Here is a 55,816-nt window from a genome sequence, read left to right on the forward strand (position 1 = left end):
TTACACAGGCCGACGTTGAGGTGCAGGATTGCTATCACGAGAAGTATGGCCGGGTGTTCAAGCCGACTGAAGTGAAGATGATGCTGACGGCCTTTTCCAATATGGAAACAATCCATATTGCGGCCTACAGCCATTTGCTCGATACGATCGGCATGCCGGAAAGCGAATATGGTGCTTTCCTCGAATATGCCGAATTAAAGGATAAGCACGATTATCTGCAGCAGTTCGGTGTAGATTCTGACGAGGATATCGCACGTACGCTCGCCATGTTTGGCGGCTTCACAGAAGGTGTGCAGCTTTTCGCCAGCTTCGCCATGCTGATGAATTTCCCTCGCTATAATAAAATGAAGGGCATGGGCCAGATCGTCAGCTGGTCGGTCCGCGACGAGTCACTTCACTGCGAAGGCATAACCCATCTGTTCCACGCTTTCACCAAGGAACGGGACTGTCTGAGCAAATCGGTAAAAGAAGATATCTATGACCAGTGTCACACTACGGTGCGGCTGGAAGATGCTTTTATCGATCTCGCATTTGAAATGGGGCCCGTACCCGGCATGACGGCGAAAGATATCAAGCGCTATATTCGCTATATCGCGGACTGGCGCCTGAACCAGCTTGGACTGGAACCCATGTTCCTGATTGAAGATCACCCTCTGCCCTGGCTGACGCCGCTGCTGAATGGTGTTGAACATGCCAATTTCTTCGAAACGCGTGCCACCGAATATTCCAAGGCTGCTACGCGCGGTAACTGGAACGACGTGTGGGCAAGCTTCGATTCTCGCCGTAAGCTCAAAGCGAATGACGAAGAAGACAACAGTGAAGATCTGGGGCCGGGCCTGTTCGGCGATAAGGACGGCGTTGCAGCCGAATAGCAAGGTGCTCTAATCCTTTTTTGGAAGAGGGTTTGAAAAGAAGGCGGCGGCTCGTCAGCCACCGCCTTCTAATCTGGGGAGGGCCGAACCGGGAGGGAGGAGCCGGCTCGTTCCTGGGGCGTCGGGCATAATACACACCCCGATCCAGTGATTGCGCAACATCTGCCAGCCTTTACCGTGATCGGCAGTTTGCAGGTTGCTGCAATTGGGCCCGGATGCAGCAAGATACGCAATCACCTCTGTTAAGGGACGTGGTCTCTATAGTTTCCAGACTGTGCGATCGGCTGGCGTTTTTTGGCGATAAGGTGAAAATAACCAGGCCATCAGCTACACGTTTAAGCGTGTATTATGGCTTGAAGCGCCAATCTGCCCTCCGATTTTTAAAAGAATTTCGGAACGGTAATCTGCAGGTTGCGTAGATTGATTGGGTCTTGTTTCGCAACAGGAGATTTTCATGGAAGAACCGATCAAGGAAGATACGCCGGATTCGAAATCCAATGCAAAATGGTTGTGGCTCGCATTGATTGTCTTGCTCGGTATTCTGGTGATCGTGTGGCTTGCTAATCCAACCTCGCAAGTGGAAGAAGTGACGCCGGATAATGCGGCTGTTGCAACCGACGAAACGCCCATGCAGGAGAGCGTTGCGCCGACAACGGAAAATAGCGCAGCACCTGCTGAGGAAACGCAGGCACAGTAAGCGATCTGGCGCTGAAAGATGGGGATCAGCTGAAGCGGGTCAACTGTTTTCAGGCGAAGGTAACATTCCCATAGCATCGGCAAAGCTGTAGGTGTCCAGCATCATGAAAACGCTGGACGCCAGCCCCCTGTCTTTTTCGACATTCCAAATCTGGATTTTGGGGCTTTCATATCTGCGCAATGTCTGGAGGTTGCGCCAGCTAGAGTGGCCGTACCATACCACACTGCTTTGCCCTACGATGATATTACGTGTGTGCATTTCGATCATTTCCCACTTTTCTGCCATCTTGGCGAAGTAATGGAAAATGCCAGCCTTCCCATAATAGGGCCCCGCCGTTGATACATGAGGTAAGCTGGTGTCCACAACCGAATGTAATTCGATTTCTGGCGTAACCAGAGCCATAAAACGGTCCGGTGTGCGCCCGCCACTTTCACCCCATGCCTCGTAAGCGGCCTGAAGCTTAGCCGCAAAATTCTTCATTTACAGAATTCCCGAAAGGCTCTCGTCAATTTATGTAGCTTAATACATCATCTGTGCAATTGTTCGACAGGAAAATCAATTATTGTGATTTGAATCTGATTGACCGCAAAGGGCGCTTGAAAGAGCGGAGTTGTCACATTTCGATATTTTGCATTTGCACCAAAAAAGCCGATAAGGCACGCGATCCTGACGTGTAACGGAGTGACTAGTTGATGAGCATAGGCGAGAACAGGGCAATGCTGACCAAGGCGGAGACACTGATCGAGGCATTACCCTATTTTCAGCGATATGCTGGCCGCACTTTTGTCGTGAAGTATGGTGGTCATGCCATGGGCGATCCGGAAGCAGCCAAGGATTTCGCAGAAGATATCGTCTTGTTGAAAGCAGTCGGCATCAATCCTGTGGTGGTTCATGGTGGAGGGCCCCAAATTGGCGCCATGCTCAAGAAACTGGGTGTGGAAAGCCGGTTCGTTGATGGTCTTCGTGTTACGGATAAAGCGACGGCTGAGGTGGCCGAAATGGTTCTTTCCGGTGCGATCAATAAGGAACTGGTCGGCTGGATTATGGGTGCAGGTGGCAAAGCGCTTGGTATTTCGGGCAAGGATGGCGGGTTGGTCACGGCCACCAAGGTGCAGCGCACCACGCGTGATCCGGATAGCAATATTGAACAAGCGGTGGATCTAGGTTTCGTTGGTGAGCCAGCGCATGTTGATACGACCATACTCAATACCGCCGTCAATGCCGGGATGATTCCAATCGTGGCACCGATCGGGGCCGGTGAAGATGGCCATACTTACAATATTAATGCCGACACTATGGCTGGCGCCATTGCTGCAGCGCTCGGTGCGGCAAGGCTTTTCCTGCTAACCGATGTGCCCGGTGTGCTCGATAAACAGAAACAATTGCTCACCGATCTGACACCTGCGGATATTGCGGCTTTGAAGCAGGACGGGACTATTAGCGGCGGGATGATTCCTAAACTGGAAACCTGCGTCTCGGCTGTCGAAGCGGGCTGTGATGCAGCAGTCGTGCTGGATGGCCGCGTTCCGCATGCCATGTTGCTCGAATTCTTTACCTCGCGTGGGGCGGGGACTTTGGTGAAGGCTGGCTGATGCGACATTTATATCTCGCCCCTCTGCTCCTGCTGGCTTTTTCGGCCTGTGGATCCGACGAGTCGTCGGCACCCCCGGAAGAACAGGAAAGCGCTCCCTCCGGGTCTGTACCGGCACCGGCCTCGGTGAAGAACGAGGTAAACGATAGTGGTGATACCGATATTCTGTCTAGTGATGCGCTGCAGGAGCGCGATAATCCCCGCCGAGTTCTGGCCTATGTCAAAGCTGCAATTGATGCGCATCGTCTGGCCGATGCGGCACTTGCCTGGCGATCGGAAGCGGAAATGACCGGAGCCACGCTGACAGAACAGTTGGGTGACTATCCCGATATGGAGCTCGATTATGGCGAAGGGGAAGAAGAGGGTGCTGCCGGAACACTGTATTATCAGGTGCCGGTAACATTGACAGCCGATGAGGGAAGCGTGAATCGTAAAGGCATCATTACGCTCAGCCGTGTCAATGACGTTCCCGGTGCTAGTGAAGAACAGCTCGCCTGGCGAGTGCGCGATCTTCACTTCGATCAATGATCTGTATTGCGCTGTTGATACACCACCCCGTGTCGGTTAGTTCACCGCTGGACTAAGGAAAGGCCATAGCAGTGTTATTGCTCACGCTCTCTCAGATTATCAGCTACCTGATTAACATTATCATCATTCTGGTGATCGTTCAGTTCGTTCTCAGCCTGCTGATTTCGTTCAACGTCGTCAATACACGCAACGATTTCGTTGTGGCGATCTGGCGAGCGGTGAATGCGCTGCTTGATCCTATGTTAAGGCCGATCCGCCGGATCATGCCGGACACTGGCGCGATCGATTTCTCGCCTCTGATTCTGATAATCGGCCTGAACATCCTGAATATTATTCTGCAAAACTTGGCTTACGGGAGTATCGCATGAGTGCTGACGTCATTGACGGGAAGGCATTTGCCGCAAATCTGCGGGAAAAAGTAGGCGGCTTCGCTGCTGAATTTGAAAAGGCAGTTGGCCGCAAAGCGGGTCTTGCCGTGGTTTTGGTAGGCGAAGATCCGGCAAGCCAGGTTTATGTTCGCAGCAAGGGTAAGGCGACTATCGCTGCCGGCATGAACTCTTATGAGCATCGGCTGGATGACACTGCCAGTGAAGAAGAGCTTCTTAACCTTGTCGAAAAGCTCAACAGTGATCCAAATGTCGATGGCATTCTGGTACAGCTTCCATTGCCCGATCATCTTGACGAACAAAACGTTATTGCGACCATTGACCCTGACAAGGATGTCGATGGTTTTCATATTATCAATGCTGGCCGTCTGGCGGTCGGGCAGGATGGATTCGTCCCCTGCACGCCGCTTGGCTGTCTGATGCTGTTGCAGGACAGGCTGGGTGAGGATCTCTCCGGTCTTAATGCTGTTGTGATTGGACGATCCAACATTGTTGGCAAACCAATGGCCCAGTTGCTGACTGCTGCCAATGCAACGGTGACAATCGCCCATAGCCGTACGAAGGATTTGCCTGAGGTTGTCAGGCGGGCCGATATTGTGGTGGCCGCTGTCGGTCGTTCGGAAATGGTCAAGGGTGACTGGATCAAGCCGGGTGCGACAGTGATCGATGTGGGTATAAATCGTGTTCCGGCGGCTGAAGAAGGCAAGACACGGCTGGTCGGGGATGTAGACTATACCGGTGCCAGCGAAGTGGCAGGTGCCATTACGCCCGTGCCGGGTGGTGTTGGCCCGATGACCATTGCTGTGCTGCTTCGCAATACAATGGTTTCGGCTTATCGGCGTGAAAACCTTACTCTGGACAAAGGAGCATTGTGATCCGTCGCGGAGTTGCCTTCCTGGCGCTCGGCTTTGCGCTGAGCGCCTGTGCGGGCGGTCCGCGCAATGGCAGAGGGGCACTCGAACGGGTGGCTCATCCCAGCGATGTTCTGGCACAGGATCTGGCCTTTGCCCGCCTCGCGCGGGAAGAAGGGCAAAGGAAGGCTTATAAGAAATATGCCGCATCCGGTGCCATTATGGTCGGCACCAAAGGGCTGGTATCCGTTGAAGGCGCTTTCCCGACAGAAAACAATCTGTCTCAGGTCGATCAGTGGGTACCGCAAAAAGTATGGTCGAGTTGCGACGGCTCTTTGTCCGTTACCTATGGAGCGATCGCCAAGGCCGGTGGTGGAGCCGAGGGCCAATATGCGACTGTCTGGCATCGCCGCAACCGTGGGGATTATGAATGGGTATTCCATATGGAACGGCTCGACGGGCAAGCCCCTGCAGCACCCGAATTTATCGCCGCGAAGGTTGCTGATTGCGATGCGCCGGATCGATCTGCCGTTCAGGCTGAAAGGAATCGGGAGGCCACAATATCTCAGGAAAGCCAATCTGAAGGGGGAGGGTTATCGGCAGATCGCAGCCTGTCCTATCACTACGCGCCGCAGGCGGAAGGCACGGTTTTGCGGGTTATGGCCAAACGGGATGGTCAGCCTAGAAATGTCCTGACGCTGGCAAGCACGAGGTGACGCTGCATGCTTGAACTGTTCCTTTCTGCATTTGTCACACTTTTTGTGATTATCGATCCACCCGGATGTGCCCCTATCTATGCCGGATTGACAGCCAATGCCCCAGGCAGCCACCGGCGTTCAATGGCTATTCGGGCCACGCTGATTGCCGGAATTATTTTACTGGGCTTCGCTTTTTTCGGGCAGCCATTATTGAATGCGTTGCATATTGAACTTGATGCTTTCCGCATTGCCGGCGGCATTATGCTGTTCGTGATCGCGTTGGAAATGGTGTTCGAAAAGCGCACGCAAAGGCGTGAAGAACGGGCAGAAAGGGTTATGGCAACCCCTGAGATCGAGGACGTGTCCGTCTTCCCCATGGCCATGCCGATGCTGGCCGGGCCGGGGGCTATTGCTTCCATCATGTTGCTGATGAGCAAGGCGCCCACCTTGTCACACATGGCGGTTGTGCTCGCTGCTTTGATTTCTGTGCTGGTTCTGACATTGCTGGCTTTGCTTGCTGCCACGCCTTTGATGCGACTTTTCGGCGATCAGGTTGAAGCGGTGATTACACGTCTTTTAGGCGTGCTGCTGGCGGCGCTTGCTTCCCAATATGTTATTGATGGTGTGCGCGGTTCTTTCATGCTGTGAAGCGGGCGGTTATTGTAAAGTTGCGCGTCCTTCATCGGGATTTCCGCGCGCAAAAAACTGCATCAGCTGAACCAGCAATTCGCAGCGCGAGCGCAGGTCGGGAGCTTCCAGCAATGCCTGTTTGGCGGCTGCGTCGAAAGGCGCGATCTGGCTGATGCCATTGACCAGAGCTACATCATCGAGCTGGGAAACCGATTCCCAGTCGACGCTGTATCCCTGACGCTCGGCAAAATTCTGCGCTTCCCTTTCGATGCTTGCCCGTTCGATAGAACTGAGCGCTTCGTCAGCAGGTTCTTCGATCAGCTCGCCTTCAACCTGTCGGAATGCTGTGCTGACGGTAAGCTCGCGGATCAAGCGGAAGCGCGTGACCCCTTCGAGAACGATATTATAGCGTCCGTCTTCCAGCGCTTCGACATCGTCGATCCGCCCGATACAACCGATAGAGAACAGCTCGGCACGTTCCCCCGGTGCACGGGGCTGGATCATGGCAATCTTACGATCCCGGGCCAGTGCATCGCCGACAAGAGCGCGATAGCGCGGCTCGAAGATATGCAGAGGCAATTGTAGCCCCGGAAACATAACCACTCCGCTTAGCGGAAAGATTGAAAGCCGTGCAGTATTCATTATCCGAAAAGGATCAGAGAGAGCTTGCGGCGCTTTTCCGACACCCAGGGGTCTTCCAGTCCGACCGCTTCGAATATCTGCAGTAACTTGGCTTTGGCGGCGCCTTCGTCCCATTCGGGGTCGCTTTGCACCATACGCAGCAATGTGTCGGCGGCGTCATCGCGATCACCGGCAGCAAAAGCAGCCTGAGCAAAATCGAATTGAGCTTGCATGTCGGCGGGCTTTTCGGCGGCCGCGGCGCGCAAAGCCTGTAATTCACTATCGTCAACGTCGCTTTCAGCCAGCTCCAGAGCGCTGCCTGCCTGAGCAACGACCGGATCCGCTTTCAATTCGTCAGACAGGGCGTCAAAAGTGGCCTGGGCTTCGTCTTTATGCCCGGCGGCGAGCAGAGCGCGAACCAGCCCGGAATGCACGGAAGGATTGTCTGGAGCCATCTGGGCAATCTGTGTGAAAGCAGCCGCAGCGCGTTCGGGATCACCATCAGCCATCAGCTTTTCACCCATGGCAACGAGTTGATCGAGATCGGGCGCCTGCTGTCCGTCATTGCCCTGCTGATCGGCGGCCCCCGTCTGAACAGGCAGCTTTTCGAGAATCTGGTCGATCATTTGCTTCAATTGCGCTTCCGTGCGCGCTTGTGTCAGATCGGCCACTGGTTGCCCCTGGAACAGAGCATAAACGGTTGGGATAGAGCGAACCTGAAACTGTGAAGCGATGAACTGTTCTTCATCAACATTCAGTTTTGCCAGTATCACGCCCTTATCGGCATAATCTGCAGCGACCTTTTCCAGCGTTGGTGCCAGAGCTTTACATGGGCCGCACCATTCTGCCCAGAAGTCGAGAATGACCAGTTTTGTCTGCGAAGGTTCGACAACCTCCTTGCGAAACCGCTCGACAGCCTTTTGTTCGTCGATGCTGAGGCCCATGCTCGCCAAGGTGATGCTCCTGTTGCGTAAGAATCCGTGGCGCCAATGTGGGCTTTTTAGCGCATTTGTGAAGGGCGGAAAGAAAATGTGCTGCGAATGCAATTTTCCTCTTGTCGGACTCACAAGCCGTTGCTAGAGGCCCGTCCACCCCACCGGGATATGCTCCCGGAAACGCCAGTGAGCGGGCGTAGCTCAGGGGTAGAGCACAACCTTGCCAAGGTTGGGGTCGAGGGTTCGAATCCCTTCGCCCGCTCCAGTTTTTCAAAGAAAACCAGCGAATTAGTGCTACGGCGCACGCTCTTTCGCTGGAGACAAAGCCCGCTGCGAAGGCTGTTGTCTCCACATTGTCTCCAGAAAATCGGCAAAATCGGGTTGGTTCTGGCGTCGAATAGCGAAGATTGCGACGGCGTCGCCCTTTGGGCCGGGCTTTCGGTTTGCACCGGAGCCAGGCGTTGCCCGTCTCCGCCATCCGGCTTCAATCCCTGACGCGGGTGCGGCGCATTCACGCCGATCCGTAAATCCGTGTCCACGGATTTGTGTCTTTCCGTAGTTGCGGAGATCGAGCCAGGGCATTCGCCGTCCCGATCGCGCCTGTTTGTGACTCTCTCCGTCGATGGGGTGGGCGACGCTTCCCTTTAGGCCCGCCGCGCCGGGGCGCAACGCGCGTGGCCGCGCTTACCTTCTCTGCGTTTCGGTCCTTACGGATGCGCCCCGGCTCTGCCGGCGGGCCTGCCGGTCGCTCCTTCGCCGCCCACCCCATTCCGGGGTGAGTGTGTGTTGAAGGAGAAGTGTGATGAACGCTGTTACCGAAACCACCGCTGCCGAGCCTGTGTCGGGCGTCGAGATTTTCGTGCCGCTGAATAAGCTCAAGAAGTCCCCGCGCAATGCGCGCAAGGTGCCGCATGGGACAAGCGCCATTGAGGCGCTGGCCGCATCCATCGCGCATAAGGGTCTAATCCAGAACCTTGTGGTGGAACCCGAAGTGAAGGAGGACGGGACGCCGACAGGCTTCTATTTCGTTACCGCTGGTGAAGGCCGCAGACAGGCGATGCTGCTGTGCGCCAAGCGGAGGAAGACGAAGAAGTCCGATCCGGTGCGCTGCTGGCTCGATACCGAAAACGATCCGTCCGAGATCAGTCTGGATGAGAACGTGACCCGGACACCTATGCACCCCGCCGACCAGTTCGAGCGGTTCCGCGAGCTTTCCGAAACCAAGGGTTGGGGCGCGCAGGAAATCGGCGCGCGGTTCGGCGTGTCCGCCCATGTCGTGAAGCAGCGGCTTCGCCTTGGTGCTGTCTCTCCCAAGCTGTTGCAGGTCTATCGTGAGGACGGGCTGACGCTGGACCAGTTGATGGCCTTTGCCATTACGGAGGACCACGACCGGCAGGAACAGGTGTTCGAGAGCCTGCATCACAACCGCGAGCCGTGGATCATCCGGCGCGATCTGACCGCCGCCAATGTTCCCGGCCATGATCGCCGCGCGATCTTCGTGGGCGAAGCAGCCTATGAGGAAGCGGGCGGCGCGATCATCCGCGACCTGTTTGCCGATGAAGGCGGAGGCTATTTCGAGGATGCGGGTTTGCTCGACATGCTTGCCATCGAGAAGCTGCGCGAGGTTGCCGCCGAAGTGCAGGCCGAGGGCTGGAAATGGGCCGAGGCGCATATCGACTATCCCCATGCCCACGGCATGCGGCGCTTCTATCCCGAACCCGTTGCCCTGTCCGATGAGGACGAGAAGCGGTTGGAAGCGGCATCTGCCGAATATGACCAGCTTGTCGAAGGCTTCGATTCCTATGACGAAATGCCCGAGGGCGTGGCGGCGACGGTCGAAGCGCTGGATGCGGAGATCGACGCGATTTCCGACAAGCGGCATGCTTATGATGCCAATGTGATCGCGCATGGCGGCGTGTTCGTGGTGCTCAATCATGACGGCACGGTCAGGATCGAGCGCGGTTTCGTTCGTGCCGAGGAGGCGCTGGCCGATCCGCAGCCCGAAGATGCAGCCATCGCTCCGGAGACGGTCGAGGATGAGCAGATCGAGGAAGGAGGTGAGGACGAGCAGGACATCGAGGACGAGGAAGTCGGCAAGCCGATTTCCGACGCCTTGACCCGCGACCTGTCTGCCCATCGCACGCTGGCCTTGCGCGTGGCGCTTGGCGAGCGGCCCGACATGGCGCTGATCGCGCTTACCCACACGCTGACCTCGCAACTGTTCCACAGCTATGCCGAGGCCGGTTGCCTTGAGGTTCGTCCGACCGTGACCCCGCTTGGCAGTCATGCGGACGGGATCGAGGATACGCCGCTGGCAGCCAAGGCAAACGCGGCGCATGAGGCATGGGCCGAACGCATGCCGTGTGATGTGGCGGACCTGTGGGCATTCGTCGTCGCTCTGAACGATGAGGACCGGATGGCGCTGCTGGCGCATTGCGTGGCCTGCACCGTCAATGCGCTGCGTCTGCCATGGGATCGCAAGCCCCGCTCGCTGCAAACCGCCGACAGGCTGGCAAGCGCGTTGTCGCTCGACATGGCGAAGGACTGGACGCCTACCGTGGACAGCTATCTTGGCCGTGTCACCAAGGCGCATATCGTCGAGGCCGTGACCGAAGGTGTGTCGGAGGATGCCGCACGTCGGATCGCGGACATGAAGAAGGCGGACATGGCGCAGTCCGCCGAGCAGCTTCTGGCCGGGACGGGATGGTTGCCTGCGATTCTGCGGACGCCGGAGGCGGAAGCTGAACGGCCATCAGAGGCCCACGCTCTCGAAGCGCAAGCCGAGGACGACGAAGACTTCTACGCCGTCGCCGCCGAATAGCGGCATGAGCCGGGACCGCGCGAGCGGTCCCGGCTTTCATTCGTCACCTGCTGAAAAAATGCGGCCGCGCCGATGGGGCGCGGCCGTCTTGTTATGCGTAGGATCAACGCCGCTAAGAATTGACCCGGTTTACCGGCTCAAATAGAACGGGGACCAAGTAGGATAATGGCCGCCCCAACGAGACAGATGGAGGCACCGGTAATATCCCATCGATCGGGGCGCAGCCCTTCAATCGCCCATAGCCAGCCCAGAGAGGCAGCAATATAGACGCCGCCATAGGCAGCATAGGTTCGTCCCGCCGCATCGCTGTCGACCAACGTCAGCAGCCACGCGAACAAGGCGAGCGAGACCATGCCGGGAAGAAGCCAAAAAGGTGACTTGCCGAGCCGCAGCCAAGCCCAGAAGGAGAAGCAACCTGCGATCTCGGCCAAGGCTGCGCCGAGATAGGCGAACGGTGTGAGGCTCACAGGGTCTCTCCTGAAGTGGCAGGCGGTGCGAGCGCCTCGATAATCCGGCAATCCCCGACCCTGCCGCCCTCGCAGGAGTCGAGCAATGCGGACAGCTCGCTTCGAAGCGCAGTCAGATCGGCGATCTTGCGCTCAACCTCGGCAAGGTGGTCACGGGCCAAGGCATCGACCATGGCGCAGTCGCGTGTCCGATCATCCGACAGTGACAGCAGCGCCCGCACCCGATCGAGCGGAAAGCCGAGATCGCGTGCCCGGCGAATGAATGAGAGCCGGCCCAGTTCTGCTTCCCCATAGGAGCGGTAATTCCCCGAGGTTCGTTCGGGCTTCGCGAGCAATCCTATCCGCTCATAATAGCGGATCGTCTCGACCTTGGTCCCCGTCGCCTTGCCCAATTCGCCGATCGTGAACGCCATGCCCTTGACCCTGTAGTTGCTACAGGGTGCATATAGGCGGTCGCATCGCAATAATCGAGGTGACTGATATGGCAGGCGGATGTTGCGGCGGTTGCGAAACGACCGCACCGACCACGGACAAGGCATGGCGGCGAGTGCTGTGGATCGTGCTGGCCATCAATGCCGGCATGTTCGGCGTCGAGATGATGGGCGGGGTCGCCGCGCATTCGGCCTCGCTCAAGGCCGACGCGCTCGATTTCCTGGGTGATACCGCCAACTATGCGATCAGTCTGGGCGTTGCCGGTATGGCACTGCAATGGCGTGCGCGGGCTGCATGGCTCAAGGGCGCCTCGTTGCTCCTGCTCGGCCTGTGGATTCTCGGTAATACCATGTGGATGGCGCTCGCCGGCACACTCCCCCAGGCGGAGACGATGGGCATTATCGGCGTGCTGGCGCTCATCGCCAATTGCGCCTGCGCTGTCATGCTATGGCGCCACCGAGACGGCGATGCCAATCGCAGGTCCGTGTGGATCTGCTCGCGCAATGACGCGATCGGAAATGTGGCCGTGGTCGCCGCCGCGCTCGGCGTGTTCGGCACGGGTACCGCCTGGCCCGATATCGCCGTTGCCATGATCCTCGCCAGTCTTGGTGTCAGTGGCGGATGGCAGATCGTCCGGCAGGCGCGGTCCGAATTGCGGGGACTTTCCGGAAGTAGGGCACGCGCGGCCACCTGAGGCGCTCAATCTGCCCTTGTGTGGTATGGAGAGCGTTCTGTTCGACAGGTGCCCAAACACCTGCACCTGTGGCGTAGCGATTCCGATCGCACACCTGCAATCTCTGTTCCCTGCCGTCAGAACCACACCCAGACGGCCTCTCTCATGGCTGGTCTGACCGGAGACAGCTTCGCCCGATCGGCTATGCCGCAATGACGGGTGCGCCGCTTTTTTCCGCCGCCTGTCGGCTTTGCATCGCGAAACAAAAAAGCGGCTTGCCGCCATCCTCCGCTTCGCTGCGGTCCCTTTGGGATGCGGCGTCGATCGCTCCGGTCCTTTGAGCCGCCATCGAGGCCGCGACGGGCGCGGTCCGAGCAACACGAAAGGACTTACGACATGGCCACCTTCGGCACCTTTAACGCCAACGACAAAGGCGAACTGCGCGGCACCATCAGGACGCTCACCCTCAACACCCAGGCAATTCTCCGCCCCGTCGACAAGGACGGTGAGAAATCTCCCGACTTCCGCGTCAGCACGGGCGATCTCGACATCGGTGCGGCCTGGAAGAAGACCAGTCGCGAAGGCCGCGACTATATCTCGGTCAAGCTGGACGATCCGAGCTTCCCGGCTCCGGTCTATGCGACGCTGTCCGAAACCGACACCGCCGGCGAATACGCCCTCATCTGGTCGCGCTGACGGCCAACGGCGCCCCGTCCCTTCGGGCGGGGCGCATCGGTCATCGGATAGATCGACCGGCTTTCGTCTTGCGGTTGCCGTCATAGCCAGCTAATATTTGCGAATGAATCGCAATAAGCGGCATGAGGGGAAAGCGCAGAAAGGACAGATCGATGACCCGCCACTTCTTGCCGCCAAACCTCGACGATGCCGCGCATCGGTCATTGCTGGTCGAGGCGGCACGGTGCTGGCGCAATGCGCGCGATACAGGTCAATCGGTTCAGCCCTGTCTCTACAAGATCCTGGCGTCCCATAATTGCGAGATGCTTGTTCCCGTGTTCGATAGCCTGATGCACCTGTGCGAAGATGCACTTGGGCGTGCGGTCGCTATCGGTGAAGACGCGGCGCTTTCGGGTGACGAGCATCTGCTGCTCGGCCTGATCGATGGATCGAAACCGCGCCGAACCTGCATCGACTGCGCCGAAGGCGCGGCATCGGCCCTCGATTGCGCCATCTGCTCGACACGGATCATGATGGGCCTCGCCCTGGTTCGTGATACCGGCGATATCCATAGCCGCGCTATGCCCAAGCAATCCGTCCCGCCTGTTATGAACTGAGAGGGCGGGGACGACGGGATGGGCAAATATGATGCACTCGGCACTTTCCTGAGACGCTGGCGGCGGCGCAACGACGCAGAAGGCGTCGAACTGCGCTTCGGGCATATCGAGGACATTATCGGCGGACTGCTGCCGCGCGGAGCAACCGAGCCAGAATGGTGGTGCGCGAACGGGTGCGCCGATGCCCACGCGTCGCATCGTCATGCCTGGCTCGATGCCGGGTTCGAGGCGATCGCCGAACCGAAGGCCGAAAAAGTCTATTTCAAGAAACAGCCCCCGCTCTGAGAGCATGGGATGATCTCTGTCGGCGCGGCTGACGCCGCGCCGTGATGGCTAAGGGCCTTGCCCTCGCGCCGGTCAAGGGAAGCTTCGCCGTTCTGGCCGGTATCCCCGGCCTTCCTCCATTTCATTGCGTGCAGGCCGGGTGATCCCCCTCCGGCCCGGTCGCCCTTGTCCGTTGCTACCCCAGTCTCGCCGACGGGCAGGGTTTCAGCGCGGCAGTACCGCTGCGCGGAAACCCAAGCCAAGGAAGGAAAAGCCATGAGCATCCACCATCTCGCCACCCGGTTCGGCCGCAATGCCCATCAGATCAGCGGACGCGAGCCGCTCGATAATGAGGCGCTCTATCGCCACGTCCCGTCAATCTTCGCCAACGAGGCGCATGACAGCCGTTCGCAGCGCTATGTCTATGTCCCGACCATCGACATTGTGGAGGGACTGCGCCGGGAAGGATGGTTTCCGTTCTTTGCCGTCCAGTCGGTCCCCCGCGATGGCAGCCGTCACGGCCATGCCAAGCACATGCTGCGCCTGCGCCGGGATGACGGCATCGGCAAGCCCGAAGCCGCCGAGGTTATCATCGTTAACAGCCATGACGGGACCAGCGCCTATCAGATGTTCGCCGGAATGCTGCGTTTTGTCTGCACCAATTCCATGATCGCAGGCGAGCGGTTCGAGGAAGTCCGCGTGCCGCACAAGGGCAATATCCAGCATGACATTATCGAGGGCGTCTATACGGTGGCGGAGGACTTCCCCCGTCTGATCGACGCCAGCGAAAACATGAAGGAGGTGCGGCTTTCCGAGGACGAACGCCGCTTGCTTGGCGAAGTCAGCCTTGTCGCCCGCTATGGCGAGGACGAAAGCCCGATCCGGCCCGAACAGATCATCGAGCCGCGCCGCCGCGAGGATATGGACCCGAGCCTCTGGACCACGTTCAACGTTATTCAGGAGAATGTCATTCGGGGCGGCTTGCAGGGCCGCAAGCGCAATGCCGAAGGACGCATTCGTCGCAGCCGCTCGCGTCCGATCAACGGCATCGACCAGAATGTGACGCTCAACCGGGCGCTCTGGACGCTGGCCGAAGGGATGCAGCGCCTCAAGTCCGCCTGATCGCGACGCCGTAGGGTCGGTTCCGGCCCTACGGCTTCCCCCGACTGCGCAGGCTCCCGACCCCGCCGGCTGCCGGCGCGCGGCCCAAGGCCCGCGCGCCGGTCGAAGCGTACGGGCTCGCCGGGCGTTCGCCCGGCTCGCGTTTCAATGTGCCGAATGGCTCACAAGGATTTGATAAAAGCGGGTCAGGCCTGATCGTCGGGCTGCACCAATTCGACGTGGCTTACGCCAAGAGCCTGGGCTAATTCGTACAGCGTGATGACCGTTGGATTCCTTTTGCCGCGTTCAAGGCTGCTCAGATATTGCTGACTGAAGCCGGACCGCGCTTCCACCTCTTCCTGGGTCAGCCCCTTGTCTCGGCGCAAACGCGCGAAGTTCCGGCCAACCAATTTGCGCATATCCATGCGCTGCAGGATCGTGATTTACATACTTTGAGTTTATCAACTATAGTATGTAAACGACCTTCGCTGCGTTGGTGCCCATCAGGTTCGCCCACCACGACTCTGTGCATGTATCACCGGCGAGACGCTCCGGCCGAAGGATAGAAGCGCGACCGAGTTATCCGCAAATCATCATGTTGCGATAGCGAATGCGGGAGGATTGCGTCGATCCATTCCGGTGTATGTTCGGTAAATCTGCACGAGTTTGGATCAGGGCCGAGGCACGAGGCGAACGATGGGAATAACAGCCTTCGAAGATCACGCCCCGGACGCACCCTGCGTCACGGCTTACGACGAACGCCACCATCACACCTATTGGCGGCTGCTCGATGCGGCTGAGGAAAAGGCCGACTGGCAGGAGGCGGTTCGCATCATCTTCGGCCTAGACCCGGCCGCCGACCCGGACCGCGCGAAGACCGTCTATGATAGCCATCTCGCGCGCGCTCGCTGGATGTGCGAGCGTGGTTATCGCCACTATTTGCGGTCCTGATCCGGTCCATCGAATCCGCGCCACGCGCCGGCATTCTCCTCTGCCGCTGTCTTAATTCCGCTATGTACCTGAGTGCGCAGCGGAACTTCCCTGCGATTGCCAGCCCGAACAACATCCCTCGTCGCGCTCCGCAGAGAGCCATGCTTGGGAGGGGCATATGCCGCCTGAGAGGGACTGGCGCGCGCCCCCGGACGAAGCCGGGAGCGATGCGCTTGCATATTCCGACATCGCCCTCGGCTATCTCAGCCGCAACCCGGCCTACCGCGCCGACTACACCCGCGCGCTACGGCGTGTGAAGCGCGGGACGACCACCGCTGACGACGCGACCGCTGCGCTGGTGCGCCGCTGGGGCATCAGTTTCCACGCAGAACCGTCGACAGCCTTCGATCCGAAGTTGGCGGTCGCTCGACCGGACCTGTCGCCGACAAATATTGTCCTGGCCCCGGCGCCAGCCGACACTGGCGCGACACAGATCATTGACGAAAAGCAGCTCGGCGCCGTCCGCGCGCGGATGCGGATCGGAAAATATCTGCACGTCATTCTCGCCGATTCCGATGGCGATGAGCACATCTGGATCGCAGGCGCGCTGGACGGCCCGTTGGCAATGATGCTGCCCATTGAGGCCGATCCGTTCGCACGTCTTGCCGCAGCCGAGCGGCTTTGCCGCCGCCTCAACGGCATGGTGGCGGGACCGCCGACATTGCGGCCGCCACCTTTTCGGCGCCTGCACCTGCTCACGCTGCTGCAGGTGCTCGACGGCTTGCAGGCGGGCGCCACGCAGCGGGAACTGGCGGCCTCGCTGATACACCAGAAGGTTCGTCGCTACAGCGCCGCAGACTGGGTTGAAAGCAGCGAGCGCAAGCGCGTCCGCCGCTGGATCGCTGAAGCCGTTGAGCTGCGCGACGGCGGCTATGTCCGCCTGCTGCGTGGCGGCTGAGGGGACGTTTTCGCGCCCACCGGCGATGTCCCTTCTTCAGAAAGCGGTCATTTCGCCATCATCGCCTCCTTACCGCCGGCCTTCCTTGCGGGTGCCGGCCATCACCAGGAGGATCATCATGACCGAACCTGTGGCCGTGACCACGCCGCGCTACCTCAAGACGCCCGACGCGGCGATCCACCTTGGCCTGTCGGCCCGGACGCTGGAAAAACACCGCTGCTTCGGCACCGGGCCGGTGTTTCGCAAGCTCGGCGGCCGCATCGTCTATGCGATCGACGACCTTGAAGCCTGGGCGGCGCTGGGCACCCGTCGCTCGACCTCCGACACCGGCACCGGCGTGGTTCATCCCGCCAAGCGCCTGCCCACCGATTGCGTCCGGCGCTGACAGGCTCATGCAGGCTGCACGTCCCCATTCCGGCCGGACCAGCGCTGAGCGGGCGCAGCTTGAGCTGTTCCGCTCGATCCCCGGCGATCTTGCTGCGCGCGATGCTCAGGACCTGATGTCCTGGCCTTTCTTCAGCCTGGCCAAGACCAGACGGCAGGCACCGATCGACTTTCGCATGGGCGCGACATGGATTTCGGTCGAGGCCGTGCCGGAGCATGGCATGGCGACGATATGGGACGCCGACGTGCTCATCTGGGCCGCCAGTCAGCTCGTTTCCGCGCGGGACGCTGGACGGCCGACCTCGCGCCTTATGGTGACGACACCCCACGAGATACTGGCATTCACCCGGCGCGGGACCGGTAAGGCGAGCTATGAGCGACTGAAGGCGGCGCTCGACCGGCTCCAATCCACCACCGTCGCCACCTCGATCCGACAGGAGCACCAACGCCGGCGCCATCGCTTCTCATGGATCAACGAGTGGCGCGAACTGGCGGACGGCAACGGCCGTGCGCTGGGCATCGAACTGATCCTGCCCGACTGGTTCTATGCCGGCGTGCTCGATCGCGCGCTCGTTCTGACGATCGATCGCTCCTATTTCGACCTGACGGGTGGTCTCGAACGCTGGCTCTACCGCATCGTGCGCAAGCACGGCGGACGGCAGGCCGGTGGCTGGAGCTTCGACGTTCCGCACCTTCATCTCAAGTCGGGCGTGCTCTCGCCGCTCCGCCGCTTCGCGTTCGAGCTTCGCGCTATCGTCGCGCGCCAGCCACTGCCCGGTTACGTCCTCGCGCTTGAACATGCGCTCGGCCGCGACCGGCTGAATTTCACGCCGGTTCCGGTCGATCCGTTCGATGCCGCCATGCGCCGCGTCGGTCTCAAGCCTGTGGAGAACCGGCCATGAGACACGGACTATCAGGAACGCCCGGAGTCGGACGATCAGGAACGCGAAACACGGACTATCGGGAACACTTCTTCCCCGGAAACCCGCAGAAAACCGCGCGGAACCAGCCCCTCTCTAACTATCCTAATAGAAAAGAATCCTTCGGATTCTTGCTAACGGCGCGCGCGGCTGTGGAAGACACGGCGCGGTTCGGCCAGCGGCCCGCCCGCCGCCATCGCGCAGCGCCCATCGCGACGCTTATCCCCGGAGACAAAAGATGACCGACGACCGGCCCCTGGTTGGCCGCCCGGGCGGCGCGTTCCGCGCGTTCGCCCGCGACGGGCTCACCCATGTCGAGCTGACTTGGATCGAGAAAAAACTGGAGCACTGGATACGCTTCGGTCGCGTCGCGGAGGATCGTATCCTGACGCGCCGCACGCGCGTAGTCGGTTTCCGGCCGGGCGCGGTCTTCGCCTTCGTCCGCTGGGCGTCCAACGACTTCGGCACCATCGTCTCGCGTATCGACGTGGTGCGCGCGGTGGCAGCGAACGAGCCCTACACGACGCTGCCCTTCGTGCGACCGGGCGGCGATATCCTGCTCAAGATCGAAGGCTGGCCGAAGGTGAGCCAGGTGTTAGCCGCGATCGACGCAGTGGAAGCTGCCGGTGTCGATCCGTGCGACGCCGCCCCCGATCACTGGCGGCATGTCCACCAGCGCATCACCGCCGGACATCAGCCGCGGCTCTACACGGCCGAACGCCATACTGCTTGGCTCAAACGCCGGGAGATCGAAGGATGACCCGCCGTCGTTACGCTGTGGCCACGGCCATCGCCGCGTCTGCTTTCGCGGTCTCATTCGTTGCTCTCGCCATCGTCCATCCGTGGCCACGTCTCGTCTGGAACGCCAGCGCCAGTGCGCCGATCGGTCTCTACCGCATCCAGCCCGACCGTGATCCGCCCACGGGCGCACTGGTCGCTGCCATGCCGCCCGCCGGACTCGCGGGCTGGCTCGCCGGGCGCGGCTATCTGCCCGCCGGACTGCCACTGCTCAAACACATCGCGGCCAAGGCCGGACAACGCATCTGCCGACACGGTGCCGTCGTGAGCATCGACGCGCGTCCCGTCGTCATCGCTCGTGCGCGCGATGGCCGAGGCCGCCCACTGCCGGTCTGGCACGGCTGTCACAAGCTGCAAGCCGGCGAGTTGCTGCTGCTCAATCCGGCGGTCCCGGACAGTCTGGACGGCCGCTACTTCGGCCCGCTGCCGGCGTCAGCCGTCATCGGACGCGCCCTGCCGCTGCACCTCAGCGCCCCTCCGCAACGCCTTCACCCGTCAAGCCCGAAGGAGACTGACCATGCCAGTGAACATCTTTGAGCCGACCGACAACGGCTATGCCGGCCGCATCCGGCTGTTCGCGATCGACGAAGCGATCATGCTCGTTCCAGCCGAACCGAGCGACGCCGAGGACGCGGCCGATTACCGCATCCATCTCGACGACGCAGACGGTCCGATCGTCGGTTTTGCCCGCAAACGTACCAGCGAACGGGCCGGTGATTACATCGCGCTGGAGATCGAAAGTCCGCTCTTTCCGCGTTGGCTCAAGCCCAAGCTGTTCCGTGCGGATGCCGAGGCGCAGACATTCCGGCTGTCGTGGCGCCATCCGCGATCCAGCGGGGACCGGAGCTGATCAGTGCCTGACCCGATCATCCCTTTGTTCGCGGAAAAGGCGCCTCATCCCTTCGTCTCGCTCGGTCGCAGGCCGGCCGGTGCGCGCAGCGAAGGTCAAGGGCGGCCACCGGCCGGCGCTTCGCGCGCACCCTTTACCGGAGCGAGCACATTGGCAGGCTGGCGGCGGAGTGGAGTCGGCCCGCTTGTCGCTCTGGCGATCCTGCTGCTGGGCTCGCCGGGCGCGGCGCTGGCGCAGAAAGCAGGGACTGGGGAAACCATCGCAAGCGCACCCATCGCCGAGGCGGCGCAGCGCTTCAACATCCCCGAGCGCTGGATATGGGCCGTGATGCGCGCGGAGAGCAATGGCGATCTCCGCGCCGTCTCTCCGGTCGGAGCGATGGGGCTGATGCAGATCATGCCCACCACCTGGACCAGCCTGCGCACACGTTATCGACTCGGTTCCGACCCGTTCGACGCGCGCGACAACATCCTGGCAGGCGCGGCCTATCTGCGCGAGATGTACGACCGCTATGGCGATGTGACTGCCATGTTGGCCGCCTACAACGCCGGCCCTGGCCGCACCGACGAATATCTTTCGCGCGGTCGTCCGCTACCTGTAGCCACGCGCGCCTATATCGCGAAGTTGGCGTCGATCACCGGTGGTTCGGACGACACCCGGCTCGCAGTCGCGCAGCCGCCCGACCCCTTCGCCTGGCGACGTGCAGCGCTGTTTCCGACGCGCGCGGGTGGGTCTTCTACTGCCGCCACCGCACCTTCGAAAGGTACGCCGGCCTTTCCATCAGCCGCCGCCGCAGAGCCTGTCGCGCCTCGCCAAGCCAGTTTGTTCGTCCCGCTTTCCGACGAAATCACACGATGATCGCGCGTGATCGTCAGCGTTTCGGCCGCCCATTTGCTGTCGGCAACGGCATTCACGCGCCCTGGCGTTGCCAGTCGCAGCTTCTCGCAGCGCCGGAAGGGAGAAGGCTTCAGCTTTTGCAGGGGAAGGGTCGAGGGCAAGATAAAGGGCGGCAATGTGCGAAGCCCCTGCGCCCCGGTCGTGGCCTTGATTCTCAAGGCTTTTGGGCATTGCTGCGCAATGTGTGCGGAAATCTCGCACTGTGTGTGGCTTGCAGAACGTCAGTCCTCACCGTGGTTTTTCGCACTGTGCGGAGCGTCACGGCATGAGCGGCGACGAGGATTTCCGCGTCCGGCCCGGGCGCATCCGCTCGCGTGGAAGTCAGCGTACACGGCCGATCATCGCGCAGGCGCTTGTCGCCGCGCAGCGCGCCGGCGGCCATGTCTCGCGACGCGGCCGGATCATCGCGCCGGGCCGCTCGACCTTCGGACGCGGCCGCGTCGCCAGCCTGCGCGCCACGCACCGGCTCGGCCACCGATCACGCCAGGTCGTCGTCAAGGCGCGGGTGGTCCGCCACGGCGGCCGCGCCTCGCTCGCGGCGCACCTCAACTATCTGCAACGCGATGGCGTCACCCGCGACGGCGAGAAGGGCGTGCTGTTCGGCGCCGATGCCGAGGGACTCGATCGCAACGCATTCGCCGCGCGCTGTGAGGATGACCGGCACCACTTCCGCTTCATCGTCTCGCCCGAGGATGCGCCCGACATGGGCGACCTCAAGGGCTTCACCCGCGAGCTGATGACGCGAATGGAAAAGGATCTCGGCACCCGCCTCGACTGGCGAGCCGTCGAGCACTGGAACACCGACAACCCCCATGTCCATGTCATCGTGCGCGGCGTCGCCGAAGACGGCCAGAACCTCGTTATCTCGCGCGACTATATCGGCGAGGGAATGCGCGCCACCGCGCGCGAGATCGTCACCCGCGAGCTGGGGCTGCGCAACGACCTCGACATCCGCGCCTCGCTGGAGCGCCAGGTCGACGCCGAACGCTGGACCGAGATCGACCGCGACCTGTCACGCACGATGCAGCGCGATGGGGTGATCGACATGGCGCCCGAGGCCGGCATGCGCCCGGACGGCGACCATGTGTTGAAGATTGGACGGCTGCGCAAGCTGGAGGGGCTCGGCCTCGCCAGCGAGATCGCGCCGGGCCAGTGGACGCTTGCGGACAATGCGCAGGCCGCGCTGCGCGAGCTGGGCGAGCGCGGCGACATCATCAAGCGGATGCACAAGGCGATGAGCGACCGCGGCGTTGACCGGGGCGCCGCCAGCTATGTGCTCCAACCCGATCCCGCCCAGCCCCTCATCGGCAAGCTGGTCGACCGCGGGCTCCATGACGAGCTGACCGGCCGCGCTTACGCGATCGTCGACGGGATCGACGGACGCACCCACCATGTCCAGTTTCCCGACATCGAGGCGACCGGCGATTGTAAGCCCGGCGCGATCGTCGAGCTGCGCCGCTTCGAGGACCGTAAGGGCCGCCAGCGGGTGGCGCTCGCCGTGCGTTCGGACCTGGACCTGTCGGGACAGGTTCACGCGCCGGGAGCCACCTGGCTCGACCGCCGCAACCTGTCGGGCGAAGGCCGCGATCTCGGCGGCGGCTTCGGGACCGAAGTGCGTGGGGCAATGGAAGCGCGCGCCGAGCACCTCGCCGACATCGGCCTGGCGCGGCGGCAAGGTCAGCGAATCATTTTTGCACGCGGCCTGCTCGACAGGCTCAAGCGCCGCGAACTGGACACGGCGGCCAAGGATCTGTCGACCAAGATCGGATTGCCGCACACGCCGTCCAAGGCCGGCGAATATGTCGCCGGCACTGTGCGCCAGCGCCTCACGCTCGCCTCGGGCCGCTTCGCCATGATCGATGACGGCCTGAGTTTCCAGCTTGTCCCGTGGACCCCCTCGCTGGACCGGCAGATCGGCAAGCACATCTCCGGCGTCATGCGCGGTGACGGCGGTGTGGACTGGTCGCTCGGCCGAGGTCGGGGGCTCGGGCTGTGATGCTTTCAAGGAGATTGAATATGCCCGCCAGCAAGATTCTTTGGGGCCAGGTCGTCACCGTCCTCGCGATCATCGTCGCGACGCTTTGGATCGCCACCCAATGGACGGCCGCGGCGCTTGACTATCAGCCGCAGCTCGGCCCGCCCTGGTTCGTCGCCTTTGGCTGGCCGGTCTATCCGCCCTACGCCTTCTTTGTCTGGATGTTCTTCTACGATGCTTATGCGCCCAGGATATTCGAAACCGGCGCGCTGATCGCCGCTTCGGGCGGCTTTCTCGCCTTCATCGTCGCCATCGCCATGTCGGTGCGCCGCGCCCGCGAACTCAAGAACGCGGAGACCTATGGCTCGGCCCGCTGGGCGGAGCGCCGGGAGGTGGAGGCGGCCGGCCTGTTCGGGCCGAACGGCGTCACGCTGGGCCGGTTCGGACACGACTATCTGCGCCACGACGGCCCCGAGCATGTGCTGTGCTTCGCGCCGACCCGGAGCGGCAAGGGCGTGGGTCTGGTGGTGCCGACGCTGCTGACATGGCCGGAGAGTTGCATCGTCCACGACATCAAGGGCGAGAACTGGCAACTCACCGCGGGCTTTCGCGCACGCCACGGCCGCGTATTGCAGTTCGATCCGACCGACGCGCGCTCGGCCGCCTACAACCCGCTGCTCGAAATCCGCAAGGGCGCCCTGGAGGTGCGCGACGTGCAGAACGTCGCCGACGTGCTGGTCGATCCCGAAGGCAGCCTGGAGAAGCGCAACCACTGGGAAAAAACCTCCCATGCGCTTCTGGTCGGCGCGATACTCCACGTTCTCTATGCGGGCGAGACGAAGACCCTGGCCGGCGTCGCCGCCTTCCTGTCGGACCCGCGCCAGCCGATCGAATCCACCCTGCGCGCCATGATGACCACGCCGCATCTTGGACAAGCCGGCGTCCACCCCGTCGTGGCCTCCGCCGCGCGGGAGCTGCTCAACAAATCGGCCAACGAGCGATCCGGCGTCCTCTCGACCGCCATGTCGTTCCTCGGCCTCTATCGCGATCCGGTTGTCGCCCAGGTGACGAGTCGCTGCGATTGGCGCATCGCCGATCTCGTGGAAGGGGCGTTGCCCACCACGCTCTACCTCGTCGTGCCCCCCTCCGACATCTCGCGCACCCGGCCGCTGATCCGGCTCATGCTCAATCAGATCGGGCGGCGCCTCACCGAGGATCTGAAGCCTGCAGCCGAGCGCCACGAGCTGCTCATCATGTTCGACGAGCTGCCGTCCGAGGGACGCCTGGACTTCTTTGAAAGCCAGCTCGCCTTCATGGCCGGCTACAAGATCAAATGCTTCCTGATCGCGCAGTCGCTCAATCAGATCGAGAAGGCTTACGGCCCCAACAACGCGATTCTCGATAACTGCCATGTCCGGGTCTCGTTCGCCTCGAATGACGAGCGCACCGCCAAGCGCATCTCCGACGCGCTCGGCACCGCCACTGAAATGCGCGCGATGAAGAACTATGCCGGCCATCGGCTCTCGCCATGGCTCGGCCATTTGATGGTGTCGCGCTCCGAGACTGCCCGCCAGCTCCTCACGCCCGGCGAGGTGATGCAGCTCCCGCCCGACGACGAGATCGTGATGGTGGCAGGTGTGCATCCGATCCGCGCCAGGAAGGTTCGCTACTTCAAGGACCGGCGGTTTACCGAGCGGGTGCTGCCGCCGCCGGACCCCAAGGCCGGCGTCGGAAAGCCGCGCCCCGATGATTGGAGCGGCATGCCGCCAATCGCGGCGCCGCCGATGCCCGAGCCGGCCGAGGAGAAGGCGCCGAAAAAGCCGAAGAAGAAAAAGGCGACCAGGAAAGCAGGAGCGGAGGGTGATGCGGAGAATGCGGACCTGCGCCGCGAGCCTGATATGGAGCGGCATATCGACATCGCGCCGCCGCCGGGCCCGACGCCCGCCAACGAGTTCGAGCTGGACGAGCAGGACACCGACGCGGTGTGGCAGGCAACAGTGCGGCGACAGATGCGGGGCATGGCACGGCAGGCGTCGCTCGATCCTGATGACGGCATCGAGCTATGACCACCAAGACGCCGTTCTCGGTCTATCTCGATCCGGAGCTGATGCAGGCTCTTGCCGCCTATGCCGACCGGCGCGGCAAGTCGCGCTCGCTGGTCGCCGAGGCGGCCATTGCATCCTTCCTGTCGCCTGACGCCGACGAGCAGCGCGAGGCGGCCATTGCCAAGCGTCTTGATCGACTCGATCGACGCCAGACACGGCTTGAGCGCGATGTCGGGATCGGCCTCGAGATGATCGCGCTGTTCGTCCGCTTCTGGCTGTCGAACACACCGCAGCCGCCCGAAACGGAACGCGCCGCGATGCGCCGCTTGGGGAACGATCGCTACGACGCTTTCATCGAAGCGTTAGGCCGACGCCTCGCGAAAGGTCCGAAGGTCCGGCAGGAGATCGGCGAGGACATAGAAGCTGCATCATAGAAGTCTGGTCAGTTCGATGAACTGGAACGTCCACTCGTAAGTGGACTAGCGAGAAGGCTGTGTGCTCATTCGGATAGAGTAGCGATCGTAGGCGGTGATTTCCCGCATTGGTAAGTTTAGGGGACGCTGAAAGATTTCATTTTCAAGATATTGAAGTTCCGGCTCCACCCGTTTCATCTCTAAATCAATCCACCACGATCGCGGTCCGAATTCCGGGATTGCATTCCAACGGTATCCACGTTGCCGTAGTGTTTCACGGGCGTCATAAGGCGCTTCCAATGCAAAGATCCTCCAACATGGCTTTCGAGCTGTTGCCAACAGCATTTCAAGCACGCGGCGACCTGAACGTGGGGCCGTTTGAGCCAAGAGCGCCATTCCGGCCTCACAGTCATCCAAGGCTCGGTGGGCGTCGAAAAATAGCCCGAATGCCGACAACAATTCGCCGAGCCGCCGACCTTCAACCCCTTCGACTTTCCAATCCACATCCGACATCGTGCATGCCCAAGGCTTGGCGATGAACGCGGGTGAGATGCGTTCGGCGATGGGCCGATCGAAGGCTGCGTTATGCGCGACAACGATCGCGGCATCGTCGATGAAGCTCGCAACGGCAGCGGGATCAATTCGATGTCCGGCGACTAGTTCACTGCTGATTCCGGTAATTCTCGTAATTTCGGGCGGTATGGGATTTGATGGCTCGTTAAATTGGTGAAAAGGAGGATAGATCGCAACGATCGCTCCATCGAGCTGATACTCGAAAGGCAAGATCGCAATTTCGATTGGTTCGCAGGTTAAGGGATCGAGACCAGTGCTTTCGATGTCGAGGAACATGCCAAGCCGCGTTTGACTGCCGTCGCGATCAGTCAGGCATGCGCCTAAGTCCAGCCGGCGGAGCACGCGGTAGCGTCCGGACGCTTCGAGTTGGCGGGCTGCTGCCTCAAGCATCTTTTCCGATGCCGTGTCTTCAGTCGCACTACCCACAACTTACGCCTGAAAGTCCGAAGTGCCGCAATCGCGCGGCACGTCGAGCACGTTCTCGTCGGCTTCCCACGGATGCTTGTCTCCCAAGTTGACGGTGCCTTCGCGCCAGCTATCGTCGACGTACAGCCAATCGATCAGGGCAGGAAGGATCGACGGCGGCGAGTAGTGCCACCGCTTTTCCCTAAACGCTGCAGCGCGGCGGCGTAGCCATTCGGGATCGTCGGCAAAGCAGACCAGCATATCCAGCGCTGCCACCGTTTTTTGCAGGATTGCCGCGCGTCGCTGTTCCACGTCCGGATTCGGGTCCGGCGCAGCACGTTCATGACGCCAGCTCGGCTCGGGCGCATCCAAAACCTCCTGGATGGATGTGGCGGCTTCGAGAAAGGTCTTTTGCGCCCCCCCGACGAATCGCTTCCGCGGCATTCGCGCGCGCGTGCCTCGGGCTTGGGGCGACGGGTCGGCCTCAGTAGCGAAGATGAGCGGAAGATGCGCGACGAGCTGGAGCGATCTTCCTTGATAGTGCGGACGCGGCTTGAGGTCGGTGGTGCGGATCGGGTCTATGTCCGCGATCACCATCGCTGCCTCCTTCGCGCCGAGCGCATCACTGTGCTTGCTACCGAGCTGGAAGATCCCCGGCGCTAATGAGCCGTAAGGCGTGGCGGTCTCCATTCCGGACTTCCAGCCATCGAGCCCGATGAATGCGCTGCCACCGACACCTGCCGTTGGTTCGACAGCATTGCAGAACGCGGTCACGAGCCCGGCTGCAAGATACTGGTTCTGCCCGAAGATATGATAGTCGGCCGACCGGGACGTCATAGCCGGAAGAATGATCAGGGTCCGCTGCATGGCTTTGCCGCGAGCGAGTTCCGGAGGCTCCTCGACACTGCGATATGACGTCCAGCGAGCGAACACGTGCATGTCGTCGTTGAGCGATTCAACAGCGCCGGAGGTCGGCCAAGGAATCGCGTAGCGTAAGGCGAGGTTTCTATTTTCCTCCAGGATGCCGATGTAATTGGAGCTGCTGGCGTGGAGAAACATCTCCGAGCACACAAGCTCCACCGTGTAGGTCCCGAGCCGGAAGGGATCTTTTTGATGCGTCAGCATAGGCTGCCACACCTCTTTTGCCGAAGGCCTGATCAGCTCGCCTGCGGCCGGCGAAGGATAGCGCTTGCGCCGGACCGCGCACTGAATTTGGATTTTGTCTTCGGAGGCCCAAGCGTCGATGCAGGTTATTAGGGCCGAATGCATTTCCCACTCGATGGTGCCGGGTGCCCCGGGCGTGACTGGCCGGAAGAATGGAGAAGGCCCGTTCGACGGGATGGTCGTCGAGATCGACGCGCCATCGGGAACCCTGAACGTTCCGCACCAGATGGTAAGCGACAAGTTCATCGCGGCAAGCTGGCGCGTCAGCCAATTCACCGTCTCGGGCCGCATGCTGTATTCTGGAAGTACGAGACCATCCACTTCGAAGCGGGCGCAGGCGCGCAGCACTTCGCGCATGATCGCCCGCCGCCGGCCTTCGGCAACAGATTGGAAAACGCCGCCACGGTTTACCGTCTTCGCATCAATCGCCTTCCCATCGAGACCGCGCAAACCTTCATGCTTTCCACCTCCCGTGCCCGGTGCGTAATAGGTGTCGGCGACATCCCATTGCACTATCGCGACCCGTTGGAGGCCCTGGGCACGCTTGGCTCGTTGGCGCCATAGCCCGTCTTGCCATTGAAAGATGCGGGCCATCGCATCGGCGGGCGCCAATGCGGAGGATGGTTCTTTACCGCTTGGTGGCAGCGCCGCAAGGTGCGCCTCGGGGACCGACTGAATGGGTCGAGAACTACTCCCAGCTCTTGCATCATCTCCTTGAGCGACTGAGTCGCTTACAGGCGAACTGGTCTGCGCTCCTTGGCTCGATGCCACAGTCGGAGCTTGATCTGCCTCGGCCGGCCCGATTTCGACCGGCGCGTCTCTCCCGAGCGGCTCACTTTTGTCTGTCGGCCCCGGCGAGCCGCAAAACGCCACCTCGGCCAGGCTTTGCGACACGAGATGAAGTCCGACGACTCGGTCGTTGTTCCAGGCCACGGAGTAACGGTAGTGAATGCGACCGTCCTGCTCGTCGCACTCGGTCGATAGTCGACGCTCGCCCGCGACGTAGGCTACGTCGATCTGCCACTCGGACAACCGATGCGCACTGCCGTCCGCTAGGCGTAGCACGGGCCTTCCGTCGACGACTTCGCCGGTCCGCGGATTAACAGTTGAGCGCAGGACGTCGATGCGGATCGCCGCAGCCGTGGACAATTTGGCCAAGTGGTCTCTGAGGCCCTCGGGAATGGCGGCGCGAAGTGGCTCGAACGCGTTCCACGGCCAATCACCGTCGTCTGCGGTTTCGGGCGCAGCGGCCGCGACGAAGGGCAGCAAGGCGGAAATCGCTGTTGCCGCCTGTTCAAACCCATCGGACGTCATGCGCCACAGAGCTGGCCGATCGTCCCTGGACCCAGCATTCGCCGGAGGGGTCACCTGCAACAATGTCGACACGAGGATCAACCAACCGAGCGGAGTGATCGCATCTCGCGCCGCCGCCGCCGCGGTACGGCGACCCGCGATGATTTGTCCAAAGACTAGCAACATGTGTCGTGTCTGGACTTCAGGATCACCATCGATGAGGTTTTCGGGGTCGTCGATCAGCGCGATCTCACCGCCCAAACACGGGGTGACGAAGGAGAGGTCGATCGGAAGGTCTTGCAGTTGTTCAAGGCTGCCCGAAGACAAGGCGGCCGCCATTTCAAAAGCCAGAGCGCGTAGCTCAGCCATGGTTCCTAAAAGGGTGAGCCCCAATCCGAACGCTGCGATTGGAACTGCGGCCGCCTCGTCGACGTCTTCGCGCCGCGCCTCGACGCGGTGTGCCGCGGCAAACCAAGCCGCCGCGCTCCGTCTCAGACTGGGAGCAAGCGAATCCCCGTCGGGCCACAATCGGCCTGCAGCAGGGAGGGTTCGGCTCACCCGCCGCGCAGCCCGCGCCGCGATCGCCGCCGGCCGGCCACTATGGTTCGCATCGCCCGCTGTGCCCAGCCGTTCGTTCATGAACACGCCTTCGGCCGTCGCAGCAACGAGATAGGTCGCCTGCCGGTCGGGAAGCTCGGTTGTGCCGAAGGCGTTGAGGAGTCGCAGCGCGCGCGCGATGCGGGTCGGAATAGCGCCGTCCTCGGTTCGCAAGCCAGCGCCCCAGCGATCGGCGCCGGAAAGCCGGGGCAGTACGCGCGCCAGGATTGCGTCGCGGCGGTGTCCGTCTCGATCGAGCTTGATATCGCCATGGCCCTCCAGCCCTGCGATATCTTCGGCGGGGCCTTCGGAGCGGCGGCAAAGGTCACGGACCGCCCACCCGTACCGCCAGTAGTCGGCGTCGAGAAGATGAACCGGCCGAGCTTCCAGCGCGTTGCCATTCCGTACGAAGGCGTGACTATCGACCGCTTTGCGTGGCGCGGTCCAGCAGATGAGAATCGCGCTGTGAATATCGGGCGCACCGCCCGCATCGACAGGGGCAAAGAAGGAGAAGGCAGTCGGAACCGGTATCTGTTCGGTCGCGGCAATCAACAGGTCGCGGTAAGATCCATACCCCCCTTCGTACAACGCGGCGATATCCCGCGCATCCCACTGCAATTCGAGATCGAAGATCGGCCTGATACCCGCAGCCAAATCGGCTTTCCATAGGTGGAGGAAATCGTGTGTGCTGGAGGTTTCCTGCCGCCACTGCGCGCCCACCGGACGCGGCGCATCACTGCGCGGGGAGGCAAAGAGCAGATGTCCGGCCTCGCACCAAAGCAGCACACCCGAGGCTTCGAGGCCCGGAGGTGATGGTAGAGCCTTGGCATCGCTCTGGTTCGCGATCATCCGTATCAGCCGCGGTCGAGACTGCGCGAGGGCGGCGAAGTGTCGATGGGCTACGTTGACGAGTGTCGCGGCGGCATCGACTTCCACGGGATCGATCTCGCCTTGATCCGCCGCACCGGGAGTCCAGATTTTCAGGATCTTGTCGACCACCTGCCCGATTCGAGTCGCCTGCGGATCGGCAGGCGGAGCTGGTGACAGATCCGAAGCATCGGTGCCGAGCCGTTGCAAGTTGACCAGTGCCGTTTCGAGGCGGCGAAAGGTGCTGCGCGTCTGCTGTTCGGAAGGGACGGAAAGTCCGGGAAGACCTGGATCGAGGTCGCCATCGTGGCGATAGAGCGACAGTCGTAGGCCCTCGGGTAACAGATTGACGCCCTCGACGGGCGATAGATACAGCATCAATGCTGCAAACGGATGAGCGCCGACGGCGATTTTCGCGTCCTCGAGCACGGACAGCGCCAGACAAGCGACGATGGCGACTTGGCAGCGGATATCGTGACGCTCTAAGAACGATTGCGACCCCGCGCCGAGGAAGGCGCTGGCCAAAGGCGCAAAGAGGTCGTTGAGCACCGCCCTTGCAAGTCTAACCCGCCGATCCGCCCAGCAGTCGCGAGCATCTTCCTCCAGCGCCTCAGGTATATGGGCTCGCAGCGCGCGTTCGAGTGCTTCGAGCGCCGCGAGCGCGACATCGAATGGAGCGTCGGCCATCCGCGCGCCGACGTCGACGCGAAGCGCTTCGTTGCGAAATAAGCGAGCAATCTCGGCCGCACCCACGTCATCTTGCCCAGCCGCGATCAGCCAGAGACGTCGGTAGGCGTTCGCGCGGTCGCCGAATCGCACTTCAGCGGCGCGAAAGGCGCGTTCCAGTCGCTCGTAGATCCGCTCCGGACGCCTGAGGTCGTCGAGTTCCGGGTCGAACAGTAGGCCCAGCGCGGTACGGCGATCGATGTCGCCAGCGTCGGCCAGCGGATCCATCGTGTCGGTCACGGGCATGTCGGCCAAGGGACCGGAGAAGCCGAACCCCATGCGGCTGTCGGTCAGCCATTCGCGCGCCTCCTCGCGCGTCATCAGCGGGGGGGTCGGGTTCTTGCGATTGAGCGACAGTCCTCGCAGTTGGAGATGGGTTTCGATTTTTCGCCGCAGGAGTCCGGCGACGTCGGCGTTGGGACAGATGATGATGATGTCGTCGACGTAGCGCGCGTAGGCAGCGCTGCATCCACCTCGGTGCCGTTCGGGCCGGGCATCGTCGCGATCCGTCGCCGTGTCATTGGCGCTGCGACCGCTTAGCCCCCAGTCGTTCTCGGCATCATCGTCCTGATGGGCGGCGTCGATGCGCTGGATCTCGGCCCGCATCATGTCGTCGAGGTCGAAGAGCGAGATATTGGCGAGATAGGCGGACAGATCGGGACCCTGCGGCAACCCGCTGAGGCGCGCGACGGTGCCCGTCTCGGGATCGGCATGCTCGCTGTGAAAGGCATGGCGAAGTAGGAAGTCGGTGAAGACGTTGGCGCGGTTGGCCGCGTCTGCACCAGTGTCGGGCAGCAGCAGTGGCGCGAAACCCAGCGGCCCGCCGTCGGTCTGCGCGAATTGAGCGAGTGCTCGCTCGAGCGGCCCTTGCAGCGCGTCGCCGATCACGTCGCGCCGGACGAACTCGTAGAAGCCAGTGATATCAAGCCGCAGTATCTGCAGATCCTCGTGACGATAGCGGCGGATCTTGCCGTCGAGATGGTCGATAAAGGCGCGCCAGCACTCAAAGTACGGGCGAAAGATGCCTTCGCGCACCGGCGGGGCTTCGCCGTTCACGATCCCCATATCGATCTGGTAGGCGAAACTCAGCGCCTCGGTCTCGCCCTCAGCGCCGGTTCGGTAGATACCCTTGCCGCCTGTCCGGCCATCAAAGCGGACGGCGGGGATCCGGTCGGAAAATCCCGCCGCACCAGGACGATCGCGCAGCAGCTCGATCAGCGCGTACTGCTGCAGTAGCGCGTCGGCCGCTACGGGCCCGGCCTTGAGGCGGTAGCGCCCGCCGCCCTTGGGGAGATGGCGGGCGAGGAGCGGCGCCATCGGACCGTCGCCTATTTGCAGCCGCTCGCGGTGGATATGGAACAGTGGGGTCGCGGCTACCGCCAGCCGCTCCCAAGCATCGTCATCGAGAGGATATTCGCGGCGCTGCGTGGATGATCGCCCGACCGTCAAGGCGGTGATTAAGTCCGCGCGCGGATCACCCGAGGTCTCGCGCCCATCCACCAAGCTCGGTGCCGCGACCGCCGTTAATTCGCCGTAGCTGCGGATCGTCGCGGCGAACCCGGCCAACCTATCCTCGATGGCGAGGGGTGCAAAGACCCTGTCCCAATTTACATCGGGAAGGCTGTGGGCGATTCGGCGCGCGCTGCTCGCCAGTTGCACGGGGGACAAGCCGCCCGGATCGATGGGAAATTCGCTAAGGCCTGTTCGCACCCCGAGCATGAATTCGAGCGCGCCGTACGCTCTCTGGTTAAGTAAGGCGGATGCATCGGCCTGGACCAATCCGCGCAGATAGGTGTCGGGATCGGCCTTGTCCGCTTGCGCCGGCGGTACCACGACCTCGACCCCGAAGGCGGCGCCGCCGTCGAGCAGGCGCAGCAGCGACAGAATCAAATCGTAAGCGCCATTCAGCCCTGCGGAGTCGGGGTCGAGAAACAGGCGAAAATGAAGGGGACGATCGGCATGACTGGCGATATCCGCAAGCCGCTCCAGCGCTTTGATCTGGCCGGGCGCCGCGCGCGATCCGAGCAAGGCAACCGCATCGAAGTCGAGCGATTCCAGGCGTAACTGATCGAAAATACCTTCGACGACATAAACTTGCGCCGCGGTTCCACGCAGCTCGTGCCGACTGAGCTTCGCTTCGACGCGGTCGGCGCCGTAAAGCGTATCGCGGCGTGGGAAATCGAACGAATAGAGATAGCGCGGATCCTCATTTCCGAGAGCGCGCGCAGCGAACCCGACGGGTGCACCGCCGCTACTCCCGAGCGGGAAGACGATCCGCTTGCCCGAGTAAAAGCCTCGCAGCCAATTTCGCGCTTCGCCCTCCGGCAGCGCCGCGGCCTCGGGGCGTAGAACTCCGGCGCCGCACAGCGCCTCTTCGAGCACGCGATCGCCGGACGCTTCGCGGCGCAACGCGGTAAGATCATAAACGCCAGCTCCGATCTCGCGGAGCATGTCGGGCGCAAACCCCCGACGCTCGGCGATGCGCACAAGCTCCTCTTCGTCGGATCCGCCCCGCACGCGTTCGGCAAACTTTGTGGCGCCGCTCCGCCGATCAATCGAAGGCCTCCGGGCGCCTTCGGCAAGCGAAATACCTGCGTGGGGCGCCAGCCATTTGACCGCATCCCAGAAATCGAGGCCGTTCCGGCGCTGCACGAGCGAGAGCACATCACCGTGCGCGCCGCAGGCGAAACAATGAAAGTTGTCCCGTTCGTGGGCCCGCTGATAAAGATTGAGTGAGGGATTGCGGTCGTCATGGAACGGGCAGAGCGCCTTACGAGGTCGAGACTCTTTTCGGTCGACTTGGAGCCCGAGGGCAGTTGCGACCGCCACGATGTCGCTACGCTCAACTATTTCCCTAATATCGACGTTTGCCCTCGGTTTTAACGCCAACAGCCCCTCCTTCGTCCCCATCACGCTCCATTAGCTCTGCCGTATCAGAAATGAAGGAACTTGCCGATAAATTGAACTCCGGAATAAATTTTCTCAGATTCTAAATTATCCCGTGAAGGTAACAAGATTTGCGAATGATGGTCATCAAACGGAGCATTCGAACCGCTAAACGACAGCCTTGTCGGTGGGTCATGACGTCGCTCCGAATTGATTATAATCCTCCTCTTTTCCTTGGCCCGCCGATTGCCCGGTGATCTTGCTCCACGCGTGCCCGATCGCTTCGGCAAGATGCTGCGGCAGAAAGCGCTCCCCATCGGGCCGCGAATGCAAGGACATGAAGCTGTTTCCCCATCGCCGACAAGGGGCCGGTGCTGCGAGCGGAGTTTCCACTAGAAAGAGCTGGTCGATGGAGCGGCAGCGATTGTCGCGCATCGAATCACCGACCAGGGCGACGATCGAATGCCGGTCCAACCGAAAAGGTGGGGTGATCAGTGCCAGCAACCCCATCGCCTCCGGCCGGTCCAGCGCCGTCTTCGTTGCCTTGAGCTGCGCGTTCGCGGCCTTCGCCTCGGCCAAGACCCTTTTACCAGCGATCCGCAGCGTGTTCATGGCGATCGCGGGCGGTAGTTCGTGCAACTTCACCGTCACTGTGCCGAATATCACCGGCGCGCCCATATGCGTGTGGCGCGAAAACATCTCGCCGACCGCCTCCGACGTCTCGTCCGATGCAGCCCGATCAGTGGTGAGCGACTTGACCTCGACGATCACATTTTCCGCCGGAAACAAGATATCCGCGATCTTGCCCGTATAGCCGGGCGCCACATAATTCTCGATCGACTCGCCGCCCGCGGCGGTGAGCACCGACACCATCAGGTCATGCTGGTTCACCCTACCTTCGCCTTCTTCCCACGCAGCTTTCCTCGCGAAAACTTCGATCGAACAGTCTCACGAAAGGACGCTCATCCCTTTCGTTCGCAAGCCAGGATCGGCACCCCAATTTGATATAGTTTTCCGCCATGTCCGCGATATAGTCGCCGTGCTGTCCGTATCCAATATTGGGGCGACGCCGGAGGCCCATGAGCAGATTTCTATTGCCGCTCACCGAATATAATCGAGTCTATCAGGTGGTTCATGGCGTCCTGCTTGGCATTCCCGAGGCAAACGCCGAGAAAGCCTGCATCTTCTTCGCGACCTTCGGCGCCTATGTCCTGAACCGAGAATATGGCATCGACGCGCGGGTTGTGGCCGGGGCTTTCAGCTTTGCTATGAGTGACGCCGACGAGATTGCTTTTTTCGGCAGGATCGAGAAAGACCAGCTGGTCTCGGCGGACGACGCCTTCCACATGTGGGTCCAGACTAAAACGCACGTTTTCGATTTCATGGCTCCCATCTACCGAGAGGCATTCGCCGCCGTGCCCGGGGCGGCCACGCTGCCACGCAAGATGATGCAGAGGCGCCTCGAGGACGAGGCGCCCAGCCTCGACGCACTGCGCCAGGCCGGCGACTTTCGTTACTATCCCAATCCCGATCTCACCCAAGAACTGGTCGACCATTTCTTCGACCGGCAGCTCAACATCGACCTGCTCAACGTCGCGACCGCATGGTACGGAAAGCGGCGCGCGGGCCAGGCGCCAACCTTCGCGATGGCCGACGAAAAGGGCGCGGCGACGCATCTCGCGCTCGCGAACACGACCGCGAAGGGCGCTTGGTAGAGACGGCTGCGCGCCCTTGGAGGCCAGATCAGGGCTGATATGCTTCTCAAGATCCATAGGTTGATTGCGGCTCTGGAAGCGGCATCCACCAAATTCGAGGAATCGCGCGGGAAACCTAGGGACACCCACGCCGCATTCATCAAACAGCACGTGGGGCGCAATGTTTGACGGAATACGGCAAGTGGTCGTGAGTTGAATGCTGACGCATAGAACCGTTTGTACGGGAGGCAGCGTTACATATCTTCATCGACGAGTCGGGCGCGTTTACGGGAGTGGCGGCACCCGCGCCCTCCGTCTCGAAACCTGGCGCGCTGATCTTGGCTTCGTATCCTCTGCCCAAGCTCCTTGGAAAATATGGGGCGCCCTCGCACCAATCTTCTCAAGAACCGAAAAGGAAGAGGCAAAGGGGAGCAAGGCGCCATTCCGTGCCGCTGAAGAGTGGTAATGCCGCTCTCTTGCGGATCGCCAATGACTTTCAATGGGATACATGTTAAATGACAAGCGAGAAATCATCATATTGTCCTTTTTCACATGTCGACGCCAATAGAAGCGTTGTGCGCGATAGACGGGGGATCGAATGGGAAATAGAAATCTTGCAATCGCCGGAACCCATCGAGACTACTTTGCGGATATGAATGACGATAAAATGGGTAAAGACCCGTCGATTGTATTCGGCTGCGCTTCTCCGGAAGATGCCGCCACGAGCTATTTCAAGAATGTTTTTGAAAACTCCAACACTCGCATCCGTGAGGCAGTCATTGGCGTTTGGCTGACATCGGAGGGACCGGACAAGGCGCGAATTTTCGAGGCTTGCGCGACGATGACTCCTTGCACAGCCTCCGACGCTGGGCCTGATGAATTCGATATCGTGCTGGATGTGCGCCAGCGCTCATGAGGCGGGACGCGCACAAGCGCCGGTAGCCGCAGCCGTGATCGAGCAAAACGCAGAGCAACGGTTGACAGTCGCATGATACGCGACCAGCTTTGTTGCTGGCCTTACCTCCATGCCTGTCGCCAAGCTAAATAGGTTTCGATTAAATCTTTAGTCTGCCCGCGAAACCAGTGGTCAGATCGATTAAATGGCGACCGACACGACCCGTTGGAGTTCGTATGGCTATCCTGCTGCCAACATCTGCGAATATTCGTTTGCTCAAAACCACCCTGATGGGTGATTTTGAAATGCGCTCCGCGCACGCCACGGAGGCGATTGCCGCCCTAATAGGATTTCGATCCAATTCGGCTTACTTGGCGACTTCCAATCATCTGCCCGACGTGACGGTTTACGAGGCGGATTTCGATGCCTTCGAGGATCGCGCAGCGCACCTAGGTTACGACAGAACTTCATCGGAATTCCTGCGATTCATTTTCAAAGGGATCAAATGGCCCGACCCAGCTTGGAGACTTTTCAATAAGCGACACTCCGCCGCCCGGAACGCCTGGTTTTATGAATGCCAACGGCGCCAGATTCCATTTCTGCACATATCAAAGGCAACGAAGTATTATTCGGTTCACTGGGATCATATCAGCCTGAATTCGGAATATGATCAAATGGTTAGACAATCTCCCGAGGGCGATATAGGGAAAGTTTTGTTTCGAACTTATCAGCTGATTGCTGCCGGCGTTGAGCCCAAGAGCTTTTTTGACGGCAGCGCCTTGGTCGGGGACGTGACCGGTCTGTCTGAATCATGTGCTCGACAGATTGCCAACTCGTTCGCGTTGCGGCTCTTTCCGGGCAACGTGCAATCCGCCTTGGCGGCATGCCAAAGTACGCATAGCACCCTATCGTCGGCTGTCCATAAAAGAGCTGCCCCGTCAGGTGATTGACGCGCAATCATCTACGCTGCTCCCTGTATTACTTCGCTACACTACTACGCCCGCATTTACTTGTTGAACCGCATCCCTTTCTGTCTCTCTTGATGTGCCCCTGACGCCGGGCGGCGGTTCGCCCGGCCCAACTCAGGGGCCTTTTCTTGACCGTCCACCCGATCCGTTCCGAGGCCAGGTCACGCGGCGCGCGGATGCTGCGCACAGCGCTCGGGGCGTCGATCGCAGCCTGGCTGGAAGACCCCGCCGTCATCGAAGTGATGCTCAACCCCGATGGCCGCCTCTGGGTCGATCGGCTCAGGGACGGCATCAACGACACCGGCATGACGCTGACTGCCGCGGACGGCGAACGCATCGTGCGCCTGGTCGCGCATCATGTCGGTGTCGAGGTTCATGCACGCAGCCCGCGTGTCTCGGCCGAACTGCCGGAAGGGGGCGAGCGATTCGAGGGCCTGCTGCCGCCCGTGGTGGCGAACCCTGCCTTTGCGATCCGTAAGCCCGCCGTCGCGGTCTTCACGCTCGACGACTATGTGGGCACCGGGATCATGTCGGCGGCCGAGGCCGCGGCCCTGCGGACAGGCGTCGCCGTCCGCGCCAACATCCTGGTGGCCGGCGGCACCGGCAGCGGCAAGACCACCCTGGTCAACGCGCTACTGGCCGAAGTCGCCAAGACCACCGACCGCATTGTCCTGATCGAGGACACGCGCGAGCTGCAATGCGCCGCGCCGAACCTGGTGGCGATGCGGACCAAGGATGGCGTCGTCTCGCTGTCCGATCTCGTCCGCTCCTCGCTGCGCCTGCGCCCCGACCGCATCCCGATCGGCGAGGTGCGCGGCGCCGAGGCGCTGGACCTTCTCAAAGCCTGGGGCACCGGCCATCCCGGCGGCGTCGGCACCATTCATGCCGGTTCCGCGCTCGGCGCGCTGCGTCGTATGGAGCAGCTCATCCAGGAGGCCGTCGTCGCGGTGCCCCGCGCGCTGCTGGCCGAGACCATCAACCTCATTGCTGTGCTGGTCCGCGACGGGACCGGCCGCCGGCTCTCCGAGCTGGCCCGCGTCGAAGGGCTCGACGCCGCGACCGGCGACTACCGCCTCGCGTCGCTCTCCACCCTCCAACCGGGAGTTCTCCCATGATCCATACCGTTCGGCATGGCGCACGCCGCGCCGTGCTCGCCGCCTCCGCCAGCCTTGTCGCCCTCATCATTTCTGCGCCTGCCTACGCCTCGGGCTCGTCCATGCCCTGGGAAGCGCCTCTGCAATCCATCCTCGAAAGCATTGAGGGGCCGGTCGCCAAGATCATCGCGGTGATGATCATCATCATTACCGGCCTGACGCTGGCGTTCGGCGATACGTCGGGCGGCGCGCGCAGGCTGATCCAGATCGTGTTCGGCCTATCGATCGCGTTCGCCGCGTCGAGCTTCTTCCTGTCGTTCTTCTCGTTCGGCGGCGGGGCGCTGGTCGCATGAGCGACGCGGCCGATCCTGGCGAGCTGATCGCCGGCTTCCATGCGCCAGTCCATCGGGCTCTGACCGAGCCGATATTGCTCGGCGGCGCCCCGCGCGCGCTCGCCATCGTCAATGGCACGCTGGCGGGCGCCATCGGCCTGGGCCTGCGGCTCTGGATCGCCGGCCTAGTTATCTGGGCGTTCGGCCATGCGCTGTCGGTCTGGGCCGCGCGCCGCGATCCGCAATTCGTGGACGTGGCCCGCCGCCACCTCCGTTACCCGGCGTGGATGCGGCCATGATGAGCTTGCGCGAATACCGCAATAAGGCGGCTTACCTTGCCGACTTCCTGCCCTGGGCCGCTCTGGTCGCCGAGGGCGTCGTGCTCAACAAGGACGGTTCGTTCCAGCGCACCGCGCGCTTCCGCGGCCCCGATCTCGACAGCGCCACGTCCGCCGAGCTGGTCGCCACCACGGCACGGCTGAACAATGCGCTGCGCCGCCTGGGCTCGGGCTGGGCGATCTTCGTCGAGGCGCAGCGCACGCCCGCGCTTGACTACCCGGACTCCATCTTCCCCGATCCGGTGTCGGCGCTCGTGGACATGGAGCGGCGCGAACAGTTCCGCGAGGACGGCGCGCATTTCGAGAGCCGCTATTTCCTCACCCTGTTGTGGATGCCGCCGGCCGAGGACGCGGCCCGCGCCGAAGGATTGCTCTACGAGGGCAAGTCCAGCACCGGCGTCGATCCGTGGGAGCTGCTGGGCGGCTTCGCCGACCGCAGCGACCGGGTGCTGAGCCTGGTCGACGGCTTTGTCCCAGAGGTCCGCTGGCTCGATGACGCCGAGACCCTGACCTATCTGCACTCGACCATTTCGACCCGGCGCCGGCGCGTGCGTGTGCCCGAGACGCCGATGTATCTCGATGCGCTCCTGGCCGATGAACCGCTGACGGGCGGACTCGAACCGCGCCTGGGCGAGCATCATCTGCGCACCCTCACCGTCGTCGGTTTCCCGAGCGCGACCTTTCCCGGCCTGCTCGACGAGCTGAACCGGCTCGCCTTCGAGTATCGCTGGTCCACCCGCGCGATCATGCTCGACAAGACCGACGCGACCAAATTGCTCACCCGCATCCGGCGCCAGTGGTTCGCCAAGCGCAAATCGGTCGCCGCCATCCTCAAGGAAGTGATGACCAACGAGGCGTCGGTCCTGATGGACTCGGATGCTTCCAACAAGGCGGCCGACGCCGACACCGCCCTGCAGGAGCTGGGCGCCGACTATGCCGGCATGGCCTATGTCACCGCTACGGTGACGGTGTGGGACCGCGATCCGGCGGTCGCGGCCGAAAAGCTGCGGCTCGCCGAGAAGGTCATCCAGGGCCGCGACTTTACCGTGATCCCTGAGGGGATGAACGCGATCGAGGCATGGCTGGGGAGTCTTCCCGGCCACGCCTACGCCAATGTCCGGCAACCGCCGATTTCCACGCTGAATCTCGCCCACCTGATCCCCCTGTCAGCGGTGTGGGCGGGGCCGGAACGGGACGAGCATCTGCAAGCGTCCCCCTTGCTGTTCGGCAAGACCGAAGGCTCGACCCCGTTCCGGTTTTCCCTCCATGTCGGGGACGTCGGGCATACGCTGATCGTCGGCCCGACCGGCACCGGCAAATCGGTGCTGCTCGCGCTGATCGCGATGCAGTTTCGCCGTTATGAGAACGCCCAGGTCTTCGCCTTCGATTTCGGCGGCTCGATCCGCGCCGCCGCCCTCGGCATGGGCGGCGACTGGCAGGATCTCGGCGGAATGCTGGCGGACGAAGCCGGCGAAGGCGTGCAGCTCCAGCCGCTTGGAGCTATCGACGATCCCGCCGAGCGCGCCTGGGCGGCCGAATGGCTGGCCGCGATCTTCGCGTCCGAAGGCGTCGCGGTCGATCCACAGGCCAAGGAGCACATCTGGTCGGCGCTTGGCTCGCTCGCCAGCGCGCCGGCGTCCGAGCGCACCCTGACCGGTCTTGCGGTTCTGTTGCAGAGCCAGCCGCTCAAGCAGGCGCTTGGCTCCTACTGCGTCGGCGGGCCGTGGGGCCGGCTGCTCGATGCCGAAGCCGAGCAGATCGGCGAGGCGCGTTGCCAGGCGTTCGAGACCGAGGGCCTGGTCGGCGCCGGCGCGGCGGCGGCCGTGCTCTCATATCTGTTCCATCGCATCGCCGATCGGCTCGACGGCTCGCCCACGCTCATCATCATCGACGAGGGCTGGCTGGTCTTGGACAGCCCGGCCTTCGCGGCGCAACTGCGCGAATGGCTGAAGACGCTGCGCAAGAAGAACGCCAGCGTCGTCTTCGCCACGCAGAGCCTTGCCGACATCGAAACGTCGAGCATCGCGCCGTCCATCATCGAAAGCTGCCCGACGCGCATCTTCCTGCCCAATGAGCGAGCGGCAGAACCGCAGATCGCGGCGATCTACGAACGCTTCGGCCTCAACGCGCGCCAGATCGAAATCCTCAGCCGGGCGACGCCCAAACGCGACTATTACTGCCAGTCGCGGCGCGGCAACCGCCTGTTCGAGCTGGGCCTGGGCGAGGTGGCGCTGGCCTTCACCGCCGCATCGTCGAAGTCCGACCAGCTCGCCATCGCCGAGATCATGGAAACCCACGGCGCTGCCGCCTTCGCCGCCGAATGGCTGCGGCATCGCGGCTGCGCCTGGGCCGCCGAGTTGCTGCCCGAACCCGCGTCCGGCCTCTAGCCCGAACTCCCCCTCACGCCAGACATGGAGATCATCCCATGAAATCGCTTCCGTTCCGCCGCGCCCTGATGGCGGGCGTCCTCGCCGTCTCGGCCGTCACGCCGATGTTCGTCGCCGCGCCGGCCTACGCGCAGTTCGGCGGGATCGTCTATGATCCCAGCAACTACGCCCAGAACGTGCTGACGGCCGCCCGGTCGCTCCAGCAGATCAACAACCAGATCCAGCAAATCCAAAACCAGGCGACCTCGCTCCTCAACGAGGCGCGCAATCTGGCCGCGCTGCCGTTCAGCTCGCTTGCAGCATTGCAGCAACAGGTGCAGCGCACCCAGCAGCTCCTCGGCCAGGCGCAGCGCATCGCCTATGATGTCGAGAACATCCAGCAGGCGTTCAACAGCCGCTACACCGGCACGGCGCTGACCGGCGATCACGCTCAGATGGTCGCCAACGCTAACGCCCGCTGGGAGGATAGCGTCGGCGCCTTCGAGGATGCGCTGAAGGTGCAGGCCGGCGCCGTCGGCAATATCGAGGGCGCCCGGACTTCGATGGACAGCCTGGTCACGGCCAGCCAGTCGGCGACCGGCGCCCTGCAAGCGGCGCAGGCCGGAAACCAGCTTCTCGCGCTGCAATCGCAGCAACTCGCGGACCTGACCGCCACGGTCGCCGCGCAGGGCCGGGCGCAGGCGCTCGAATCCGCGCGCCAGGCTGCGGAAGAGGCCGAAGGACGTGAACGCTTCCGCCGCTTCATGGGCAACTGAGGCGCGCGCCATGCTCCATGGAACCTCGCGCACGGCAAAAATCGCGGGCGTGGCGGCGTTGGCCGGTCTGATGATGGCGGTGGCGATCCTCGCCGTCACAAGAGATCGCGCGCCCGCGCCTCCGCCGATGCCTGCGATCGTGCGCGACACCGAAGGGCGCAGCAGGCTCGCCCGCGAGCTGGAACGCTGCGCCACGCTCACCATGCCGGACAGCGGGTGCGAGGCGGCCTGGGCGGAGAACCGCCGCCGCTTCTTCCACCAAGACGATCCCGAAGGCGCAGGGCGATGAACGACACCGGCGTCATCGACACCTTCCTGGGCGTCTTCGGAAGTTACATCGACAGCGGGTTCGGCCTGCTGGGGGGCGAAGTCGGGTTCCTGTCCTCGACGCTGATCGCGATCGACGTGACCATCGCCGGGCTGTTCTGGGCCTGGGGCGCCGACGAGGACGTGCTCCAGCGGCTCATCAAGAAAACGCTCTATATCGGCTTCTTCGCCTTCATCATCGGCAACTTCCCCACCCTCGCGACGATCGTCTTCGAGAGCTTCGCCGGCCTCGGTCTCAAGGCCAGCGGCGACAGCCTCACCTTGGCCGAGTTCATGAAGCCGGGCAGCATCGCGGAGACCGGCCTTCAGGCCGCCAAGCCGCTGCTCGATGCGGCAGGCCAGTTCTCCAGCCTCTGGGCCGTCTTCGCCAACCTCGCGTTGATCCTCGTGCTGCTGATCGCCTGGCTGATCGTTGTCCTGGCCTTCTTCATCATCGCCGTTCAGGTCTTCATCACCCTGATCGAGTTCAAGCTGGTGACATTGGCCGGCTTCGTGCTGCTGCCCTTCGCCTTCTTCAACCGCACGGCATTCATGGCCGAGCGCGTATTGGGCCATATCGTCTCGACCGGCATCAAGGTGCTGGTGCTCGCCGTCATCACCGGCATCGGCACCACGCTGTTCAGCCAGTTCACCGCTGCGAGTCTGGGCGTCGAACCCGACATCAACCAGGTCATGGCCATCGCCCTTGCGGCGCTATCGCTGCTTGGCCTCGCCATCTTCGGTCCCGGGATCGCCAACGGCATCGTCTCCGGCGGCCCGCAGCTCGGTGCGGGCGCGGCGGCAGGCACCGCGCTCGCGGCCGGTGGTGCGCTGGTTGGCGGCGCAGCCGCCGCACGCCTTGGCGTCGGCGCCGCAGGGTCCGCTATCGGCGCGGCGGGTCGGATGACCGGCGCGGCCTCGCGTGGCGGGGCGCGAATCGCTGGAGGCGCCGCCAGCGCCTACAGCCTCGGTTCGCTCGGCAAAAGCGGCGCGAGCGCGGTCGCCGGCGGCATGGGCGCGGTCGGCCAGGCGGCCGCAGGCGCGGCGACCAACACCGTCATGTCCCCCCTGCGCAAAGCGGCCGCCCGAGGCGGCGACACGATCAAGGCCAGCTTCCGCTCCGGCGCGCGTGCGGGCTTCACCGCATCGGGCGGCACGATCACCAGCGGGTCCGCACCCACCGCCGCGGCCGCTGGCGCCTCCGCGTCCGGCCCCGCCGCGCCGCCCGCCTGGGCGGCCGCGATGAAGCGCCGCCAATCCATGACCCACAACGCGACCCTTGCCGCGCACACGCTCAAGGCTGGCGACAGCCACGGCGGCGGCGCCGGTCCCGACATCCGGGAGAGAGACTAGATGTTCCGACGCCCTTCGATCCGCTTTGCGCAGACTCCCGAGCCCGTCACGCCCTATCAGGCCGCCCGGCAGGAATGGGATCGACGCATCGGCGAGCCGGTCGTGCAGGGGAAGAACTGGCGGCTCGCCTTCTTCTGTGCGGCATCATTGAACTTCGCTTTGACCGGCGGCCTGATCTGGCAGTCGGTGCGCGGCCATATCGTCCCCTGGGTGGTTCAGGTCGACCGGCTCGGCGAGGCGCAGGCGGTCGCGCCGGCAGAGGCCGGCTATCGGCCTACCGATCCGCAGATCGCGTTCCATCTCGCGCGCTTCATCGAGAATGTCCGCTCGATCCCGGCCGATCCCGTCGTCGTCCGTCAGAACTGGCTGAGGGCCTACGACTTCACCACTGACAAGGGCGCGCTCGCGCTCAACGACTACGCCCGCGCGAAGGACCCGTTCTTGGCTGTAGGCAAGGTGCAGGTCGCCGTGGAGGTCTCCAGCGTCATCCGCGCTTCAGCCGACAGCTTCCGGGTCGCCTGGATCGAACGCCGCTATCAGGACGGCAGTCTCGCCGCCACCGAGCACTGGTCGGCCATCCTCACCATCGTCGTGCAACCGCCGCGCACCCCTGACGGCCTGCGCAAGAACCCGCTCGGCATTTTCGTCAACGCCTTCAACTGGTCAAAGGAGCTGTCGCAATGACGCGATTTCGTCGTTCCGCCCCGGCGGTCCTGCTCGTATCCACCGCGGCCCTGGCCGGCTGCGCCACCACATCAGCCAAGCCGCCGGCCATCGCCTATGACAACCCGCCGGCCGAGATTGCCGCAACGCTCGCGCCCGAAGCGCCCAAGCCCGTCGAGGTCGTGACCATCCCCGAGCCCTTGCCGCTGCCCAGCCAGTTGAAGCCGGCGCCCGCGGAACATACGTCGCCGCCCGAGCCTGCCGATCCGCGCCAGCGTGTCGGGGCAGCCAATGCCGCCGCCCGGATGCAGCCTGAGCGCAACGGCTTCCTCAACGCCATCCAGCAATATCCCTGGGCCGAAGGCGCACTCTATCAGGTCTATGCCGCTCCCGGCCAGGTGACGGACATCGCCCTTCAGCCGGGCGAACAGCTCGTGGGCGCTGGCCCGGTGGCGGCCGGTGACACCGTGCGCTGGATCATCGGCGACACGACCAGTGGCAGCGGGCCATCGGCGCGCGTGCATATTCTCGTGAAGCCCACCCGGCCGGACCTTTCCACGAATCTCGTCATCAACACCGACCGGCGCACCTATCACATGGAGCTACGCGCGACGGCGGCGACCTACATGGCGTCCGTCTCCTGGACCTATCCGCACGATGCGCTGATCGCGCTCCGCGCGCGCAACGCAGCGGCGGTCGCCGCCGCACCGGTTGCGACCGGCGTGGATGTCGCCGCGCTCAATTTCCGCTACCGCATCGACGGCGACAATGCCCCGTGGAGGCCGTTGCGCGCCTTCGACGATGGGCGTCAGGTCTATATCGAGTTTCCTGCCGGGATCTCGCAGGGCGAGATGCCGCCGCTGTTCGTGATCGGCGCAGCCGGCGACGCCGAGCTGGTCAACTACCGCGTCCAGGGCCGCTACATGGTGGTGGACCGGCTGTTCGCGGCCGCCGAGCTGCGTCTGGGCGACAAGCACAGCGAACAGCATGTTCGCATCGAACGTGACGACGGGCGCAGGGGGCGGCGGTGACCGATCCTGTCGAATCGCCCGCCGCTGAGCCGGCGTTGCCGCGTCCCGATCCTGGGGCCTTCCAGCTCCGGGGCGATCCGCCGCGCGTCATGCGCCTGTCGCGCAAGGCCCTTGCCGTCGTTGGCATCGCCGCCGGCCTCGGCATCGGCGGCTCGCTGATCTACGCGCTGCGGCCGCCGGCCGAGAAGCAGGCCAAGGAGCTTTATAGCACCGAGGCCCGCAACACGGCGGAGACCATCACCTCCGGGCCAAAGGACTATACGCAGGCGCCGCGGCTCGGCCCGCCGCTTCCCGGCGATCTCGGCGGCCCGATCGTCGCGGCCGAGCAACGCGGACAGGACGTGCCGGTGCCAGCGGTTGGAGCGAACGGACAGCGCGATCCGCAGGCGCAGGCCGCCGAGGCGGCGCGCCAGCGCGCGCAGCAGGAGCGCGACGCCGCCCGCACCAGCTCGGTGTTCCTCGGTCACGGTGCGGCGGGCGCTAGTGCAACCGCGTCGCAGATCGCCGCCGCGGCCGATCTGACGACGGCACCGCAGACCAGCCCGGCCGCCCAAGGCGATCAGGCCGCCAAGCGCGCCTTCATTGCGCAGGCGCCCAACCAGCGCACAGTCAGCGTCGAGCAGCTGACCGCGCCGGCCTCGCCCAACATCGTGCAGGCTGGCAGCATCATCCCCGCCGCGCTCATCACCGGCATCCGTTCGGACCTTCCCGGGCAGATCACCGCCCAGGTGACGCAGAATGTCTATGACAGCCCCACGGGCCGCATCCTGCTCATCCCGCAGGGGGCGCGGCTGATCGGCGAATATGACAGCCAGATCACCGCAGGCCAGACCCGCGTGCTGCTCGCCTGGGACCGCCTAATCATGCCGGACGGCCGCTCGATCGTCCTTGAGCGCCAGCCCGGCGCCGACGCTGCCGGACATGCGGGCTTGCAAGACAAGGTGAACGAGCATTGGGGCGGCGTGCTCAAGGCCGCGATGATCTCGACACTGCTTGGCGTCGGGGCTGAACTGACCACCGATGATGACAGCGATCTCGTGCGCGCACTTCGGCTCGGCACGCAGGACACCATCAATCAGGCTGGCCAACAGATCGTCCAGCGCCAGCTCAACATACGGCCGACTCTCACCATACGGCCGGGCTATCCCCTGCGCGTGATCGTTACCCGCGATCTCGTGCTCGAACCTCTTGGAGCGACACGATGACGAAATTGAAACTCGGGCCGCTCGAAGACGACAGACCCGTCAAATTGACGGTAGAACTCCCCGCGGCTGTGCATCGCGACCTTGTCGCCTATGCCGCCGCGCTCGCGGCCGAAACGGGAAGCTCGCCGGCCAAGCCCGAAAGGCTGGTGGCGCCGATGCTCGCGCGCTTCATGGATACAGATCGCGGTTTTCGCCGACGCCGCGCGCAGGAAGGCTGACCGCGCCGTCAGTTGCCCATGAAACGCTTGAAGCGATCATGCCCATCAGCCTCGATCACCGCCCGTTCAGCATTCGCGCACTCATCGCCACCCACTGCGCCATCCTTGCAGGCAGCGAGAACCTGCCGCGCCTTGTCGAGATGCGCCGCGAAATATTGCTTGCTGCGCGGTGCGACCGGGTATTGCGTGGAAAGAGCATCACCGGGCGTTGCCGCAACCGGATGCATTGGAACGATCATGGGGCGCAGCACGAAGCCGGCACCGAACCCAGAGACCAGCGCAACGACCACGAGGATGAGTGTCTTGCCATGTGTCACGGCATCTCCTTTCCCGTTTTGTGAGAAGATTGCTGCTGGCCCGATAAGGGCGGCAGCGAATAACGGTCGGCTACGAACTCTAGGAAGCGGTGCAGCACCGCGTTGTCGTTGTCCTCGCGCCAGTAACCGGAAAAACCGATCCGTATGTGGCCGTTGCTTTCATGGACCTCGCGGAACACGACGCCTGGCACCTGGATGCCGAACGCCGACTCGGCGATGATCGAGACGCGTCCACCGAGCGCAATGGCGCTCAGCACCGTGTCGCGGCCAATGTCGTCCATATCGATTTCCGGCGTATAACCCGGCATCCAGAGCTTGCTCAGGAGCATGTTGCGCGTTTCGGGGCCGGGATCGCGTTCGGTCAGAAGAAACCGCTCGCCAGTCAGATCCGTCCAATGAATGCGCTCGCGAGAAGCCAGCGGATGGCTTTCCGGCATGGCCACTAAAATGCGTTCACTCCAGAATGAGCGGCTTCTGAGATGATGATACCGCACCTCGCCGATCATGATCACGATATCGAGCAGGCCATTCTCGATACCCGCCAGCAGCATTTGGCGATCTCGTTCGAATCCACGCACTTGTATGTTAGGAAAACGGTCGCTGAATTCTGTCAGTGTCGCGCGCAGATTGCCCGCTGAGAAGGACGTGTAGAAGCCGATTGCCAATCTTCCGTTTTCGCCGTCGCGAGTTTCTCGAACCCAGGCGTTCAGCTCTTCGAACTCTTTTACGATACGACGGGCAGTACGGAGATAGCGCTGACCGTTCGGTGTCAAAGTGGCGCCTCGGGTTTTGCGATCGAAGAGGGTAATTCCAAGACGCTGTTCCACCTCGAGGATGTGGCGGCTGAGGGTTGCCTGTTTGATGTTCAAGGTGCGTGCCGCCCTACTGAAGCTGCCGGAGTGTGCCGCCGCAATCAGGTAGCGGAGCTGACGCAGCTCGATCATTCCAATCGCGCAACCGATAGAAAACATTGAGGCTTACAGCGCCTGTCCAATGCCTTCTGTCGGCCCGAGCACCCGATGAGACAGCGTATGAACAACGGTTTTCTCGAAAATCCACCTCATGGAAGTACAAAATTTAATGGTGGTGGGGAGCTTCGCTCTCTTCGTGAACGTGATCATCATGCATCTCTTCGTCATGATGACTGCTGTAGCCCGCATATTGCTCTGCCGGCATTTCGGGCAAGGCTTTCACGAAGGCGACGATGTTCCAGATGGTCTTGTCATCATGCGTGGGGCCGAAGGCGGGCATCCCGCTCATCTTCACGCCGTGTTTAACCAGCCAGAAAACTTCCTTGGGCTCCCATTCCTTGGCGGCTTCAGCCAGCGGCGGTGGCTTCGGAAGCATGACCTCCGCCCATTCCGCGCGGCTTTGACCGACTCCCCCATGGCAATGGGAACACATCGCTTTGTACTCCCCGGCGCCAGCCGCAATCATGGCTGGCGTGAACTCGGCCGGGGGCTGGATATCCGTCGCCTGCCGTCGGACGGAATTGCCCATCGTTGTGGTAAGCGCCCAACCGACGATCGGATTGTGCCGATCGGTCGCGGCCACATTATAGCCACCGGTCAAGACCACGATCAGAGCGACGACGATCATCAAGATCAGCAGCGCGGCTGCGCCCAATATGGCGCCTTTCCAGGTCGCATTCATGCTTGGCCTCCTTTGAAGCACTGGATGTAGCCCCGGTAGCCCATCTCCTCCCTGGATTCCGGAGGCACGATGATCATTTCGGCAGCCTTGAGCCCCGCGTTTCCGACTTCGTCGACCGGGCGGAGGACGACGAGCAGATCATCGGCCTCGAAGCGACCGGGGCCGGTCTTCGGCAGAACGATCAGCTTGCCGTTCAGCTTGATCGCGCCGGAACCATCGGGTTCGTACAGAAACGAGGGAAAGCCGACCTCGGTCAGCTTGATCGCGCATCGGCCGGCGTTGCCGCCCAGCGCCTGAATATCGGCATTGCGCATGGTCTCGGGCTTGATGATCGCGGTTTCGACATTCTGCAGGGCAGCGCCTGCTGCGATGATCGGCGCCGGACTGGCAGCAGGATCGACCCGCGCCTCCCGGTCATTGCCGATCGAACTGTTCTGATTGCATGCGGCCAACAACAGAGCGAGAAGAGCGGGAGGGACGATAGCTCTCATTTCTCGATCCCCTTCGGCAGCCGCTCGGTCGTGCGCACGCCGTTCTGTTCGATATCGGCGATGAGATACTTCATCTGGGCAATCTCGCGGCGCTGCGCGACGATAATGTCGTGAGCCAGCTTGCGCGCGCGAGGATCGCGGATATGGGCGCGCTCGCTGGTCATGATCGCGATCGAATGGTGCGGGATCATCGCCTTCATATATTCGGTGTCGGTCACGGTGACCTGGCTGCGCACCAGCCAGAGCGCGACCGCGAAGACGAGCGCCGCGATTCCTAGAATGATGAAGTTCTTTTTCCGGTCGCGATACATGCCCCACATGAAGAGGAGCATGACCACCATCATCATGGCGCCCATGACGAAGGCCATCCAGAAGCGGGTCTCGCTCCAGAAGATATGGTCCGCATCATAGGTGTTGGCGTACATGAGGAAGAACATGATGACGGTGGATGTCGCCACCATCGCCATGAAGCGCCAGTAGTTGGCGCTCCCGCCTGCCTCCATTTTATGACCGTTTGGCATACAGCCTCTCCTCCTTGTTCATGGTCGCGTAGACGAACTGGGCCGTGCAACTGATCAGCAGAAAGCCGGTCAGAGATTCGATGCCGGTGATCGCGCGCAGGTGACCGGTGGGATAGATGTCGCCCAGGCCTAGCGTGGTGATGTTAATGAGCGAGAAGTAGAAGAGGTCCATCCAGCTATCGAGAACTGGGCTTTCGAAGCCGCCGAGGCCCAATTGTGCGGCGAGAAAGAAACCTGCCGCGAACAGGCCCGCGATCAGCAGATGGCTTGCCAGAATGATGAGGTATGACGCGCTCAGTCGAACCGCGCCGGGTCGGCCGGGGGGCAGGGCGATCTTGGCGAGGCCGATCAACCAAAGATGGATCCAGGCCGATATCAGGAACAGGGCGGAGCCAAGGAAAATTGCGACGGCGATAGCGCGTTATCCTCTCAGTTATGATTGTGTCGTTGTGAGGCATCGGCCTCGTTGCGGCGAAGAAACATGTGCTCGGCCGCAAACACCGCTGTGATGCCCGCGAGCGCGTAGAGAACGATCGAGGGGTCGCTTTGCAGCTTCACCGCCGTGAACGCCGCAAGCACGACGGCGTCGGCAGCCAGAGCAACAAGAAGGATCGAGGCCTTGGCGCCGACTTCGTGTCTCAGATGACGAAACACGCCCCAATGCACGAGCATGTCCATCACCAGATAGAAAAAGGCGCCGAGCGAGGCGATGCGCGACAGGTCGAACAAGACAGCCAGCACGCCGGCAACCACCACCGTGTAGATCAGCATATGGCTGCGGATGCTTCCGCTCATGCCGAAATGGCTGTGCGGGATCATCTTCATGTCGGTGAGCATCGTCAGCATGCGCGATACCGCGAAGACGCTTGCGATCACGCCCGAGGCCGTGGCGGCGAGCGCGATCACCACTGTGAAGTAAAACCCTGCGTCACCAAGAGCCGGACCGGCTGCCGCGGCGAGCGAATAGTCTCGAGCCTCCACGATCTCGTCAATCGTAAGGCTGGACCCCACAGCAACGGCGACCAATAGATAGGTTGCGACGCAGATGCCGATCGCGATCATGATCGTGCGACCGACATTGCGATGCGGATCGACGATTTCGCCGCCGCTGTTGGTGATCGTGGTGAATCCCTTGAAGGCAAGGATGGAGAATGCGACCGATGCGATGAAGGCTTCGGCGCCCTGCATTCCCACCGGCTCGGCGAATGCGCCGCCGGAGAACCCGCTCGCCCAGATCGCAGCGATAGCAAAGAGCGCGATGCCGCCGATCTTTACCGCCGACATGATGAGCGAGAAGCCGCTTACCGACCGGTTTCCCGCGGCATTCACGAGATAGGCGAAAACGATGAGCACGACCGCGCCGACCGAAAGCAGCAACGTGTTCTCTTCCAGGCCGAATGGCCGCAGCGCATAGGTCGCGAAGGTCCGGGCAACGAGGCTCTCGTTGATCACCATCGACAGCGCCATGAGAAGTGAGGCCGAAGCCGCGACGGTGCCCGGACCATAGGCCTTTTGCAGGATCATCGCGATGCCGCCCGATGAAGGCCAGGCATTCGACATCTTGATGTAGCTGTAGGCGGCGAGCGCGGTCACGACCGCGCCTGCGACGAAAGATAACGGAAAGAGCGGCCCGGCAAGCTCGGCGATCTGGCCGGTGAGCGCGAATATACCCGCACCGATCATCACGCCGGTACCCATGGCGACGGCGCCGCTAAGCGTTATCGAGTTCCGGCTGAGATCGCTGTCGCCACCGACGGCATCATTCTTTTCGTGGTCGTGCTCCAAACCCTATTTCCCCGCTTCCGAAAGAGAGGCGGGCTTCCATCTCGGAATGAAGGCAGGCACCTGCGCTTGGTACCGCGCGAAGCTCTCCGGGAAACGGGCGCGCGTTTCCGCTTCTTCTGCCCGCGCCAGCTTCACGTACATGAAGACCAGGATGGGGAACATCGCCAAGGTCAACAGCGTCGGCCACTGAAACAGAAATCCCAGCATGACGAGGATAAAGCCGAGATATTGCGGATGCCGGACGCGGGCATATGGGCCGGTAACTGCCATTTCGCCGTCGCGCTGCGCCTTCCAGAGTACATGCCAGGAGACAGAGATCAGCCAGAAGCCACCTCCGATCAGCAGGAAGCTCAGCATGTGAAAAGGGCCGAAATGCGGGTTGGTCTTCCACCCGAACATCATTTCGGGCAGGTGCCCCGCATCGTGGGAGAACCAATCGACCCCGGGATAGGCCGACTGCAGCCATCCCGAGAGGAAATAGATGGTGAGGGGAAAGCCGTACATTTCCGCGAACAGCGCGACGAGGAACGCGCTGAACGCCGAGAAGCTGCGCCAGTCACGCTTCGTCCGGGGTTTGAAGAAACTGAAGGCGAAGAAAATGAAGATCGCGGAATTCGCGACGACCAGAAACCAAAGGCCATAGGCAGGGGCGTCGTGGTTCATTTGTCGTGCCCTCCATGCCCGTGATGCATGAACAGATGCATGGCCGGGCAAAGAAGGACGATCAGGAGCAACAGGCCTGTGCCCGTGAAAATATGCGCCCGATGCTCATAGGCGAGCAGGAAGGCGATGAGCACCAGGAAGGCGAGGAATACGGTGCCCGCCCGCGATTTCCAGAAACCCCGCCGATGCTTCTCCTGCGCGGTGTGAGCCTCGCCGTGCGAATCCTCCATGACCATCGTCACGTCCTTTCAATTGGGTTTGTTTCACGCCTCACACCTTCGCCGCCCTGAGCCGCAGCGAGTTGAGCACAACCGAAATCGACGAGGCGCTCATGGCGAAGGCGGCAAACATCGGGCTGATGAGAATGCCGAAGAACGGGAACAGGACGCCCGCGGCGACCGGTACACCCGCGCTGTTGTAGATCAGCGCGAAGAACAGGTTTTGTCGGATGTTGCTCATCGTTGCGTGGGCAAGGCGCCTGGCGCGCACAATACCGTCGAGATTGCCCTTCACCAGCGTAATCCCAGCGCTTTCGATGGCGACGTCCGCGCCGGTGCCCATGGCGATGCCGACATCGGCCTGGGCGAGCGCGGGCGCGTCGTTCACGCCGTCGCCCGCCATCGCGACTTTCTTGCCTTCCTCTTGCAGCTCGCGGATGATCCGGGCCTTGTCCTCTGGCAGGACGTCGGCACGGATCTCGTCGATGCCGAGACGCGCGGCGACGGCCTTTGCGGTGCGTTCATTGTCGCCGGTCGCCATGATGATCCGGAAGCCGAGGTCGTGTAGCGCCTTGATGGCGTCGGGTGTGGTTTCCTTAACTGGGTCGGTGACGCTCACCAGGCCGGCGATCGCGCCGTCGAGGATGACGAACATGACTGTTTCGCCCTCATCGCGCCGAGCATTGGCCTTCTCGGCCAGCCCGGAACCTTCGAGGCCGAAATCCCGGACGAGTGCGATGTTGCCGAGCGCGACCGCCTTGCCGTCCACGGTGCCCTTCACGCCCTTGCCGGTGATCGCCTCGAAATCGCTTGCCTCGTCCATCGCTACGCCGCGCTTCTCGGCGCCGCGCACGATCGCCTCGGCCAGCGGGTGTTCGGAGCCCCGCTCTAGCGTCGCGGCGAGGCGGAGCACTTCGCTCTCATCATGTCCCGACTCGGGCATCACGGCGACGAGCCTTGGTTTGCCTTCGGTCAGCGTGCCGGTCTTGTCGATCATCAGCGTGTCGATCTTCTCGAACCGTTCGAGCGCTTCGGCGTTCTTGATGAGAACACCGGCCTGGGCGCCACGACCGGTGGCCGTCATGATCGACATCGGCGTCGCCAAGCCCAATGCACAGGGGCAGGCGATAATCAGCACGGCGACCGCCGCGATCAGCGCATAGGAGAGCGCGGGCGCCGGCCCCCAAACGGCCCAGGCAATGAACGCCAGCACCGCGATGCCGATCACGACAGGCACGAAGAAGCCTGCGACCTTGTCGGCATATTTCTGGATCGGCGCGCGCGAGCGCTGGGCGTTCGAGACCATCTCGACGATCTGCGAGAGCATCGTCTCGGAGCCGACGCGGGTCGCCTCCATGACGAGGCTGCCCGTGCCGTTGATCGTCGCGCCGGTGACGGGATCGCCGGCGACCTTTTCGACCGGGACGGGCTCGCCCGAGATCATGCTTTCATCGACCGAGGAACGGCCATCGACCACCACGCCGTCGACCGGCACCTTGTCGCCGGGCCGCACGCGCAGCCGGTCGCCGACCTGAACGTCCTCCAGCGCGACCTCTTCCTCGCTGCCGTCCGCTCCGATGCGCCGCGCGGTCTTGGCGGCGAGATCGAGCAATGCCCGGATCGCCTTGCCCGTGCCTTCGCGGGCGCGCAGTTCCATCACCTGCCCCAGCAGCACCAGCGTGACGATGACGGCGGCCGCCTCGAAATACACGCCGACATGGCCTTCCGGGTCCCTGAAGCCGTCCGGGAAAATGCCCGGTGCAAGGACCGCGACCACGCTGAACAGCCAGGCCGACATCACGCCCATGGCGATGAGCGAGAACATGTTGAGGTTCATCGTGCGGAAGGAATTCCAGCCGCGCACGAGGAACGGCCATCCGCTATAGAGAACGACCGGCGTGCCGAGGAAGAATTCGATCCAGAGCGTCGTGCGCTCGCCGAATATCTCCCGCACGCCGCCGAGGCCGACATAGGGCCCCATCGTGAAGACCAGCAGCGGAACGGTAAGCACCGCGCCGATCCAGAAGCGGCGGGTGAAGTCGACCAGCTCGGGGTTGGGGCCTTCATCCGCCATCGCGGCCGATTCCAATTCGAGTCCCATGCCGCAGATCGGGCAGGAGCCTGGCCTGGTCTGCCGGACCTCCGGGTGCATCGGGCAGGTATAGACGGCGCCGCCATAGCCCGGGGGAACGGTATCGTATTTGCCCGTTGCCGCGCCGGCGGACTGATGCGTTTCATGACCGTGACAATGTGAATGCCCCTGCGCCGGAGCATCGTCTGCGGGAACGAGATGCATGCCGCATTTTGGGCAATCGCCGGGCCCTTCCTGTCGGACTTCGGGGTGCATCGGACATGTGTAGGTCGTCATCCTTCAATTCTCCGGCGGCTCTTGTCTCTGTCCCCGTCCTGCCCGCTCCGGATCATTGCGGTGTGTGGCCCTGATGCTGGCTGTGGTCGGCGGTGCCCCGATGTTGCGCGTGGCCATCATGGCCCGTCGCCGAATGGTCCCTAGTCCCGTCCATCATGCCGCAATGCGCCATGTCCGCATGGCCATCGGCGGAACCATGGGCCATGCCCTGTCCGCCCATCTGCCCGGGGTTCATCTGACCATGATCCATCTGACCACTGTTCATCGTCCCGTGGTCCATCATGGGGCACGACATTTCGCCGCTTTCATCCGTCTTCGTCTGGCCATGGTCCTGATGTCCGCTTTGCGTGCCCGACTTTTGCTGGGCCAGCAGCGTGGCGGGAGTGGCGAGAGCGAAAGCGGCGAGTCCAAAAATGAGCTTTTTCATTGCGGTGATTCCTTGAAGGACCTTCGAGCGCGTCCGAAGATCAGTTGTAGCTGTTGAAGACGGAGCGGCCCGCCTCACCGAACGCGATGACCTGATAGGGTTGGGTCCGGTCGCCCATCTCCATGCCGGGCGAACCGAGCGGCATACCGGCGACCGCGAGGCCCCGGACGCCGGCGGGTCGTTCCTTGAGCAGCCGCTGGATATCCGCGGCCGGCACATGGCCCTCGATCACATAGCCGCCGACCACCATCGTATGGCAGGAGCGCAACGTTTCCGGCACGCCGTTGTCGTCCTTGACGGCCGCCATGTCGGCGCTGTCCTTCACAGCGATCTCTGCATTCATGCCATGCCGGACGTGTTCGGCCCATTGCTCGCAGCAGCCGCACGACGGGTCCCGGAACATGGTGTATTCTGCGGCCTGCGCCGCATTCGAACAGGCACCGAGCGCGAACAGAAGCGCCGAAGCCATCGCCGGCCGGAAGCGGTTTACACGGGGCATTTGCACATCGTTTCTCCGGTTGGGCGGGCCGAAACTACAGGCCCTGATATCCCCGCTACGCGCGAGGCGACCTTACCCCTCACTTTTTTTGAGGG

The 55,816-nt window shown here is 62.5% G+C and carries 60 protein-coding genes and 1 tRNA gene (1 of these 61 cut by a window edge); 40 read left to right on the forward strand and 21 right to left on the reverse strand.

Annotation, left to right across the window (positions count from 1 at the left end):
• Together D6851_RS05055 and D6851_RS05060 are read left to right on the forward strand one after the other, a co-directional pair.
• Positions 1-872 carry the 3' portion of a ribonucleotide-diphosphate reductase subunit beta gene (locus D6851_RS05055; protein ID WP_120323787.1) on the forward strand. It extends 187 nt beyond the left edge of the window, so 872 of the gene's 1,059 nt are visible here — the last part of the coding sequence; the start codon falls outside the window, past its left edge; the stop codon is at positions 870-872.
• Between the two features lie 454 nt (positions 873-1,326).
• Positions 1,327-1,569: a hypothetical protein gene (locus D6851_RS05060; protein ID WP_120323788.1), complete on the forward strand. Its 243-nt coding sequence runs from the start codon at positions 1,327-1,329 to the stop codon at positions 1,567-1,569.
• Positions 1,570-1,608: 39 nt separating this feature from the next.
• On the opposite strand, the gene D6851_RS05065 is transcribed toward D6851_RS05060, so the two are convergent.
• The gene (locus tag D6851_RS05065) at positions 1,609-2,049 is read right to left on the reverse strand and encodes a nuclear transport factor 2 family protein (protein ID WP_120323789.1); all 441 of its coding nucleotides are present in this window, start codon (positions 2,047-2,049) and stop codon (positions 1,609-1,611) included.
• A gap of 212 nt (positions 2,050-2,261) precedes the next feature.
• Between D6851_RS05065 and argB the strand changes: the two genes are divergently transcribed.
• The 6 genes from argB to D6851_RS05095 all read left to right on the forward strand — a co-directional run bounded on the left by argB (position 2,262) and on the right by D6851_RS05095 (position 6,271).
• Positions 2,262-3,161, forward strand: coding sequence for an acetylglutamate kinase (gene argB, locus D6851_RS05070; RefSeq protein ID WP_120323790.1), 900 nt, complete (start codon positions 2,262-2,264; stop codon positions 3,159-3,161).
• On the forward strand, positions 3,161-3,688 hold the full coding sequence (locus D6851_RS05075) for a hypothetical protein (protein ID WP_120323791.1): 528 nt from the start codon (positions 3,161-3,163) through the stop codon (positions 3,686-3,688). The genes argB and D6851_RS05075 overlap by 1 nt, the downstream gene beginning before the upstream one ends.
• A gap of 71 nt (positions 3,689-3,759) precedes the next feature.
• Positions 3,760-4,056 (forward strand): YggT family protein, encoded by a 297-nt coding sequence (locus tag D6851_RS05080; RefSeq protein ID WP_120323792.1) that lies wholly within the window; start codon positions 3,760-3,762, stop codon positions 4,054-4,056.
• On the forward strand, positions 4,053-4,949 hold the full coding sequence (folD, locus tag D6851_RS05085; protein WP_120323793.1) for a bifunctional methylenetetrahydrofolate dehydrogenase/methenyltetrahydrofolate cyclohydrolase FolD: 897 nt from the start codon (positions 4,053-4,055) through the stop codon (positions 4,947-4,949). Before D6851_RS05080 ends, folD begins: the two co-directional genes overlap by 4 nt.
• Positions 4,946-5,641, forward strand: a complete 696-nt coding sequence (locus D6851_RS05090; RefSeq protein WP_120323794.1) for a hypothetical protein — start codon at positions 4,946-4,948, stop codon at positions 5,639-5,641. Before folD ends, D6851_RS05090 begins: the two co-directional genes overlap by 4 nt.
• Before the next feature lie 6 nt (positions 5,642-5,647).
• Positions 5,648-6,271 (forward strand): MarC family protein, encoded by a 624-nt coding sequence (locus D6851_RS05095; protein WP_120323795.1) that lies wholly within the window; start codon positions 5,648-5,650, stop codon positions 6,269-6,271.
• A gap of 9 nt (positions 6,272-6,280) precedes the next feature.
• On the opposite strand, the gene D6851_RS05100 is transcribed toward D6851_RS05095, so the two are convergent.
• Both D6851_RS05100 and D6851_RS05105 read right to left on the reverse strand, forming a co-directional pair.
• Positions 6,281-6,895, reverse strand: coding sequence for an LON peptidase substrate-binding domain-containing protein (locus tag D6851_RS05100; protein ID WP_120323796.1), 615 nt, complete (start codon positions 6,893-6,895; stop codon positions 6,281-6,283).
• Positions 6,895-7,818: a tetratricopeptide repeat protein gene (locus D6851_RS05105; protein WP_120323797.1), complete on the reverse strand. Its 924-nt coding sequence runs from the start codon at positions 7,816-7,818 to the stop codon at positions 6,895-6,897. The genes D6851_RS05100 and D6851_RS05105 overlap by 1 nt, the downstream gene beginning before the upstream one ends.
• A gap of 181 nt (positions 7,819-7,999) precedes the next feature.
• Between D6851_RS05105 and D6851_RS05110 the strand changes: the two genes are divergently transcribed.
• Positions 8,000-8,074, forward strand: a tRNA-Gly gene (locus D6851_RS05110).
• Positions 8,075-8,611: 537 nt separating this feature from the next.
• A complete protein-coding gene (locus D6851_RS05115) occupies positions 8,612-10,630 on the forward strand; it encodes a ParB/RepB/Spo0J family partition protein (RefSeq protein WP_120323798.1) in 2,019 nt (672 codons plus the stop codon).
• Positions 10,631-10,767: 137 nt separating this feature from the next.
• Here D6851_RS05115 and D6851_RS05120 read toward each other — a convergent pair whose 3' ends face one another.
• Together D6851_RS05120 and D6851_RS05125 are read right to left on the reverse strand one after the other, a co-directional pair.
• Complete coding sequence (locus tag D6851_RS05120; RefSeq protein WP_120323799.1) at positions 10,768-11,097, reverse strand: YnfA family protein; 330 nt, start codon at positions 11,095-11,097, stop codon at positions 10,768-10,770.
• Entirely contained in the window at positions 11,094-11,510 is a 417-nt protein-coding gene (locus D6851_RS05125) for a MerR family transcriptional regulator (RefSeq protein ID WP_120323800.1), read from the reverse strand. Before D6851_RS05125 ends, D6851_RS05120 begins: the two co-directional genes overlap by 4 nt.
• Positions 11,511-11,578: 68 nt before the next feature.
• Between D6851_RS05125 and D6851_RS05130 the strand changes: the two genes are divergently transcribed.
• From D6851_RS05130 to D6851_RS05155, 5 genes are all read left to right on the forward strand, one after another.
• On the forward strand, positions 11,579-12,223 hold the full coding sequence (locus D6851_RS05130) for a cation efflux transmembrane domain-containing protein (protein WP_120323970.1): 645 nt from the start codon (positions 11,579-11,581) through the stop codon (positions 12,221-12,223).
• A gap of 375 nt (positions 12,224-12,598) precedes the next feature.
• Complete coding sequence (locus D6851_RS05135; protein ID WP_120323801.1) at positions 12,599-12,898, forward strand: DUF736 domain-containing protein; 300 nt, start codon at positions 12,599-12,601, stop codon at positions 12,896-12,898.
• 152 nt (positions 12,899-13,050) lie between these two features.
• Positions 13,051-13,494 carry a hypothetical protein gene (locus tag D6851_RS05140; RefSeq protein ID WP_120323802.1) on the forward strand — a complete coding sequence of 148 codons (444 nt, stop codon included), beginning with the start codon at positions 13,051-13,053 and terminating at the stop codon, positions 13,492-13,494.
• A gap of 18 nt (positions 13,495-13,512) precedes the next feature.
• Entirely contained in the window at positions 13,513-13,779 is a 267-nt protein-coding gene (locus D6851_RS05145; RefSeq protein WP_120323803.1) for a DUF7662 domain-containing protein, read from the forward strand.
• A 255-nt stretch (positions 13,780-14,034) separates the two neighbouring features.
• On the forward strand, positions 14,035-14,880 hold the full coding sequence (locus D6851_RS05155) for a DUF932 domain-containing protein (RefSeq protein WP_120323805.1): 846 nt from the start codon (positions 14,035-14,037) through the stop codon (positions 14,878-14,880).
• 185 nt (positions 14,881-15,065) lie between these two features.
• Here D6851_RS05155 and D6851_RS05160 read toward each other — a convergent pair whose 3' ends face one another.
• Complete coding sequence (locus D6851_RS05160) at positions 15,066-15,284, reverse strand: helix-turn-helix domain-containing protein (RefSeq protein ID WP_120323806.1); 219 nt, start codon at positions 15,282-15,284, stop codon at positions 15,066-15,068.
• Positions 15,285-15,555: 271 nt separating this feature from the next.
• Between D6851_RS05160 and D6851_RS05165 the strand changes: the two genes are divergently transcribed.
• The 11 genes from D6851_RS05165 (at position 15,556) to D6851_RS05220 (ending at position 25,050) form a co-directional block, all read left to right on the forward strand.
• The gene (locus tag D6851_RS05165; protein WP_120323807.1) at positions 15,556-15,810 is read left to right on the forward strand and encodes a DUF2285 domain-containing protein; all 255 of its coding nucleotides are present in this window, start codon (positions 15,556-15,558) and stop codon (positions 15,808-15,810) included.
• A gap of 157 nt (positions 15,811-15,967) precedes the next feature.
• Positions 15,968-16,747, forward strand: a complete 780-nt coding sequence (locus D6851_RS05170) for a DUF2285 domain-containing protein (RefSeq protein ID WP_120323808.1) — start codon at positions 15,968-15,970, stop codon at positions 16,745-16,747.
• A 118-nt stretch (positions 16,748-16,865) separates the two neighbouring features.
• Positions 16,866-17,132, forward strand: a complete 267-nt coding sequence (locus D6851_RS05175) for a helix-turn-helix transcriptional regulator (protein ID WP_021227839.1) — start codon at positions 16,866-16,868, stop codon at positions 17,130-17,132.
• A 7-nt stretch (positions 17,133-17,139) separates the two neighbouring features.
• Positions 17,140-18,033: a replication initiator protein A gene (locus D6851_RS05180; RefSeq protein ID WP_120323809.1), complete on the forward strand. Its 894-nt coding sequence runs from the start codon at positions 17,140-17,142 to the stop codon at positions 18,031-18,033.
• Positions 18,034-18,289: 256 nt separating this feature from the next.
• Positions 18,290-18,811: a DUF2840 domain-containing protein gene (locus D6851_RS05190; protein ID WP_120323810.1), complete on the forward strand. Its 522-nt coding sequence runs from the start codon at positions 18,290-18,292 to the stop codon at positions 18,809-18,811.
• Positions 18,808-19,386 (forward strand): S26 family signal peptidase, encoded by a 579-nt coding sequence (locus D6851_RS05195; RefSeq protein WP_120323811.1) that lies wholly within the window; start codon positions 18,808-18,810, stop codon positions 19,384-19,386. Before D6851_RS05190 ends, D6851_RS05195 begins: the two co-directional genes overlap by 4 nt.
• On the forward strand, positions 19,367-19,699 hold the full coding sequence (locus tag D6851_RS05200; protein ID WP_120323812.1) for a DUF736 domain-containing protein: 333 nt from the start codon (positions 19,367-19,369) through the stop codon (positions 19,697-19,699). Before D6851_RS05195 ends, D6851_RS05200 begins: the two co-directional genes overlap by 20 nt.
• Before the next feature lie 3 nt (positions 19,700-19,702).
• The gene (locus D6851_RS05205) at positions 19,703-20,557 is read left to right on the forward strand and encodes a lytic transglycosylase domain-containing protein (protein ID WP_120323813.1); all 855 of its coding nucleotides are present in this window, start codon (positions 19,703-19,705) and stop codon (positions 20,555-20,557) included.
• A gap of 304 nt (positions 20,558-20,861) precedes the next feature.
• Positions 20,862-22,592, forward strand: a complete 1,731-nt coding sequence (locus D6851_RS05210) for a relaxase/mobilization nuclease domain-containing protein (protein ID WP_120323814.1) — start codon at positions 20,862-20,864, stop codon at positions 22,590-22,592.
• A gap of 20 nt (positions 22,593-22,612) precedes the next feature.
• Positions 22,613-24,637, forward strand: a complete 2,025-nt coding sequence (locus D6851_RS05215) for a conjugal transfer protein TraG (RefSeq protein ID WP_120323815.1) — start codon at positions 22,613-22,615, stop codon at positions 24,635-24,637.
• Positions 24,634-25,050, forward strand: coding sequence for a CopG family ribbon-helix-helix protein (locus D6851_RS05220; protein ID WP_120323816.1), 417 nt, complete (start codon positions 24,634-24,636; stop codon positions 25,048-25,050). Before D6851_RS05215 ends, D6851_RS05220 begins: the two co-directional genes overlap by 4 nt.
• Positions 25,051-25,095: 45 nt before the next feature.
• Here the strand turns inward: D6851_RS05220 and D6851_RS05225 are convergent, their stop codons facing one another.
• The 3 genes from D6851_RS05225 to D6851_RS05235 form a co-directional block, all read right to left on the reverse strand.
• The gene (locus D6851_RS05225) at positions 25,096-26,028 is read right to left on the reverse strand and encodes a 3'-5' exonuclease (protein ID WP_210210323.1); all 933 of its coding nucleotides are present in this window, start codon (positions 26,026-26,028) and stop codon (positions 25,096-25,098) included.
• 3 nt (positions 26,029-26,031) lie between these two features.
• Positions 26,032-33,564, reverse strand: coding sequence for a CHC2 zinc finger domain-containing protein (locus D6851_RS05230; protein ID WP_120323818.1), 7,533 nt, complete (start codon positions 33,562-33,564; stop codon positions 26,032-26,034).
• A gap of 168 nt (positions 33,565-33,732) precedes the next feature.
• A complete protein-coding gene (locus D6851_RS05235) occupies positions 33,733-34,431 on the reverse strand; it encodes a hypothetical protein (RefSeq protein WP_120323819.1) in 699 nt (232 codons plus the stop codon).
• 188 nt (positions 34,432-34,619) lie between these two features.
• Between D6851_RS05235 and D6851_RS05240 the strand changes: the two genes are divergently transcribed.
• The 14 genes from D6851_RS05240 (at position 34,620) to D6851_RS05305 (ending at position 46,779) form a co-directional block, all read left to right on the forward strand.
• Positions 34,620-35,255: a DUF2026 family protein gene (locus tag D6851_RS05240; RefSeq protein WP_120323820.1), complete on the forward strand. Its 636-nt coding sequence runs from the start codon at positions 34,620-34,622 to the stop codon at positions 35,253-35,255.
• Between the two features lie 577 nt (positions 35,256-35,832).
• Positions 35,833-36,150 carry a hypothetical protein gene (locus D6851_RS05245; RefSeq protein WP_147395434.1) on the forward strand — a complete coding sequence of 106 codons (318 nt, stop codon included), beginning with the start codon at positions 35,833-35,835 and terminating at the stop codon, positions 36,148-36,150.
• Positions 36,151-36,365: 215 nt separating this feature from the next.
• Positions 36,366-37,079 (forward strand): hypothetical protein, encoded by a 714-nt coding sequence (locus tag D6851_RS05250; protein WP_120323822.1) that lies wholly within the window; start codon positions 36,366-36,368, stop codon positions 37,077-37,079.
• A 146-nt stretch (positions 37,080-37,225) separates the two neighbouring features.
• Positions 37,226-38,212, forward strand: a complete 987-nt coding sequence (gene trbB, locus D6851_RS05255; RefSeq protein ID WP_120323823.1) for a P-type conjugative transfer ATPase TrbB — start codon at positions 37,226-37,228, stop codon at positions 38,210-38,212.
• Entirely contained in the window at positions 38,209-38,544 is a 336-nt protein-coding gene (locus tag D6851_RS05260) for a TrbC/VirB2 family type IV secretion system protein (RefSeq protein ID WP_120323824.1), read from the forward strand. Before trbB ends, D6851_RS05260 begins: the two co-directional genes overlap by 4 nt.
• Positions 38,541-38,822, forward strand: a complete 282-nt coding sequence (locus D6851_RS05265) for a VirB3 family type IV secretion system protein (RefSeq protein ID WP_021227817.1) — start codon at positions 38,541-38,543, stop codon at positions 38,820-38,822. Before D6851_RS05260 ends, D6851_RS05265 begins: the two co-directional genes overlap by 4 nt.
• Positions 38,819-41,248, forward strand: coding sequence for a conjugal transfer protein TrbE (trbE, locus tag D6851_RS05270; protein WP_120323825.1), 2,430 nt, complete (start codon positions 38,819-38,821; stop codon positions 41,246-41,248). The genes D6851_RS05265 and trbE overlap by 4 nt, the downstream gene beginning before the upstream one ends.
• 38 nt (positions 41,249-41,286) lie before the next feature.
• Entirely contained in the window at positions 41,287-42,003 is a 717-nt protein-coding gene (gene trbJ / locus D6851_RS05275) for a P-type conjugative transfer protein TrbJ (protein ID WP_120323826.1), read from the forward strand.
• 10 nt (positions 42,004-42,013) lie between these two features.
• Positions 42,014-42,292 carry a putative entry exclusion protein TrbK-alt gene (gene trbK-alt, locus D6851_RS05280; RefSeq protein ID WP_120323827.1) on the forward strand — a complete coding sequence of 93 codons (279 nt, stop codon included), beginning with the start codon at positions 42,014-42,016 and terminating at the stop codon, positions 42,290-42,292.
• Positions 42,289-43,662, forward strand: coding sequence for a P-type conjugative transfer protein TrbL (gene trbL / locus D6851_RS05285; RefSeq protein ID WP_120323828.1), 1,374 nt, complete (start codon positions 42,289-42,291; stop codon positions 43,660-43,662). Before trbK-alt ends, trbL begins: the two co-directional genes overlap by 4 nt.
• On the forward strand, positions 43,663-44,346 hold the full coding sequence (gene trbF / locus D6851_RS05290) for a conjugal transfer protein TrbF (RefSeq protein ID WP_120323829.1): 684 nt from the start codon (positions 43,663-43,665) through the stop codon (positions 44,344-44,346).
• The gene (trbG, locus tag D6851_RS05295) at positions 44,343-45,356 is read left to right on the forward strand and encodes a P-type conjugative transfer protein TrbG (RefSeq protein WP_120323830.1); all 1,014 of its coding nucleotides are present in this window, start codon (positions 44,343-44,345) and stop codon (positions 45,354-45,356) included. Before trbF ends, trbG begins: the two co-directional genes overlap by 4 nt.
• Complete coding sequence (locus D6851_RS05300; RefSeq protein WP_120323831.1) at positions 45,353-46,561, forward strand: TraB/TrbI/VirB10 family type IV secretion system protein; 1,209 nt, start codon at positions 45,353-45,355, stop codon at positions 46,559-46,561. Before trbG ends, D6851_RS05300 begins: the two co-directional genes overlap by 4 nt.
• Positions 46,558-46,779, forward strand: a complete 222-nt coding sequence (locus tag D6851_RS05305; protein WP_021227809.1) for a DUF2274 domain-containing protein — start codon at positions 46,558-46,560, stop codon at positions 46,777-46,779. The genes D6851_RS05300 and D6851_RS05305 overlap by 4 nt, the downstream gene beginning before the upstream one ends.
• A gap of 8 nt (positions 46,780-46,787) precedes the next feature.
• Here D6851_RS05305 and D6851_RS05310 read toward each other — a convergent pair whose 3' ends face one another.
• The 12 genes from D6851_RS05310 to D6851_RS05365 all read right to left on the reverse strand — a co-directional run bounded on the left by D6851_RS05310 (position 46,788) and on the right by D6851_RS05365 (position 55,721).
• A complete protein-coding gene (locus D6851_RS05310) occupies positions 46,788-47,096 on the reverse strand; it encodes a hypothetical protein (RefSeq protein WP_120323832.1) in 309 nt (102 codons plus the stop codon).
• Positions 47,093-48,040, reverse strand: a complete 948-nt coding sequence (locus tag D6851_RS05315; protein WP_120323971.1) for a LysR family transcriptional regulator — start codon at positions 48,038-48,040, stop codon at positions 47,093-47,095. Before D6851_RS05315 ends, D6851_RS05310 begins: the two co-directional genes overlap by 4 nt.
• Before the next feature lie 133 nt (positions 48,041-48,173).
• Positions 48,174-48,749: a c-type cytochrome gene (locus D6851_RS05320; RefSeq protein ID WP_120323833.1), complete on the reverse strand. Its 576-nt coding sequence runs from the start codon at positions 48,747-48,749 to the stop codon at positions 48,174-48,176.
• On the reverse strand, positions 48,746-49,240 hold the full coding sequence (locus D6851_RS05325) for a DUF6692 family protein (protein WP_120323834.1): 495 nt from the start codon (positions 49,238-49,240) through the stop codon (positions 48,746-48,748). Before D6851_RS05325 ends, D6851_RS05320 begins: the two co-directional genes overlap by 4 nt.
• Complete coding sequence (locus D6851_RS05330; RefSeq protein WP_120323835.1) at positions 49,237-49,761, reverse strand: DUF305 domain-containing protein; 525 nt, start codon at positions 49,759-49,761, stop codon at positions 49,237-49,239. The genes D6851_RS05325 and D6851_RS05330 overlap by 4 nt, the downstream gene beginning before the upstream one ends.
• Positions 49,745-50,113, reverse strand: coding sequence for a potassium channel family protein (locus D6851_RS05335; RefSeq protein ID WP_238473947.1), 369 nt, complete (start codon positions 50,111-50,113; stop codon positions 49,745-49,747). The genes D6851_RS05330 and D6851_RS05335 overlap by 17 nt, the downstream gene beginning before the upstream one ends.
• 77 nt (positions 50,114-50,190) lie before the next feature.
• On the reverse strand, positions 50,191-51,483 hold the full coding sequence (locus D6851_RS05340) for an APC family permease (RefSeq protein WP_274379046.1): 1,293 nt from the start codon (positions 51,481-51,483) through the stop codon (positions 50,191-50,193).
• 66 nt (positions 51,484-51,549) lie between these two features.
• Positions 51,550-52,209: a methyltransferase family protein gene (locus D6851_RS05345; RefSeq protein WP_120323837.1), complete on the reverse strand. Its 660-nt coding sequence runs from the start codon at positions 52,207-52,209 to the stop codon at positions 51,550-51,552.
• Positions 52,206-52,445, reverse strand: coding sequence for a DUF2933 domain-containing protein (locus D6851_RS05350; RefSeq protein WP_238473948.1), 240 nt, complete (start codon positions 52,443-52,445; stop codon positions 52,206-52,208). Before D6851_RS05350 ends, D6851_RS05345 begins: the two co-directional genes overlap by 4 nt.
• A gap of 34 nt (positions 52,446-52,479) precedes the next feature.
• Positions 52,480-54,795 (reverse strand): copper-transporting P-type ATPase, encoded by a 2,316-nt coding sequence (locus D6851_RS05355; protein ID WP_183029992.1) that lies wholly within the window; start codon positions 54,793-54,795, stop codon positions 52,480-52,482.
• 52 nt (positions 54,796-54,847) lie between these two features.
• Complete coding sequence (locus D6851_RS05360; RefSeq protein WP_120323839.1) at positions 54,848-55,222, reverse strand: hypothetical protein; 375 nt, start codon at positions 55,220-55,222, stop codon at positions 54,848-54,850.
• Positions 55,223-55,262: 40 nt separating this feature from the next.
• Positions 55,263-55,721 (reverse strand): DUF411 domain-containing protein, encoded by a 459-nt coding sequence (locus D6851_RS05365; protein WP_183029993.1) that lies wholly within the window; start codon positions 55,719-55,721, stop codon positions 55,263-55,265.
• Positions 55,722-55,816: the final 95 nt, after the last annotated feature.

This window comes from Altericroceibacterium spongiae (assembly GCF_003610805.1).
In the GTDB taxonomy this organism is placed as follows: Bacteria; Pseudomonadota; Alphaproteobacteria; order Sphingomonadales; family Sphingomonadaceae; genus Altericroceibacterium; species Altericroceibacterium spongiae.

Excerpts from the sequence above, each read along its gene's own strand:
- D6851_RS05155 (WP_120323805.1), top strand. The coding sequence starts at position 14,035 with ATGAGCATCCACCATCTCGCCACCCGGTTCGGCCGCAATGCCCATCAG.
- D6851_RS05165 (WP_120323807.1), top strand. The coding sequence starts at position 15,556 with ATGGGAATAACAGCCTTCGAAGATCACGCCCCGGACGCACCCTGCGTC.
- D6851_RS05210 (WP_120323814.1), top strand. The coding sequence starts at position 20,862 with ATGAGCGGCGACGAGGATTTCCGCGTCCGGCCCGGGCGCATCCGCTCG.
- D6851_RS05180 (WP_120323809.1), top strand. The coding sequence starts at position 17,140 with ATGCAGGCTGCACGTCCCCATTCCGGCCGGACCAGCGCTGAGCGGGCG.
- D6851_RS05175 (WP_021227839.1), top strand. The coding sequence starts at position 16,866 with ATGACCGAACCTGTGGCCGTGACCACGCCGCGCTACCTCAAGACGCCC.
- D6851_RS05305 (WP_021227809.1), top strand. The coding sequence starts at position 46,558 with ATGACGAAATTGAAACTCGGGCCGCTCGAAGACGACAGACCCGTCAAA.
- trbF (WP_120323829.1), top strand. The coding sequence starts at position 43,663 with ATGTTCCGACGCCCTTCGATCCGCTTTGCGCAGACTCCCGAGCCCGTC.
- D6851_RS05140 (WP_120323802.1), top strand. The coding sequence starts at position 13,051 with ATGACCCGCCACTTCTTGCCGCCAAACCTCGACGATGCCGCGCATCGG.
- argB (WP_120323790.1), top strand. The coding sequence starts at position 2,262 with ATGAGCATAGGCGAGAACAGGGCAATGCTGACCAAGGCGGAGACACTG.
- trbL (WP_120323828.1), top strand. The coding sequence starts at position 42,289 with ATGAACGACACCGGCGTCATCGACACCTTCCTGGGCGTCTTCGGAAGT.
- trbK-alt (WP_120323827.1), top strand. The coding sequence starts at position 42,014 with ATGCTCCATGGAACCTCGCGCACGGCAAAAATCGCGGGCGTGGCGGCG.
- D6851_RS05095 (WP_120323795.1), top strand. The coding sequence starts at position 5,648 with ATGCTTGAACTGTTCCTTTCTGCATTTGTCACACTTTTTGTGATTATC.
- trbG (WP_120323830.1), top strand. The coding sequence starts at position 44,343 with ATGACGCGATTTCGTCGTTCCGCCCCGGCGGTCCTGCTCGTATCCACC.
- folD (WP_120323793.1), top strand. The coding sequence starts at position 4,053 with ATGAGTGCTGACGTCATTGACGGGAAGGCATTTGCCGCAAATCTGCGG.
- D6851_RS05355 (WP_183029992.1), bottom strand. The coding sequence starts at position 54,795 with ATGACGACCTACACATGTCCGATGCACCCCGAAGTCCGACAGGAAGGG.
- D6851_RS05360 (WP_120323839.1), bottom strand. The coding sequence starts at position 55,222 with ATGAAAAAGCTCATTTTTGGACTCGCCGCTTTCGCTCTCGCCACTCCC.
- D6851_RS05230 (WP_120323818.1), bottom strand. The coding sequence starts at position 33,564 with ATGGGGACGAAGGAGGGGCTGTTGGCGTTAAAACCGAGGGCAAACGTC.
- D6851_RS05105 (WP_120323797.1), bottom strand. The coding sequence starts at position 7,818 with ATGGGCCTCAGCATCGACGAACAAAAGGCTGTCGAGCGGTTTCGCAAG.
- trbJ (WP_120323826.1), top strand. The coding sequence starts at position 41,287 with ATGAAATCGCTTCCGTTCCGCCGCGCCCTGATGGCGGGCGTCCTCGCC.
- D6851_RS05135 (WP_120323801.1), top strand. The coding sequence starts at position 12,599 with ATGGCCACCTTCGGCACCTTTAACGCCAACGACAAAGGCGAACTGCGC.
- D6851_RS05265 (WP_021227817.1), top strand. The coding sequence starts at position 38,541 with ATGAGCGACGCGGCCGATCCTGGCGAGCTGATCGCCGGCTTCCATGCG.
- D6851_RS05060 (WP_120323788.1), top strand. The coding sequence starts at position 1,327 with ATGGAAGAACCGATCAAGGAAGATACGCCGGATTCGAAATCCAATGCA.
- D6851_RS05145 (WP_120323803.1), top strand. The coding sequence starts at position 13,513 with ATGGGCAAATATGATGCACTCGGCACTTTCCTGAGACGCTGGCGGCGG.
- D6851_RS05075 (WP_120323791.1), top strand. The coding sequence starts at position 3,161 with ATGCGACATTTATATCTCGCCCCTCTGCTCCTGCTGGCTTTTTCGGCC.
- D6851_RS05325 (WP_120323834.1), bottom strand. The coding sequence starts at position 49,240 with ATGAGAGCTATCGTCCCTCCCGCTCTTCTCGCTCTGTTGTTGGCCGCA.
- D6851_RS05345 (WP_120323837.1), bottom strand. The coding sequence starts at position 52,209 with ATGAACCACGACGCCCCTGCCTATGGCCTTTGGTTTCTGGTCGTCGCG.
- D6851_RS05330 (WP_120323835.1), bottom strand. The coding sequence starts at position 49,761 with ATGCCAAACGGTCATAAAATGGAGGCAGGCGGGAGCGCCAACTACTGG.
- D6851_RS05220 (WP_120323816.1), top strand. The coding sequence starts at position 24,634 with ATGACCACCAAGACGCCGTTCTCGGTCTATCTCGATCCGGAGCTGATG.
- D6851_RS05240 (WP_120323820.1), top strand. The coding sequence starts at position 34,620 with ATGAGCAGATTTCTATTGCCGCTCACCGAATATAATCGAGTCTATCAG.
- D6851_RS05100 (WP_120323796.1), bottom strand. The coding sequence starts at position 6,895 with ATGAATACTGCACGGCTTTCAATCTTTCCGCTAAGCGGAGTGGTTATG.
- trbE (WP_120323825.1), top strand. The coding sequence starts at position 38,819 with ATGATGAGCTTGCGCGAATACCGCAATAAGGCGGCTTACCTTGCCGAC.
- D6851_RS05190 (WP_120323810.1), top strand. The coding sequence starts at position 18,290 with ATGACCGACGACCGGCCCCTGGTTGGCCGCCCGGGCGGCGCGTTCCGC.
- D6851_RS05065 (WP_120323789.1), bottom strand. The coding sequence starts at position 2,049 with ATGAAGAATTTTGCGGCTAAGCTTCAGGCCGCTTACGAGGCATGGGGT.
- D6851_RS05160 (WP_120323806.1), bottom strand. The coding sequence starts at position 15,284 with ATGGATATGCGCAAATTGGTTGGCCGGAACTTCGCGCGTTTGCGCCGA.
- D6851_RS05215 (WP_120323815.1), top strand. The coding sequence starts at position 22,613 with ATGCCCGCCAGCAAGATTCTTTGGGGCCAGGTCGTCACCGTCCTCGCG.
- D6851_RS05200 (WP_120323812.1), top strand. The coding sequence starts at position 19,367 with ATGCCAGTGAACATCTTTGAGCCGACCGACAACGGCTATGCCGGCCGC.
- D6851_RS05365 (WP_183029993.1), bottom strand. The coding sequence starts at position 55,721 with ATGCCCCGTGTAAACCGCTTCCGGCCGGCGATGGCTTCGGCGCTTCTG.
- D6851_RS05320 (WP_120323833.1), bottom strand. The coding sequence starts at position 48,749 with ATGAATGCGACCTGGAAAGGCGCCATATTGGGCGCAGCCGCGCTGCTG.
- D6851_RS05170 (WP_120323808.1), top strand. The coding sequence starts at position 15,968 with ATGCCGCCTGAGAGGGACTGGCGCGCGCCCCCGGACGAAGCCGGGAGC.
- D6851_RS05315 (WP_120323971.1), bottom strand. The coding sequence starts at position 48,040 with ATGATCGAGCTGCGTCAGCTCCGCTACCTGATTGCGGCGGCACACTCC.
- D6851_RS05195 (WP_120323811.1), top strand. The coding sequence starts at position 18,808 with ATGACCCGCCGTCGTTACGCTGTGGCCACGGCCATCGCCGCGTCTGCT.
- D6851_RS05130 (WP_120323970.1), top strand. The coding sequence starts at position 11,579 with ATGGCAGGCGGATGTTGCGGCGGTTGCGAAACGACCGCACCGACCACG.
- D6851_RS05350 (WP_238473948.1), bottom strand. The coding sequence starts at position 52,445 with ATGGTCATGGAGGATTCGCACGGCGAGGCTCACACCGCGCAGGAGAAG.
- D6851_RS05245 (WP_147395434.1), top strand. The coding sequence starts at position 35,833 with ATGGGAAATAGAAATCTTGCAATCGCCGGAACCCATCGAGACTACTTT.
- D6851_RS05250 (WP_120323822.1), top strand. The coding sequence starts at position 36,366 with ATGGCTATCCTGCTGCCAACATCTGCGAATATTCGTTTGCTCAAAACC.
- D6851_RS05115 (WP_120323798.1), top strand. The coding sequence starts at position 8,612 with ATGAACGCTGTTACCGAAACCACCGCTGCCGAGCCTGTGTCGGGCGTC.
- D6851_RS05260 (WP_120323824.1), top strand. The coding sequence starts at position 38,209 with ATGATCCATACCGTTCGGCATGGCGCACGCCGCGCCGTGCTCGCCGCC.
- D6851_RS05125 (WP_120323800.1), bottom strand. The coding sequence starts at position 11,510 with ATGGCGTTCACGATCGGCGAATTGGGCAAGGCGACGGGGACCAAGGTC.